46 protein-coding genes (1 of these 46 cut by a window edge) are annotated in these 44,988 nt (G+C 69.2%); 38 read left to right on the plus strand and 8 right to left on the minus strand.

Annotation, left to right across the window (positions count from 1 at the left end):
- Window positions 1-122, plus strand: partial view of a hypothetical protein gene (locus tag MELE44368_RS04745; RefSeq protein WP_128107435.1) — the 3' end only. Its footprint begins 418 nt before the window's first position; only the last 122 of its 540 coding nucleotides appear in the window; the start codon falls outside the window, past its left edge; it ends in the stop codon at window positions 120-122.
- A 7-nt stretch (window positions 123-129) separates the two neighbouring features.
- Here the strand turns inward: MELE44368_RS04745 and MELE44368_RS04750 are convergent, their stop codons facing one another.
- The gene (locus MELE44368_RS04750; protein WP_128107436.1) at window positions 130-393 is read right to left on the minus strand and encodes a DUF2631 domain-containing protein; all 264 of its coding nucleotides are present in this window, start codon (window positions 391-393) and stop codon (window positions 130-132) included.
- 82 nt (window positions 394-475) lie between these two features.
- Between MELE44368_RS04750 and MELE44368_RS04755 the strand changes: the two genes are divergently transcribed.
- From MELE44368_RS04755 to MELE44368_RS04800, 10 genes are all read left to right on the plus strand, one after another.
- On the plus strand, window positions 476-1,309 hold the full coding sequence (locus MELE44368_RS04755; protein WP_128107437.1) for a mycofactocin-coupled SDR family oxidoreductase: 834 nt from the start codon (window positions 476-478) through the stop codon (window positions 1,307-1,309).
- A 10-nt stretch (window positions 1,310-1,319) separates the two neighbouring features.
- Window positions 1,320-2,192, plus strand: a complete 873-nt coding sequence (locus tag MELE44368_RS04760; protein WP_128107438.1) for a TIGR03619 family F420-dependent LLM class oxidoreductase — start codon at window positions 1,320-1,322, stop codon at window positions 2,190-2,192.
- Window positions 2,189-2,599, plus strand: a complete 411-nt coding sequence (locus MELE44368_RS04765; RefSeq protein WP_128107439.1) for an ester cyclase — start codon at window positions 2,189-2,191, stop codon at window positions 2,597-2,599. Before MELE44368_RS04760 ends, MELE44368_RS04765 begins: the two co-directional genes overlap by 4 nt.
- A gap of 91 nt (window positions 2,600-2,690) precedes the next feature.
- Entirely contained in the window at window positions 2,691-3,851 is a 1,161-nt protein-coding gene (gene dxr, locus MELE44368_RS04770) for a 1-deoxy-D-xylulose-5-phosphate reductoisomerase (protein ID WP_128107440.1), read from the plus strand.
- Window positions 3,848-5,077 carry a M50 family metallopeptidase gene (locus tag MELE44368_RS04775; RefSeq protein ID WP_128107441.1) on the plus strand — a complete coding sequence of 410 codons (1,230 nt, stop codon included), beginning with the start codon at window positions 3,848-3,850 and terminating at the stop codon, window positions 5,075-5,077. The genes dxr and MELE44368_RS04775 overlap by 4 nt, the downstream gene beginning before the upstream one ends.
- 9 nt (window positions 5,078-5,086) lie before the next feature.
- The gene (ispG, locus tag MELE44368_RS04780) at window positions 5,087-6,250 is read left to right on the plus strand and encodes a flavodoxin-dependent (E)-4-hydroxy-3-methylbut-2-enyl-diphosphate synthase (protein ID WP_128107442.1); all 1,164 of its coding nucleotides are present in this window, start codon (window positions 5,087-5,089) and stop codon (window positions 6,248-6,250) included.
- Between the two features lie 56 nt (window positions 6,251-6,306).
- Entirely contained in the window at window positions 6,307-7,161 is an 855-nt protein-coding gene (locus MELE44368_RS04785) for a GNAT family N-acetyltransferase (protein WP_128107443.1), read from the plus strand.
- Window positions 7,162-7,190: 29 nt separating this feature from the next.
- Window positions 7,191-7,850 (plus strand): GNAT family N-acetyltransferase, encoded by a 660-nt coding sequence (locus tag MELE44368_RS04790; RefSeq protein WP_128107444.1) that lies wholly within the window; start codon window positions 7,191-7,193, stop codon window positions 7,848-7,850.
- Between the two features lie 283 nt (window positions 7,851-8,133).
- Window positions 8,134-9,939, plus strand: a complete 1,806-nt coding sequence (locus MELE44368_RS04795; RefSeq protein ID WP_128107445.1) for a penicillin-binding transpeptidase domain-containing protein — start codon at window positions 8,134-8,136, stop codon at window positions 9,937-9,939.
- A gap of 19 nt (window positions 9,940-9,958) precedes the next feature.
- Window positions 9,959-10,543 carry a DUF1707 SHOCT-like domain-containing protein gene (locus tag MELE44368_RS04800; RefSeq protein WP_083042525.1) on the plus strand — a complete coding sequence of 195 codons (585 nt, stop codon included), beginning with the start codon at window positions 9,959-9,961 and terminating at the stop codon, window positions 10,541-10,543.
- Here the strand turns inward: MELE44368_RS04800 and MELE44368_RS04805 are convergent.
- Window positions 10,540-10,986, minus strand: a complete 447-nt coding sequence (locus tag MELE44368_RS04805) for a nuclear transport factor 2 family protein (protein WP_128107446.1) — start codon at window positions 10,984-10,986, stop codon at window positions 10,540-10,542. The two genes, MELE44368_RS04800 and MELE44368_RS04805, sit on opposite strands and share 4 nt — an antisense overlap.
- Window positions 10,987-11,027: 41 nt before the next feature.
- Here MELE44368_RS04805 and map point away from each other — a divergent pair, with 41 nt between their 5' ends.
- From map to MELE44368_RS04825, 4 genes are all read left to right on the plus strand, one after another.
- Window positions 11,028-11,885: a type I methionyl aminopeptidase gene (map, locus tag MELE44368_RS04810; RefSeq protein WP_128107447.1), complete on the plus strand. Its 858-nt coding sequence runs from the start codon at window positions 11,028-11,030 to the stop codon at window positions 11,883-11,885.
- A 127-nt stretch (window positions 11,886-12,012) separates the two neighbouring features.
- Window positions 12,013-13,512 (plus strand): cobyric acid synthase, encoded by a 1,500-nt coding sequence (locus MELE44368_RS04815; protein WP_128107448.1) that lies wholly within the window; start codon window positions 12,013-12,015, stop codon window positions 13,510-13,512.
- Window positions 13,509-14,165: a hypothetical protein gene (locus MELE44368_RS04820; protein ID WP_164890027.1), complete on the plus strand. Its 657-nt coding sequence runs from the start codon at window positions 13,509-13,511 to the stop codon at window positions 14,163-14,165. The genes MELE44368_RS04815 and MELE44368_RS04820 overlap by 4 nt, the downstream gene beginning before the upstream one ends.
- Window positions 14,166-14,239: 74 nt before the next feature.
- Window positions 14,240-14,791, plus strand: a complete 552-nt coding sequence (locus MELE44368_RS04825; protein WP_276051015.1) for an alpha/beta fold hydrolase — start codon at window positions 14,240-14,242, stop codon at window positions 14,789-14,791.
- Between the two features lie 3 nt (window positions 14,792-14,794).
- On the opposite strand, the gene ngg is transcribed toward MELE44368_RS04825, so the two are convergent.
- Window positions 14,795-16,564, minus strand: a complete 1,770-nt coding sequence (gene ngg, locus MELE44368_RS04830) for an N-acetylglutaminylglutamine synthetase (RefSeq protein WP_128107450.1) — start codon at window positions 16,562-16,564, stop codon at window positions 14,795-14,797.
- Window positions 16,561-18,378 carry an N-acetylglutaminylglutamine amidotransferase gene (locus MELE44368_RS04835; RefSeq protein WP_128107451.1) on the minus strand — a complete coding sequence of 606 codons (1,818 nt, stop codon included), beginning with the start codon at window positions 18,376-18,378 and terminating at the stop codon, window positions 16,561-16,563. The genes ngg and MELE44368_RS04835 overlap by 4 nt, the downstream gene beginning before the upstream one ends.
- Before the next feature lie 203 nt (window positions 18,379-18,581).
- Between MELE44368_RS04835 and MELE44368_RS04840 the strand changes: the two genes are divergently transcribed.
- The 11 genes from MELE44368_RS04840 (at window position 18,582) to MELE44368_RS04890 (ending at window position 28,101) form a co-directional block, all read left to right on the plus strand.
- On the plus strand, window positions 18,582-19,961 hold the full coding sequence (locus MELE44368_RS04840) for a glutamine synthetase family protein (RefSeq protein WP_128107452.1): 1,380 nt from the start codon (window positions 18,582-18,584) through the stop codon (window positions 19,959-19,961).
- Window positions 19,962-20,025: 64 nt separating this feature from the next.
- The gene (locus tag MELE44368_RS04845) at window positions 20,026-20,829 is read left to right on the plus strand and encodes a gamma-glutamyl-gamma-aminobutyrate hydrolase family protein (protein ID WP_128107453.1); all 804 of its coding nucleotides are present in this window, start codon (window positions 20,026-20,028) and stop codon (window positions 20,827-20,829) included.
- Window positions 20,826-22,190 (plus strand): aldehyde dehydrogenase family protein, encoded by a 1,365-nt coding sequence (locus MELE44368_RS04850; protein WP_128107454.1) that lies wholly within the window; start codon window positions 20,826-20,828, stop codon window positions 22,188-22,190. The genes MELE44368_RS04845 and MELE44368_RS04850 overlap by 4 nt, the downstream gene beginning before the upstream one ends.
- Window positions 22,191-22,964, plus strand: coding sequence for a 3-oxoacyl-ACP reductase (locus MELE44368_RS04855; RefSeq protein ID WP_128107455.1), 774 nt, complete (start codon window positions 22,191-22,193; stop codon window positions 22,962-22,964).
- A 136-nt stretch (window positions 22,965-23,100) separates the two neighbouring features.
- Window positions 23,101-23,439 carry an ArsR/SmtB family transcription factor gene (locus MELE44368_RS04860; RefSeq protein WP_128107456.1) on the plus strand — a complete coding sequence of 113 codons (339 nt, stop codon included), beginning with the start codon at window positions 23,101-23,103 and terminating at the stop codon, window positions 23,437-23,439.
- 150 nt (window positions 23,440-23,589) lie between these two features.
- Complete coding sequence (locus MELE44368_RS27295; RefSeq protein ID WP_206613683.1) at window positions 23,590-24,369, plus strand: PGRS repeat-containing protein; 780 nt, start codon at window positions 23,590-23,592, stop codon at window positions 24,367-24,369.
- A gap of 82 nt (window positions 24,370-24,451) precedes the next feature.
- On the plus strand, window positions 24,452-25,174 hold the full coding sequence (locus MELE44368_RS04870) for an AfsR/SARP family transcriptional regulator (RefSeq protein WP_241566482.1): 723 nt from the start codon (window positions 24,452-24,454) through the stop codon (window positions 25,172-25,174).
- A 368-nt stretch (window positions 25,175-25,542) separates the two neighbouring features.
- Window positions 25,543-26,241 carry an energy-coupling factor ABC transporter permease gene (locus MELE44368_RS04875; protein WP_241566483.1) on the plus strand — a complete coding sequence of 233 codons (699 nt, stop codon included), beginning with the start codon at window positions 25,543-25,545 and terminating at the stop codon, window positions 26,239-26,241.
- Window positions 26,238-26,597, plus strand: coding sequence for a PDGLE domain-containing protein (locus tag MELE44368_RS04880; protein WP_128107457.1), 360 nt, complete (start codon window positions 26,238-26,240; stop codon window positions 26,595-26,597). Before MELE44368_RS04875 ends, MELE44368_RS04880 begins: the two co-directional genes overlap by 4 nt.
- Before the next feature lie 2 nt (window positions 26,598-26,599).
- Window positions 26,600-27,373 carry a cobalt ECF transporter T component CbiQ gene (cbiQ, locus tag MELE44368_RS04885; RefSeq protein ID WP_128107458.1) on the plus strand — a complete coding sequence of 258 codons (774 nt, stop codon included), beginning with the start codon at window positions 26,600-26,602 and terminating at the stop codon, window positions 27,371-27,373.
- Window positions 27,370-28,101, plus strand: coding sequence for an energy-coupling factor ABC transporter ATP-binding protein (locus MELE44368_RS04890; RefSeq protein ID WP_128107459.1), 732 nt, complete (start codon window positions 27,370-27,372; stop codon window positions 28,099-28,101). Before cbiQ ends, MELE44368_RS04890 begins: the two co-directional genes overlap by 4 nt.
- 82 nt (window positions 28,102-28,183) lie before the next feature.
- Here the strand turns inward: MELE44368_RS04890 and mtr are convergent, their stop codons facing one another.
- A complete protein-coding gene (gene mtr / locus MELE44368_RS04895) occupies window positions 28,184-29,599 on the minus strand; it encodes a mycothione reductase (protein ID WP_128107460.1) in 1,416 nt (471 codons plus the stop codon).
- A 5-nt stretch (window positions 29,600-29,604) separates the two neighbouring features.
- Window positions 29,605-30,621 carry an alpha/beta hydrolase gene (locus MELE44368_RS04900; RefSeq protein WP_241566484.1) on the minus strand — a complete coding sequence of 339 codons (1,017 nt, stop codon included), beginning with the start codon at window positions 30,619-30,621 and terminating at the stop codon, window positions 29,605-29,607.
- A gap of 133 nt (window positions 30,622-30,754) precedes the next feature.
- Here MELE44368_RS04900 and MELE44368_RS04905 point away from each other — a divergent pair, with 133 nt between their 5' ends.
- The 8 genes from MELE44368_RS04905 to MELE44368_RS04940 all read left to right on the plus strand — a co-directional run bounded on the left by MELE44368_RS04905 (window position 30,755) and on the right by MELE44368_RS04940 (window position 41,296).
- Complete coding sequence (locus MELE44368_RS04905; RefSeq protein ID WP_128107462.1) at window positions 30,755-31,201, plus strand: GNAT family N-acetyltransferase; 447 nt, start codon at window positions 30,755-30,757, stop codon at window positions 31,199-31,201.
- Window positions 31,198-33,015, plus strand: a complete 1,818-nt coding sequence (locus MELE44368_RS04910; RefSeq protein ID WP_128107463.1) for a magnesium chelatase subunit D family protein — start codon at window positions 31,198-31,200, stop codon at window positions 33,013-33,015. The genes MELE44368_RS04905 and MELE44368_RS04910 overlap by 4 nt, the downstream gene beginning before the upstream one ends.
- A gap of 22 nt (window positions 33,016-33,037) precedes the next feature.
- On the plus strand, window positions 33,038-33,652 hold the full coding sequence (cobO, locus tag MELE44368_RS04915) for a cob(I)yrinic acid a,c-diamide adenosyltransferase (protein WP_128107464.1): 615 nt from the start codon (window positions 33,038-33,040) through the stop codon (window positions 33,650-33,652).
- A gap of 118 nt (window positions 33,653-33,770) precedes the next feature.
- On the plus strand, window positions 33,771-35,150 hold the full coding sequence (locus MELE44368_RS04920; protein ID WP_128107465.1) for a cobyrinic acid a,c-diamide synthase CobB: 1,380 nt from the start codon (window positions 33,771-33,773) through the stop codon (window positions 35,148-35,150).
- The gene (cobA, locus tag MELE44368_RS04925) at window positions 35,147-36,358 is read left to right on the plus strand and encodes a uroporphyrinogen-III C-methyltransferase (RefSeq protein WP_128107466.1); all 1,212 of its coding nucleotides are present in this window, start codon (window positions 35,147-35,149) and stop codon (window positions 36,356-36,358) included. Before MELE44368_RS04920 ends, cobA begins: the two co-directional genes overlap by 4 nt.
- Before the next feature lie 66 nt (window positions 36,359-36,424).
- Entirely contained in the window at window positions 36,425-37,972 is a 1,548-nt protein-coding gene (locus MELE44368_RS04930; protein WP_409366099.1) for an MFS transporter, read from the plus strand.
- Between the two features lie 73 nt (window positions 37,973-38,045).
- Window positions 38,046-39,530 carry an MFS transporter gene (locus MELE44368_RS04935; protein ID WP_128107468.1) on the plus strand — a complete coding sequence of 495 codons (1,485 nt, stop codon included), beginning with the start codon at window positions 38,046-38,048 and terminating at the stop codon, window positions 39,528-39,530.
- 26 nt (window positions 39,531-39,556) lie between these two features.
- Window positions 39,557-41,296, plus strand: a complete 1,740-nt coding sequence (locus MELE44368_RS04940; RefSeq protein WP_128107469.1) for a proline--tRNA ligase — start codon at window positions 39,557-39,559, stop codon at window positions 41,294-41,296.
- A 119-nt stretch (window positions 41,297-41,415) separates the two neighbouring features.
- Here MELE44368_RS04940 and MELE44368_RS04945 read toward each other — a convergent pair whose 3' ends face one another.
- Both MELE44368_RS04945 and MELE44368_RS04950 read right to left on the minus strand, forming a co-directional pair.
- Complete coding sequence (locus MELE44368_RS04945; protein WP_128107470.1) at window positions 41,416-41,892, minus strand: ferritin-like domain-containing protein; 477 nt, start codon at window positions 41,890-41,892, stop codon at window positions 41,416-41,418.
- Window positions 41,889-42,395, minus strand: a complete 507-nt coding sequence (locus MELE44368_RS04950) for a hypothetical protein (protein WP_128107471.1) — start codon at window positions 42,393-42,395, stop codon at window positions 41,889-41,891. The genes MELE44368_RS04945 and MELE44368_RS04950 overlap by 4 nt, the downstream gene beginning before the upstream one ends.
- A gap of 142 nt (window positions 42,396-42,537) precedes the next feature.
- Between MELE44368_RS04950 and rimP the strand changes: the two genes are divergently transcribed.
- The 4 genes from rimP to MELE44368_RS04970 all read left to right on the plus strand — a co-directional run.
- Window positions 42,538-43,077, plus strand: coding sequence for a ribosome maturation factor RimP (rimP, locus tag MELE44368_RS04955; protein ID WP_128107472.1), 540 nt, complete (start codon window positions 42,538-42,540; stop codon window positions 43,075-43,077).
- The gene (nusA, locus tag MELE44368_RS04960; protein ID WP_128107473.1) at window positions 43,074-44,117 is read left to right on the plus strand and encodes a transcription termination factor NusA; all 1,044 of its coding nucleotides are present in this window, start codon (window positions 43,074-43,076) and stop codon (window positions 44,115-44,117) included. Before rimP ends, nusA begins: the two co-directional genes overlap by 4 nt.
- A gap of 72 nt (window positions 44,118-44,189) precedes the next feature.
- Window positions 44,190-44,594, plus strand: a complete 405-nt coding sequence (locus tag MELE44368_RS04965) for a YlxR family protein (RefSeq protein ID WP_128107474.1) — start codon at window positions 44,190-44,192, stop codon at window positions 44,592-44,594.
- Between the two features lie 67 nt (window positions 44,595-44,661).
- The coding region (locus tag MELE44368_RS04970) for a translation initiation factor IF-2 N-terminal domain-containing protein (RefSeq protein ID WP_206613684.1) at window positions 44,662-44,988 on the plus strand (327 nt) is incomplete at its 3' end.

The following is a 44,988-nucleotide window of genomic DNA, read 5'->3' on the forward strand; positions in this document are numbered from 1 at the left end:
CCGCGCGGGCGTTCAAGGCTCGTGCACTGGCCGCCGCGCGGGCGGCGCACCAAGAGGTCGCCGCCACCGAGACCCTGTTCGACCTCGGGTCGGAAGCGTTTCGGCCGCTGTACCCCGTCTAGCGGATGTCTAGCGGATCCAGCCGCGGCGGCGCAGCCACCAGTCACGCGCGACCGCGATGACGATGAGCGCCGCGAACCCGATGAGGAACATGTCCTCGACGCGACCGACGTGGTTGCCGCGCATCATGATCAGCAGAAACGCCGCCGCCAGCAGCCCGCCGATGTGGATGAACTTGGGGTTCTCCTTCGACCAGCCCCACTCGGCCGACGGCACGTCCTCGACGTCGACAGAGTTCGCGCCGGTTCGTCGCTCAAGCTCGGTGCTGGGCACGGCTGCTCCTTAGCGGTCGGTCTTCGGTGCTAGCCGACATTCTGACATAGGCCTACTACGCGCCGCCGTAGGGTGAGTCCTCATGACATCCCAGTTCGACGGCAAGGTCGTGTTCATCACCGGAGCGGCGCGGGGACAGGGTCGCGCGCACGCCGTGCGGTTCGCCGAGGAGGGGGCCGACATCATCGCGTTCGACCTATGCGAGCCCCTGGACAGCGTCGACTATCCGATGGCGACACCGGAGGACCTCGACGAGACCGTCAACCTCGTCGAGAAGACCGGCCGGCGCATCATCGCCGAGCACGGCGACGTGCGCGACTTCGACCGGCTGACCGAGGTCGTCGGCCGCGGTGTGGCCCAATTCGGGCGCGTCGACTTCGTTCTCGCCAACGCGGGCATTTTCCCGGCGATCGGGGACAAGCGCAACGAGATGACCTCGTTCGTCGACGCCGTCGACATCATGCTCAAGGGCGTGTATTACACGATCGAGGCGGCGCTGCCCGCCATGCTGGGCCACGGCGACGGCGGCGTCGTCGTGATCACCAGTTCGGCGGCCGGCTTCAAGTCGGTCAGCTCCGGATACGACACCATGAGCCATGGCGCCGCCGGTTACACCGCGGCCAAGCACGGCGTCGTCGGCCTGATGCGGCACTACGCGAACTCGCTGGCGGCCAAGAACATCCGGGTGAACTCCGTGCATCCCGGCGGGGTGGCGACGCCGATGATCATCAACGAGGCCGCCGGACGCTTCGTCGAGGAGCACGCCTCGTTCGGCGCCGCCCAACAGCCGCTGCTGCCCATTCCGCCGGTGGAGCCCGAGGCCATCAGCGATGCGATGGTCTATCTGTGTGGGGCATCGGGCCGGTATCTGACCGGGGTGGCGCTGCCCGTCGACGGCGGCCTGACGGCGAAGTAAGGAGAAGGGCGTGCAATTCTGGTCCGGCACCGCGTTCATGAAGACCGCCGAGGTTCTGCCGCTGGCCCGGATGTTCGACGAGGCCGGCTACGACGGCATTGTCTGTTCCGATCACCTCTTCTATCCGCGTGAGCTGGCGTCGCCGTACCCGGACTCGCCGACCGGCAAGCCGATGTGGGCCCCTGAGACGGCGTGGCCGGACTGCTGGGTGACGATCGGCGCGATGGCCGCGGTGACGCGCCGGATCCGGTTCTCCAACGCGGTCTACATCGCGCCGACACGGCCGCTGCTGGAGGTGGCCAAACAGGTCGCCACCGCGTCGGTCCTCTCGGACGGCCGGGTGTCGCTGGCGGTCGGGGTCGGGTGGATGCGCGAGGAGTACGACCTGATGGGTCAGGACTTCGGCACCCGCGGTGCCCGGCTCAACGAGATGATCCCCGCGCTGCGGGAACTGTGGCGTGGCGGCTGGGTGTCGTTTCACGGCAAGCACTATCAGGTACCCGAGATGATGCTCGAGCCGCACCCGCAGCACCCGGTGCCGATCCTGTGCGGCGGGGAGTCCGAGGCGGCGCTGCGCCGGGCCGCACGGTTGTGCGACGGCTGGGTCGGCTACGCCTACACGTTGGACGATGCGACCGCGTACGTCCGCAGGGTTTCGGAGCTGCGGCGCGAATACGGCCGGGAGAACGAGCCTTTCGAGATCATCCTCGCGCTGCTCGACCCGCCGTCGCCGGATCTGTACAAGCGCGCCGAAGATCTCGGCATCACCGCGGTGATGTGCAGTCCGTGGGCGGGCATGGACCTGCCGCCCGGAGACGTCGAGCGGTTCCGGGCGCCGATCGAACAATTCGCGGAGACCGTCATCGACAAGGTGCGCACATGAGTTTCGCGGCCGACGAGGTCCGTGAACTGGTCGAGTGCCTGTACGGCGCGATCGACCGGCGGGACTGGTCGACCCTCGAGGCGCTGGTGTCGCCGCGGGTGGTCGTCGAGCTCGGCAGCGCCGCGCCCATCGGATGGGACGCCTGGCGGGAGCATCTGCGGGAGTTCGCCGAGGCGTTTCCCGACGGCCGCCACGATATCGAGGAGGTGCTGGTCGACGGCTCACACGGGGTGTCGCGGTGCCGCTTCGTCGGAACCCACCTCGGCGGGTTCCGCGGGATCGCGGCGACGGGCAACGAGGTGTCGGTCGCGGGCATCTACATCGACCGTTTCCAGGGCGACATGCTGGTGGGGCACCGCGGACAGCTCGACATGCACGCGCTGCTGCAGCAGATCACACCGTCCTAGTTGCGCCACAGACGGTGACGAAACGGCGGCGGTAACCCCGTTCTCCGTCTGCTCGCGGGGCGCCGGTTCGCCGACGCGGCACAATGGATCGGTGAGCAACAGACAGCGGGTGCTGCTGCTTGGCAGTACCGGCTCGATCGGCACGCAGGCGCTAAAGGTCATCGCCGCCAACCCGGACCGCTTCGAGGTCGTCGGGCTGGCGGCCGGCGGCGGCAACCCCGACCTGCTGAGCCGGCAGCGCGCCGAGACCGGTGTGACCAACATCGCCGTCGCCGACGTCGACGCGGCACAGCGCATCGGCGACATTCCCTACGCCGGACCGGACGCGGCCACCCAGCTGGTGGAATCCACCCAAGCCGACGTCGTGCTCAACGCGCTCGTCGGCGCGCTCGGGCTCAAGCCCACGCTCGCCGCGCTGGCCACCGGCGCCCGGTTGGCCCTGGCCAACAAGGAGTCGCTGGTCGCCGGGGGTCCGCTTGTGCTCAAGGCCGCCCAGCCCGGCCAGATCGTGCCCGTCGACTCCGAACACTCCGCGATGGCGCAGTGCCTGCGCGGCGGCAGCCCCGACGAGGTCGCCAAGATCGTGCTCACCGCCTCGGGCGGCCCGTTCCGCGGCTGGACCGCCGAGCGGCTCGAGACCGCCACCCCCGAGCAGGCCGGCGCCCATCCCACCTGGTCGATGGGCCCGATGAACACGCTGAACTCGGCGTCGCTGGTGAACAAGGGCCTGGAACTGATCGAGACGCACCTGCTGTTCGGGGTGCCCTACGACCGCATCGAGGTGGTCGTGCACCCGCAGTCGATCGTGCACTCGATGGTGACGTTCACCGACGGCTCCACCCTGGCCCAGGCCAGCCCGCCCGATATGAAGCTGCCGATCGCGTTGGCGCTGGGCTGGCCGTCGCGGGTGCCCGGCGCGGCGCCGGCCTGCGACTTCACCACCGCGTCGACGTGGGACTTCGAGCCGTTGGACGACGAGGTGTTTCCGGCTGTGCGGCTGGCCCGCCAGGCCGGCACGAAGGGCGGCTGCCTGACCGCGGTCTACAACGCCGCCAACGAAGAAGCCGCCGCGGCGTTTCTGGCCGGCCGGATCCCGTTTCCCGGCATCGTGCGCACCATCGAGGAGGTGCTGCGCGGTGCCGACGAATGGGCGGCCGAACCCGCTACCGTGGACGAAGTACTTGACGCCCAACAGTGGGCGCGGGACCGGGCACGCAGTGCGGTCGAGCGGGAGGTTGTCGCCACCAGATGATGTTCGTGATCGGTGTCGTGCTGTTCGCGCTGGCCATCCTGGTTTCGGTGGCCCTGCACGAGTGCGGGCACATGTGGGTGGCGCGTGCGACCGGGATGAAGGTGCGCCGCTACTTCGTCGGCTTCGGTCCGACGGTGTGGTCGACGCGGCGGGCCAATCAGCTCGGCGAGACGGAGTACGGCGTCAAGGCGATCCCGCTCGGCGGGTTCTGCGACATCGCGGGCATGACCTCGGTGGAGGAACTGCAGCCCGACGAGCACGAACGCGCCATGTACAAGCAGAAGACGTGGAAACGCACCGCGGTGCTGGCCGCCGGGCCCGCGATGAACTTCCTCATCGGCCTGGTCCTCATCTACGGCATCGCCGTCGTCTGGGGACTGCCCAACCTGCACCCGCCCACCACCGCTGTCGTCGGTGAAACCGGTTGTGTGGCAGCGGAAGTGGCCAAGGGCGAGCTCGGTGAGTGCACCGGCCCCGGCCCGGCCGCGCTCGCGGGCATCAGGGGCGGCGACACGGTGGTCAAGGTCGGCGACACCCCGGTGGCCAACTTCGCGGAGATGGCCGCCGCCGTGCGGGAACGGAGCGGGCCGACCGAGCTGACCGTGCAGCGGGACGAGGACGGCCGCACCCGCGAGTTCACCACCGTCGTCGACGTCACCCCGACCCAGCGCTGGACCGCCGACAGCGACACCGGGCCCTCGACGGTGGGAGCGATCGGGGTCAGCGCCGCCCAGTTCGGGCCGACCCAGCACAACCCGCTGTCGGCGATACCGGCGACGTTTGCCTTCACCGGTGATCTGACCGTCGAACTCGGCAAGTCGCTGGCCAAGATTCCCACCAAGGTGGGTGCGCTGATGCACTCGATCGGCGGCGGGGAACGCGATCCGGAGACCCCGATCAGCGTCGTGGGCGCCAGCATCATCGGCGGCGACACGGTCGACGCCGGGCTGTGGGTGGCGTTCTGGTTCTTCCTGGCGCAGCTGAACTTCGTGCTCGGTGCGATCAACCTCGTTCCGCTGCTGCCATTTGACGGCGGTCACATCGCGATCGCCGTCTACGAGAAGATCCGCAACATGATCCGGTCGGCGCGCGGCATGGTGGCCGCTGCGCCGGTGAACTATCTCAAGCTCATGCCCGCGACTTACGTAGTCTTGTTGGTGGTGGTCGGCTACATGCTGCTGACCGTGACCGCTGACCTGGTCAACCCGATCAGGCTCTTCCAGTAGGAGTATTCGATGACTGTCGGGCTCGGCATGCCCGCACCCCCGGCGCCCACGTTGGCGCCGCGGCGCAAAACGCGTCAGCTGATGGTCGGCGACGTCGGGATCGGCAGCGATCACCCGATCGCCGTGCAGTCGATGACGACGACCAAGACCCACGACGTCAACGCGACCTTGCAGCAGATCGCCGAGTTGACCGCGACCGGTTGTGACATCGTCAGGGTGGCCTGCCCGCGGCAGGAAGACGCCGACGCGCTGTCCGAAATCGCCAAACACAGCCAGATCCCGGTGATCGCCGACATCCACTTCCAGCCCAAATACATCTTCGCCGCGATCGACGCCGGATGCGCTGCCGTGCGGGTGAACCCGGGCAACATCAAGGAGTTCGACGGCCGGGTCAAGGAGGTCGCCAAGGCCGCCGGGGACGCCGGCGTCCCGATCCGCATCGGCGTCAACGCCGGATCGCTGGACAAGAGGTTTCTGCAGAAGTACGGCAAGGCCACGCCGGAGGCGCTGGTCGACTCCGCGCTGTGGGAGGCCTCGCTGTTCGAGGAGCACGGCTTCGGCGACATCAAGATCAGCGTCAAGCACAACGACCCCGTCGTCATGGTCGAGGCCTACGAGCAGCTGGCCGCGAAGTGCGACTATCCGCTGCACCTCGGGGTGACCGAGGCGGGCCCGGCGTTCCAGGGCACGATCAAGTCCGCGGTGGCGTTCGGTGCGCTGCTCTCGCGGGGGATCGGTGACACGATCCGGGTTTCGCTTTCCGCGCCGCCCGCCGAAGAGGTCAAGGTCGGCAACCAGATCCTCGAATCGCTGAACCTGCGGCCACGCTCGCTGGAGATCGTGTCGTGCCCGTCGTGTGGGCGCGCGCAGGTCGACGTCTACACGCTGGCCAACGAGGTGACCGCGGGCCTTGACGGCCTTGACGTGCCGCTGCGCGTCGCGGTGATGGGCTGCGTCGTCAACGGGCCCGGCGAGGCCCGGGAGGCCGACCTCGGTGTGGCGTCCGGCAACGGCAAGGGCCAGATCTTCGTCAAGGGCGAGGTGATCAAGACGGTGCCCGAGGCGCAGATCGTCGAGACCCTGATCGAGGAGGCGATGCGGCTGGCCGCCGAGCGCGGCGAGGGCGACGGCGAAACATCTGCCAGCGGTTCGCCGATTGTCACCGTAAGCTGAGACGTGGCTTCGCCAGCGCAGCCACCCACCGCCGGGATTGGTTAGAAAGAGTCTCCATGTCGGCTCCGCCGCTTTTCCGTCTCGCCGATGAGCGACGGGTGTCGGTGGTGCGCGACGTCGGCACGGTGATGCGGGTGCTCGAGGAGGACCCGGTCGGCTCCTGCATGGTCACCTCCCGGGTCGCCGAACACGGCGTCGAACCGTCGGCGATCGGCGGGGAACTGTGGACCCGGCGCACGGTGAGCGAATCCCTGTGTTTCGCCGGGGCGAACCTCATCCCGCTGCGCGGTCAGGCCGCCGACCTGGAGGCGTTCGCCGACAAAGCGATGAGCACGGCGCGGCGGTGTTCGTCGCTGGTTGGTCGCGCCGAGCTGGTGCTGCCGATGTGGCAGCGACTGGAGGGTGCGTGGGGTGCCGCCCGCGACGTGCGTGAGAACCAGCCGCTGCTGGCATTGAGCTCGTCGCCGCGGTGCGCCACCGATCCGGCCGTGCGCCCGGTGCGTGCTGACGAACTCGACGCCTACCTGGTGGCCGCCATCGACATGTTCATCGGTGAGGTCGGCATCGACCCGCGGATCGGCGACGGCGGGCGCGGCTACCGGCGCCGGGTGGCCGGGTTGATCGCGGCGGGCCGGGCGTGGGCGCGATTCGAGCGGGGCCAGGTGGTGTTCAAGGCCGAAATCGGTTCGCAGTCACCGTCCGTCGGGCAGATCCAGGGCGTGTGGGTGCACCCCGACTACCGGGGCCGCGGGTTGGGCACGGCGGGCACCGCGACCCTGGCGTCGGCCATCGTGCGCAGCGGGCGCATCGCGAGCCTGTACGTCAACAGCTTCAACACCGTTGCCCGCGCGACGTATGCGCGCATCGGCTTCACCGAAGTCGGCACGTTCGCGACGGTTCTGCTCGACTGACGGCGCCGGCCGCTCGTTACGCTCAGCCCATGACCGACGATGACCCGAGGGTGGCGCGCAGGGAGATCGCCGACGCGCTGATGCGTGCGCTCGAACACCGTCATGAACTGCTCGATGTCGTCGTCGAGGCCGAGGACTACGACGCGGCCATCGAGGCGATCGCGGCGCACCTCGACACGTCGGCCATGGCCGCCGAGGCGGTGCTGAGGCTGTCGTTCGACCGGCTCACCAAGGTCGCGCGCCGCCGCATCGCCGCCGAACTCGAAGATCTCAACAATCAGCTCAGCTTCACCATGGGTGAGCCGGTCCGCCCGGTGGACACCCTGGTGCTGCGGCCGTTTCGGCCCGACGAGGACCGCGACGTCTTCGCGGCCCGCACCGCCGACGTGCAGGAGGCGGGGGACGGGTCGCGAGCACCCGCCGGGGACCTCGACGACGAGATCCGGTCCGGGCTGGGGCGCGTCGACGCCGAAGAGGCGGCCTGGCTGGTGGCCGTGCACGGCACGCAGAAGGTCGGCATGGTCTTCGGCGATCTGGTGGCCGGCGAGGTCAACGTGCGAATCTGGATTCACCCCGACTTTCGTAAACGGGGTTACGGCACCGCCGCGCTGCGCAAGTCGCGCTCGGAGATGGCCGCCTACTTCCCGGCTGTGCCGCTGGTGGTTCGCGCCCCGGCCGCGGGGTCATAGCGCGCGTCGTCCTGGATTGCCCCGAAGCGGGCGTCGGCTCCGGCGGCGCGGCTAGCCCCATCCGGCTGGGCGTCTCTGCGCTCGCGATTTCTACACCAAGGTCGTGCTCGCAGAAGAATCACGACCCTGGTGTAGATTTCGCGGACCTCTGCGCCGAGACCGACGCATTGGCGAATTCCACTCGCACTTTCCCGCCCGTTCGTCGCTTTCGGCGTAAAGCTCGGCGTAAAGCGCCGGTGCGCCTACCGGAGTTTTAGGTCTCAGCTTCGTAACATCTGCCCCAATGGCAACTTCAGCATCACGAGTCGCGGGTCTGCTGGCGGTTGCGGCGCTGGTCGTCGGCCTCAGCGCGTGCACCCCGAGACCGAGCGGGCCCGAACCGACCGCCGAGAAGTTCTTCGCCGCGCTCTCGACCGGCGACACCGAGGCCGCCGCGCAGTTCAGCGACCGCCCCGCCGACGCGCGCCAAGCGCTCAACCAAGCGTGGGCCGGGCTGCAGGCCACCCACCTGGACGCGCTGATCCTGGGCTCCAAGTACACCGAGGACACCGGCAGCGTCACCTACCGCTACACCTGGCACCTGCCAAAGGACCGGACCTGGACCTACGACGGCCGGCTCAACATGGTCCGCGACGAAGGCAGCTGGAAGGTGCGCTGGAGCGCGACCGGGCTGCACCCGTCGCTCGGCGAGAACCAGACCTTCACGCTGCGCGCCGACCAGCCGCCGCGCGCAAAGGTCATCGAGCGCGGCGGCAGCGAGGTGCTGGTGCCGGGCTATCGCTACAGCTACTCGTTGGACGCCAAGGCGGCTGGAGAGGCGTTGATGCCGACCGCACGCGCCGTCGCCGACGCGCTGCGGCCGTTCGACCACACCATGGACCCGCAGCGGCTCGCCGAACTGGCCAGCTCGGCGAAAAAGCCTCTGCACCTGATCATCTTGAGCCAGGCCGATCACGACCGGGTGTCGGGCGCCATCGGCAAACGCCCCGGCGTGGTGATCACCCCGCAGGCGGCGTTGTTGCCCACCGACGAGACCTTCGCGCCGGCCATCATCGACCAGGTCAAGAACGCGGTGGTCGACGACCTCGATGGGCAACCGGGCTGGCGCGTGGTGACGGTCAACCAGAACGGCGTCGACGTCGACGTGCTCCACGAGGTGCCCGGCGAACCCGCGCCGTCGATCAGGATCAGCATCGACCGGGCGGTGCAGAACGCCGCGCAGCAGTCCGTCAACACCACCGGCAAGCAGGCGATGATCGTGGCGATCAAGCCGTCGACCGGTGAAATCCTCGCGGTGGCGCAGAACGCGGCCGCCGACGCCGAGGGGCTGATCGCCACCACCGGCCTCTATCCACCGGGATCGACCTTCAAGATGGTCACCGCGGGCGCGGCCATCGAACGCGACATGGCCACGCCCAACACGCTGCTGCCGTGCCCGGGAACCATGGACATCGGGCATCGCACCGTCCCCAACTACGGCGGCTTCGACCTGGGCACCGTGCCGATGTCGCGGGCGTTCGCCAGTTCGTGCAACACGACGTTCGCCGAGCTGGCCAGCCGGATGCCGCCGCGCGGGTTGACGAAGGCGGCCGCCAAATACGGCATCGGCGCCGACTTCGAGGTCGCGGGGCTGACCACCGTTACGGGCTCGGTGCCGCCCACGGTGAACCTGGCCGAACGCACCGAGGACGGCTTCGGCCAGGGCAAGGTGCTGGCCAGCCCGTTCGGGATGGCGCTGGCCGCGGCCACCGTCGCAGCAGGCAAAACCCCTGTGCCGCAACTGATCCAGGGCCGCCAGACCGTCGTCCACGGCGAGCTGGAGCCGATCGGCGACAAAATCCTCGACGGCCTGCGGCCGATGATGCGCCTGGTCGTGACCAACGGCACCGCAGAAGACCTGCAGGGCGCCGGCGACGTCCGCGGCAAGACCGGGGAGGCCGAGTTCGCCGGCGGATCGCATTCCTGGTTCGCCGGTTACCGCGGCGACCTGGCGTTCGCGGCGCTGATCGTCGGCGGCGGGTCATCGGAGTACGCGGTGCGGATGCTCAAAGGGATGCTCGACGCGCTGCCGCCGCACTATCAAGCCTGAGTAGCCTGTCGACAGGGCTATGACAGGGATCGATGACCACGCCTACATGCGGGTGTCCGACGCCGACCGCAACGGCACGTTGCGGCGGCTGCACAACGCCGTCGCGCTGGGCCTGATCGACATCGACGAGTTCGAGGAGCGCTCGGCGGCGGTGTCGCGGGCGCGGCTGCACTCAGACCTCGACGCGCTGGTCGACGACCTGCCCGGCCCAGGGGCGATCGTCACCTCGGCCGCCGACCGGGTGGAGCTGCGCGGGGTGCTCGGCTCGCTCAAGCGCCAGGGTGAGTGGACCGTGCCGACCCGGCTGGCGCTGCACCGCCGGATGGGCTCCATCGATCTCGACCTGACCAGGGCCCGCTTCGCCGGCCCGATGATCGTCATCGAGCTCGACCTCAAGTTCGGCGGGCTGGACATGCGGCTGCCCCTCGGTGCCAGCGCGTCGATCGACGACGTCGAGGTGGTCGTCGGCAGCGCCCATGACCACCGTAAGGACGCACCCGCCGAGGGCAGGCCGCACGTCGTGCTCACCGGCAAGGTGGTGTGCGGTTCGGTGGACATCCGCGGGCCGCGCAAACCGTGGCGGTTCGGCCCGTTCGACCGCTAGCGCCGAAACAGCTGCGAACCGATGCGCACCAACCGGTCCCAGCCGGCCGGGCGCCCGACCAGCTTGCCGATCAACGGCGCCGAGTCGAAGTACGAAACCCGTTCGGCGATCAGGCCGCCGGTGAAGGTGAACCGGTCGACGGCATCCCAGGAGATCGGCTTGCCGCCGTAGGTTCCGCTCAACGTGAACTCGATGAACACCTCGTGGCTGCCGTGCCCGACCCGGTGCACGTCGGCGTGCAGATCGGGCACCAGCGCGAACAGCCGCTGAAACGACTCCAGGCAGGCCTGCTTGCCGTGCAGGGTGCCCATCATCGGCTGGCGCAACACGATGTCGTCGCTCCACAACGCCTCGTGTTTGGCCAGGTCGGGCTTGCGCCAGGCGTCGGCGAAGCGCTCGGCGAACCTGGCCGTGAACTCGTCGTCTACCTCGTCGATCGTCATCGCCACCGAATCTAGCCCGACGGGCCGACTATTCTGGCGTCATGCCTGTTCGCACCGCCCTTCGCCCCGGCGTGGTGTCACCGCCACGTCCGGTGCCCAAGCACATCGCCCGCCCGGAGTACGTGGGCAAACCGACGGTGCGGGAGGGCAGCGAACCGTGGGTGCAGACGCCCGAGGTGATCGAGAAGATGCGTATCGCCGGCCGGATCGCCGCCGGCGCGCTTGCCGAGGCGGGCAAGGCCGTCGAGCCGGGGGTCACCACCGACGAACTGGACCGCATCGCCCACGAGTACATGGTCGATCACGGCGCCTACCCGTCGACGCTCGGCTACAAGGGCTACCCGAAGTCGTGTTGCACGTCGCTCAACGAGATCATCTGCCACGGCATCCCGGACTCGACCGTCATCGAGGACGGTGACATCGTCAACATCGACGTCACCGCCTACATCCACGGGGTGCACGGTGACACCAACGCCACCTTCCTGGCCGGCAACGTCTCCGAGGAGCACCGGCTGCTGGTCGAACGCACCCGCGAGGCCACGATGCGCGCGATCAAGGCCGTCAAACCGGGACGGCAGCTGTCGATCGTCGGCCGGGTCATCGAGTCGTACGCAAACCGGTTCGGCTACAACGTGGTTCGCGACTTCACCGGGCACGGCATCGGCACCACCTTCCACAACGGGCTGGTGGTGCTGCACTACGATCAGCCGGCCGTGGAGACCGTGCTGGAGCCCGGGATGACGTTCACCATCGAACCGATGATCAACCTCGGCGGGCTGGACTATGAGATCTGGGACGACGACTGGACCGTGGCCAACAAGGACAAGAAGTGGACCGCGCAGTTCGAACACACCCTCGTGGTCACCGACGACGGCGCCGAAATCCTCACCGAGCTGTGACCGCCTTCCCGCGAACAGACGCGAAAACCCCCTCAAGCCCCCCAATTCGGGGGATTTCACGTCTGCTCGCGCGGGCCCGGCTCGCCCCGGGGACATGAGCCGCGCGGGCCCGGCTCGCCCCGGGGACATGAGCCGCGCGCTGCTCGTCGCCGGCACCACATCCGACGCCGGCAAGTCGATGGTGGTCGCGGGCCTGTGCCGGTTGCTGTCGCGCAAGGGGATCCGGGTGGCGCCGTTCAAGGCGCAGAACATGTCCAACAACTCGGCCGTCACCGTGGACGGCGGCGAGATCGGGCGGGCCCAGGCCGTGCAGGCGCGCGCCGCCGGTCTGGCCCCGCACACCCGGTTCAACCCGATCCTGCTCAAGCCCGGCAGCGACCGCACCTCGCAACTGGTGGTGCGGGGCCAGGTGACCGACACCGTGCGCGCCAAGGACTACTTCACCCACAGGGAACGCCTCGCGGCCGTCGTCACCGACGAATTGCACCGGCTGCAAAGCGAATTCGACGCCGTCATCTGTGAAGGCGCGGGCTCACCAGCCGAGATCAACTTGCGGGCAACCGATCTGGCCAATATGGGGCTGGCCCGAGCGGCGAACCTGCCGGTCATCGTGGTGGGGGACATCGACCGCGGCGGGCTGCTGGCCCACCTGTACGGCACGGTCGCGGTGCTCGACGCCGAGGACCAGCGGCTCATCGCCGGGTTCGTGGTCAACAAGTTCCGCGGTGACCCGTCGCTGCTGGCGCCGGGCCTGGATCAGTTGCAGCAGTTGACCGGTCGGCCGACCTACGGCGTCATACCCTATGCCGACGGGCTGTGGCTGGACACCGAGGACTCCGTCTCCGTGCTCGCGCAACAGGTGCTCGGAGATCCGCAGCCGCCGCACGGCTCCCAGTGGCTGCGGGTGGCCGCGATCCGGTTGCCGCGCATCTCCAACACCACCGACGTCGAGGCGCTGGCGTGCGAACCCGGCGTGCTGGTGCGCTGGGTCGCCGATCCCGCCGAGCTGGCCGACGCCGACGTCGTCGTGATCCCGGGCAGCAAGGCCACCGTCACCGACCTGGATTGGCTGCGCAGACGCGGGCTGGCCCAGCGCATCTGTGCGCACGTCGACGCCGGTAAACCCGTGCTCGGGGTGTGTGGCGGCTTTCAGATGCTGTGTCGGCGCATCGACGACGCAGTGGAGTCCTGGGCGGGTGCGACCAGCGGGCTGGGGTTGCTCGACGCCGACATCGAGTTCGCCGCCGACAAGACCCTGCGCCACCACGATTCGCCGCTGCACGGCTACGAGATCCACCACGGCCAACTCACGCGCTGCGCCGACGACGACTGGGTGGCCGGCGAAACCCGCGTCGGCGTGCGGCATGCGACGGTGTTCGGCACCCACTGGCACGGGCTGCTGGACAACAACGAGGTTCGGCGGCAATGGCTTTCGGAGGTGGCCGCGGCCGCGGGCCGGACCGGTTTCGTGGTCGCCGACGACGTCGACGTCCCCGCGCGTCGCGACGGCCAGCTCGACGTGATGGCCGACCTGCTGGCCGCCCATCTCGACGTCGACGCGGTGCTGAACCTGCTCGACAGCGGCCCGCCGCGGCGGCCGACGATCACGACGGGGCTGACACCGTGAGGCGGCGCTGTGCCGCGGCGGCGCTGCTCGTCGCGATGCTGGCCGGGTGCACGCACCAGATCGCGGGCACCGCGACCTGGCCCGGGGCTCGGCTGGACGAAGTCCTGCTCACCGCCGATGATCTGCCGGCCGGCGTGCAGTACGAGCGCACCAGCGACGGAGCCGGCGAGCCCGAGGGCGGCCTCACCGCGCCGGCCATGGTGTCCAAACCGCCCGGCTGCTCCGACGGTCTCACCCGCGTGATCGCCGACTCCGGTGAGCGCGGCCCGACCGCGGAGTACCTCGTCGGCTACGACGGCGCCCGGATGGTCATCACGGTGCTCACCTGGGCCCTGGACCTGGACCGGTTGGCCGCGACCGCCGATCGGTGCGCCCACTTCGAGACGTTCTTCGACCCATCGTCTCCCGGCATCCCGATCACCACCACCCGGCTGGCGACACCGCGTGAGCACGCCCTGGTGTATCAACAGACGATGCGGTTGGGCGACACCGACAACACCGCCTACTTCTCCTTCGAAAACGTCGGCTCGATGGCGGTTTTCGGCGTCGCCTTTCCCACCCCGAACCCCACCGTCGCGGTCAAAGGTTCGCTGCCGCAGACTTTTCTGGACCTCACGGCCCAACAGGCCGAGCGCATCGAGTCGGCATCATGAAGGCGGCCGTCGCTCGTGTCAAAACCCACCCGCCGCCGGGCGACCCGCGCTAGCGTGGCCCAGTGCCGTCCTCCATGGTCACCGTCGACGGGTTCAGCGTGCCCGTCGAGGTCGCCGGGCCCGACAAGGGCTCGGTCGTCCTGCTGTTGTGCGCCGCGCACCACGCGCCGGCGACATACGCGGCGGTGTGTCAGCGGTTGCACACCGCGTCGCTGCGGACGATCACCGTCGGCGCGGACCCGCGGCTGACGGCCAAGTCGGTGATCGGCATCCTCGACGCGCTCGAGGTGAAGTGGGCGCTGTTGGTGGGGGATCGCGTCGGCGCCGAGTTGGCGTGGGAGCTTGCCGCCACCCGACTGGACCGGTTCATCGGGTTGGTCGTGATCGACCGCGGCCACCCCCGCGTCGCGGACGTGTCCGGGGTGGTACGCGACGAGCACTGCCCGCCGGTGGAGCTCAACACCACCGCGCTGGTCAGCTCGTCACCCGCGCGGGCGGTCGCCAAAGCCAGCCAGCGCTACGTGTACGGCGACTACCGAATGGTCGACCTGCTGCGCCGGCGCAACGCGGAGGACTCGACCGCGCAGTTGGCCGCCGAGATCGTGATGCGCTCCAGCACCTGGTAGCCCTCAGTGCGTCGGGGACTCCTCGGGCGTCCACGCCGACGGTAGCGCCGGACTGCCCGGGAACAGGAAGTCGACGAAAGCCTTTGCGGTGGGCTGCGGCTCGTGGTTGGCCAGGCCGGGCCGTTCATTGGCCTCGATGAACACGTAATCCGGTTTGGTCACGTCGGGCACGATCAGATCGATACCGGTGACCGGGATGCCGATCGCGTCGGCGGCTTTGACCGCGACCTCGCACAGATGCGGGTGAACCTTGGCCGTCACGTCGTGGATGGTGCCGCCCTGGTGCAGGTTGGCGGTCCGGCGGACCCGCAGCCGGTAGCCCTCGGGCAGGACGTCGCCGAACGACCACCCGGCTTCGCGCACCGTCGCCTCGGTGACGTCGTCGATGGGGACGCGGGACTCACCGCCGGTCGCAGCGGCGCGGCGCCGGCTCTGCGCCTCGATCAGTTCGCGGATGGTGTGATGGCCGGTGCCGAGGATTTCGGCGGGCATGCGCAGCGCGGCGGCCACCACCTTGCCATCGATGACCACCAGCCGCAGATCGTCACCGGGCGCCCGCTGTTCGATGAGCACCTCGGGATGCTGTTCGCGGGCGCGCGCCAGCGCGGCTTCCAGCTCTTCGGGGGTGTCGATGCCGACCGTGATGCCCTTGCCCTGCTCACCGCGGGTGGGCTTGACCACGACGTCGCCGACCTCCTCGAGGAACGCGTGGTCGTGTTCGTCGAAGGTGGCCAGCCGTCCCCGCGCAACGGCGATCCCGGCGTCGGAGACGATGCGCCGGGTGAGCCGCTTGTCGTCACATCGCGCCATCGCTACCGCAGACGTGAACTCCGACAACGACTCTCGCGTGATAACCGTGCGTCCACCGTGTGACAGCCGCATCTCACCGGCCTCGGCGTCGAGCACCTCCACCCAGATCCCGCGCCGCATCGCCTCGTCGGCGATGATGCGCGCGTAGGGGTTTAGGTCGTCGACGGTCTCCGGCGGGTGGGTGAACAGCGGTTCGTTGATCGCGTTCTTGCGTTTCACCGCCATGACGGGCACCCGTTCGAAGCCCAGCTTCTCGTACAGCGAGATCGCGGCGAGGTTGTCGTGGGCCACCGACAGGTCCATGTAGGCGCGGCCGCGGTCGCGGTACAGCTTGGCCAGGGCGCCGGTCAGCGCGGCGCCGACGCCGGGAAGGCTGGAGGTCGGGTCGACCGCCAGCGTCCACAGGCTCGAGCCGTCCTCCGGGTCGGAGAACAACAGCTTGTGGTCGACGCCGGTGACCGTGCCGACCACCGACCCGTCGTCGTCCCGCACGGCGAGGAGATAGTCGACCGCGCGGTGCTGCAGGTGGTTGTTCCAGATGACGTCGACGCGCGCGGGCACCATGCCGCACTGCACGTAGACGCGGTTCATCTCGTCGGCGTCCGCGGGGCTCTCCAGCCCGCGCAGGCTGAACCCGTTGGTGACGGGTTCGGGCGGTTCGGCCTCGGTGAAGCGCAACCGGTACGTGTGGCTGGGGTCGATGAACAGCTCAGCGGGAGCCTTGGCGATGAGCACGTGCGGCTCGCGCGCGTAGATGCAGATGTCGCGCCTGCCGGGGCCTTCCTGACGCAGCACCTCCGCGAGCTTTTCGGGGTCGGCGAAGGTCTGCCCGAAAACCAATCGGCCCCAACCCATTTCGAGTACGACGTCGTCGGCCATCGCGTCGACCAGGTGTTGCGGCGAGGCATCGTGCAGGCCGAGCGTGATGGCTTCGGTGTGGTCCTCGGACGGATGCGCCGTCATGCCGCGGCCCCGTTGATGCCGTGTTTCTGCAGCCACAGTTCCAGCAGCGCGATCTGCCACAGTTCGTTGCCGCGCAGCGGGGTCAGCCGCCCGTTGGGGTCGGCGAGCAACCGGTCGACGGCTTCGGGCCGGAACAGGCCACGCTCCTTGGCGGCCGGTGCGTACAGGGCGTCGCGGATCAGATCCAGGTACGGCCCCTCGAGATGGGTCAGCGCGGGCACCGGGAAGTAACCCTTGGGACGGTCGATGACCTCGGCGGGAATCACCCGCCGGGCGGCCTGCTTGAGCACGCCCTTGCCGCCGTGCGCGACCTTGAGCTCGGGTGGGCAGCCGGCGGCGAGCTCGACGAGTTCGTGATCCAGGAACGGCACCCGGCCCTCCAGCCCCCACGCCATCGTCATGTTGTCGACGCGCTTGACCGGGTCGTCGACCAGCATCACCGTCGTGTCGAGCCGCAGCGCCCTGTCGATGCCGGTCTCGGCGCCCTCGCGGGCGAAGTGCTGGGTGACGAACTCCCCGCTGGGATCGCCCTCGGCGAGAAAGGCCGGCGTCACCAAGGCGGCCGCCCCGCTGGCGTCGCGGTCGAAGAACGCCTTGCGGTAGCTGTCCACCGAGCCCTGCAGCGGCGCGGCCTCGGGCTCGCCCATCGGCGGATACCAGTGGTACCCGGCGAACACCTCGTCGGCGCCCTGCCCGGACTGCACGACCTTCACATGCTTGGCGACCTCCTGGCTCAGCAGATAGAACGCCACGCAGTCGTGGCTGACCATCGGCTCGCTCATCGCGCCGATCGCGCCGTCGAGCGCGGGCAGCATCCGGGCGGTGTCGATGCGGATCTGGTGATGGTCGGTGTCGAAGCGTTTGGCGACGACGTCGGAGTAACGGAATTCGTCGCCCTTGACCCCGCCGACCGATTCGAACCCGATGGAGAACGTCTTGAGCCCGTGTTGGCCGGCCTCGGCCAGCAACCCGACGATGAGGCTGGAGTCCACGCCGCCCGACAACAGGCACCCGACCGGGACGTCGGCCACCAGACGCCGGTCCACCGCGATGCGCAGCGACTCCAAAACGGCGTCCTCCCAGTCACGTTCGGACAAGTCGGCCCTGTCGCTGCGACGGCTGAAATCGGGCGCCCAGTACGTCTTCGTGGTCTTCTTGGCGCCGCCGTTGCCGTCGGGTTCGATCGCGATCAGTGAGGCGGGCGGAACCTTGGTCACCCCGCGCAGGATCGTGCGCGGCGGCGGCACCACGGAGTGGAAGGACAGGTAGTGGTGCAGCGCGACGGGGTCGATCCGGGTGTCGACATCGCCACCGGCCAGCAGCGCGGGCAGCGACGACGCGAAGCGGATCCGTGTCGAGTTCTCGGTCAGGTACAGCGGTTTGATGCCCAGCCGGTCGCGGCCCAGCAGCACCCGGTCGCCGTCGCGTTCGACGATCGCGAACGCGAACATGCCGTGCAAGCGCTCGACGAACCGGTCACCCCAGTGGTGGTAGGCCTTGAGCAGCACCTCGGTGTCGCTGTGCGAGAAGAACCGGTAGCCGTGCTCGCTGAGCTCGCGGCGCAGCTGCTTGTAGTTGTAGATGCAGCCGTTCCAGGCGATCGCGAGGCCCAGCTCGGCGTCGACCATGGGCTGACCGCCGGCCGCCGACAGGTCGATGATCTTCAGGCGGCGATGGCCGAGCGCCACCCTTCCTTGGGACCACGCCCCCGCCGCGTCTGGACCCCGGGGCGCCATCGCCTGGGCCATGGCCGAGACGGCGGCGATGTCGGGTATCTGGCCGTCGAGACGTACCTCGCCGGTGGCTCCGCACACGTATTCGACCCTACCCGTTTGGACGCGGGTCTGAACCTCCCGGCGGTGCTCGAGTGTGGCGAAGGGCGCGTCCAGATCGACGTAATGGCGCAATTCACTCGCACTTTTCCGCCCGTTTGTCCCTTTGGGCAAGAAGCCAGGTTGTTGGCAGACTCAATGGTGACTGCCCGTCATCGCTCCAGTGGAGGGTCAGGAGGCCGCCGATGAGCACCACCACGGGGATCACCACGGGGATGTTGTCGCGGGCGGACCTCGAACAGCTGGTGGCCGCCGGCGACATCGACACGGTGATCGTCGGGTTCTGCGATATGCAGGGTCGGCTGACCGGGAAGCGGGTGTCGGGACGGCTGTTCGTCGAAGAGGTCGCCGAGCACGGCGCGGAATGCTGCAACTACCTGATGGCCGTCGACGTCGACATGAACACCGTGGACGGCTACAACATGTCGAGCTGGAACACCGGCTACGGCGACATGGTGATGAAACCGGACTTCTCGACGCTGCGGCGCATCCCGTGGCTGCCCGGCACCGCGTTGGTGATCGCCGATTTGTGCTGGCACGACGGCAGCCTGGTGGCGGCCGCACCGCGCAGCGTGCTCAACCGCCAGATCGACCGGCTGGCCGAGCAGGGCCTGGTGCCCTACGTCGGCACCGAGCTCGAGTTCATGGTGTTCGACGACGGGTTCCGCGAGGCGTGGGCCAAGGGGTACCGGGGGCTGACACCGGCCTCCGACTACAACGTCGACTACGCGATGCTGGCGTCGACGCGCATGGAGCCGCTGCTGCGCGACATCCGGCTCGGCATGACCGGCGCCGGCATGTACTGCGAGGGCGTCAAGGGCGAATGCAACCGCGGTCAGCAGGAGATCGCGTTCCGCTACGACCATGCGCGGGTGACCTGTGACAACCACACGATCTACCGCAACGGCGCCAAGGAGATCGCCGATCAGCACGGAAAGAGCCTGACGTTCATGGCGAAGTTCGACAGCCGCGAAGGCAACAGCTGCCACATCCACATCTCGCTGCGCGACACACAGGGGTCGCCGGTGTTCGCCGACCCCGACGACCGGCTCGGCATGTCACCGATGTTCCGCAGCTTCATCGCCGGCCAGCTGGCCACGATGCGCGAGCTGACGCTGATGTTCGCGCCGAACATCAACTCCTACAAACGGTTTGTCGACGGCAGCTTCGCGCCGACAGCGATCGCCTGGGGCATCGACAACCGCACGTGTGCGCTGCGCGTCGTCGGCCACGGACACGGCATGCGGATGGAGAACCGCACCCCCGGCGGCGACGTGAACCAGTACCTGGCGGTGGCCGCGCTGATCGCGGCCGGCCTGTACGGCATGGAACGCGAACTGGAACTCCCGGATCCGGTGCAGGGCAACGCCTATGCCGGCAGCGCCGAACGGCTGCCGACGACGCTGGCCGAGGCCGCCGAGCTGTTCGGCAAGTCCGAGCTGGCCCGCGCGGCGTTCGGCGACGACGTCGTCGAGCACTACGTCAACAACGCCCGGGTGGAACTGGAGGCGTTCAACGCCGCAGTCACCGACTGGGAGAGGATGCGCGGCTTTGAACGGCTTTAGTTATCCGGCGAGCTGGGCCCACGCGTCAGCTGGGGAACGCGAAACCCCCCAGAATCCGGCCGAAATGGGGGAGTTGACGTCTGCTCGCGGGGGCCCACGCGAAGCACGCAGGCAAAGGCTACGACCCGTCCTCGGGTTGACCACCTACCTTCAGCAGGCCCAGACCGGCGTCTGGGACGTGCGGGCCAGCTTCCTTCCGGCGATCTACCTCGAAGGCGTCACCCGGGCAGGCGGCATCGCGACGCTGCTGCCGCCCCAACCCGTCGACGACGACATCGCCGAGCGGCTGCTCGACGGGCTCGACGGGCTGATCATCACGGGCGGTCGAGACGTCATGCCCGAGAGCTACGGCCAGCCGCGCCATCCCGCCACCGACGAGGACGCCGCCGACAACCGGATGCGCGACGCCATGGAGTTCGCGCTGGTCCGCGGCGCCGTGCGGCGCGGTATGCCGCTGCTGGGCATCTGCCGCGGCGCGCAGGTGCTCAACGTCGCGCTGGGCGGCACCCTGCACCAGCATCTGCCCGACGTGGTCGGCCACACCCACCATCAGCAGGGCAATGCGGTGTTCTCCACGTCGACGGTGCGGACCGTGCCCGGCTCTCGGCTGGCCGCGCTGATCGGCGAGTCATCGGACGCCCAGTGCTATCACCACCAGGCCATCGACCGGCTCGGCGAGGGACTGGTCGTCAGCGCACAGGACGCCGACGGTGTCATCGAGGCCGTCGAGCTCGATCGGGCGACGCACCCGCAGGCGTGGGTGGTGGCGGTGCAGTGGCATCCCGAGGAGCGGCTCGACGACCTGCGGTTGTTCGCGGCCGTGGTGCAGGCGGCGGCCGGTTACGCGACCGAAAGGCTCAACGCATGACGGCGTCGAAGGTCATCAACCCTGCCACCGAAGAGGTGCTGGACACCGTCGAGCAGACCGACGAGGCAGGCGTCGACGACGCGGTCGGGCGCGCGAAGGCGGCGCAGCGCACGTGGGCGCGGCTGGCTCCCGCCGAACGGGCCGCCGCGCTGCGCGCGTTCGCCGAGGCGGTCGACGCGCATGCCGACGAGCTGGCCGCGCTGGAGGTGGCCAACTCCGGGCACCCGATCGGCAACGCCGAATGGGAGGCCGGTCACGTGCGCGACGTGCTGCACTACTACGCCGCCGGCCCGGAGCGCCTGTCGGGCAGGCAGATTCCGGTGGCCGGTGGCCTCGACGTCACGTTCCACGAGCCGCTGGGCGTCGTCGGCGTCATCACCCCGTGGAACTTCCCGATGCCGATCGCATCGTGGGCCTTGGCCCCCGCGCTGGCCGCGGGCAACGCCGTGCTCGTCAAGCCCGCCGAATGGACCCCGCTGACCACGATCCGGCTCGGCGAACTCGCGGTGGAGGCCGGGTTGCCCGCCGACCTGCTGTGTGTGCTGCCCGGCAAGGGTTCGGTGGTGGGCGAGCGCTTCGTCACCCACCCCGACGTGCGCAAGATCGTGTTCACCGGCTCGACCGAGGTCGGCACTCGCGTGATGGCCGGCGCCGCCGCGCAGGTCAAGCGCGTCACCCTGGAGCTGGGCGGAAAAAGCGCCAACATCGTGTTCGACGACTGCGATCTGGAGAAGGCGGCGGCCACCGCGCCCTACGGGGTGTTCGACAACGCCGGCCAGGACTGCTGTGCGCGTAGCCGAATCCTGGTGCAACGCACCGTTTATGACCGGTTCATGGAATTGCTGGAGCCCGCGGTCAAGGGCGTGGTGGTCGGTGACCCCCGCGCCGCGGACACCGAGATGGGGCCGCTGGTGTCCAAGGCGCACCTGCATTCCGTCGCGTCGTTCGTGCCCGACGACGCGCCCGTCGCGTTCCGCGGCCATGCCCCGTCGGGACCCGGCTTTTGGTTCCCGCCCACGGTGTTGACGCCGAAGCGCACCGACCGTACCGTCCGCGAGGAGATCTTCGGCCCGGTCGTCACGGTGCTGCCGTTCGACGATGAGGCCGACGCGATCGCGCTGGCCAACGACACCCCCTACGGGCTGTCCGGGTCGATCTGGACCGACAACCTCTCCCGTGCGGTGCGGATCTCCAGAGCCGTGGAATCCGGAAACCTGTCGGTGAATTCGCATTCGTCGGTGCGCCACAACACCCCGTTCGGTGGGTTCAAGCAGTCCGGGCTCGGGCGTGAGCTGGGCCCCGACGCCCCGCTGTCGTTCACCGAGACCAAGAACGTGTTCTTCGCGGTCGAGGAGGCGTAGATGGATCTCAGCCAGCGACTGGCCGGCCGGGTGGCGGTCATCACCGGCGGGGCCAGCGGTATCGGCCTGGCCGCCGCCAAGCGCATACGCGCCGAGGGCGCGACGATCGTCGTCGGCGACATCGACGCCACCACCGGTAAAAAGGCCGCCGACGAAGTGGGCGGAACGTTTGTGCCCGTCGACGTTTCCGACGAAGCCGCCGTCGATGCGCTGTTCGACACCGCGGCCGACAGCTTCGGCACGGTCGACATCGCGTTCAACAACGCCGGCATCAGCCCGCCCGAAGACGACCTCATCGAAGACACCGGACTGGACGCCTGGCAACGCGTGCAGGACGTCAACCTCAAATCGGTGTTCCTGTGCTGCAGGGCGGCTCTGCGCCATATGGTCCCGAACCGGCGCGGCTCGATCATCAACACCGCCTCGTTCGTCGCGGTGATGGGGTCGGCGACCTCGCAGATCTCCTACACCGCGTCCAAGGGCGGCGTACTGGCCCTGTCGCGCGAACTCGGTGTGCAGTATGCGCGCCAAGGCATTCGGGTCAACGCGCTGTGCCCCGGGCCGGTGAACACCCCGCTGCTGCGGGAGCTGTTCGCCAAGGACCCGGAGCGCGCGGCCCGACGCCTGGTGCACGTGCCGGTCGGCCGGTTCGCCGAACCCGACGAGATCGCCGCCGCGGTGGCGTTTTTGGCCAGTGACGACGCGTCGTTCATCACCGCCTCGACGTTCCTGGTCGACGGCGGCATCAGCGGCCACTACGTGACCCCGCTGTAAGCCCCTTTTCCCGCGAGCGTGCGTGTCTGCACCCCGACACGCCGGGATCTACCGGGAGTTCGCGCACGCTCGCGCCCTCGCGCGCCACCGCCGCGTTCTGCGTCGATGCAGCGCCCATCGCGCCTGCTGGATTAGATTGGTGGCAGTGGAAACGCAGAGTGACCAGTCACTGGTGGAACGCGCGGCGTCGGCACTGGCCGACGTCGACTCCGCCGTGTGGACTCAACGTTTCGACCTGCTGTCGGACCCCAACCGGTTGGAGATCCTGCTGACCCTGCATCGCGCGCCGGGGATCTGCGTGGGAGACCTCGCCGCCGCGCTCGGCAGGTCGGAGAACGCCGTGTCGCAGGCGCTGCGCGTGCTGCGCCAGCAGGGTTGGGTGGGCTCGACGCGGATCGGACGCTCGGTGAGCTACCGGCTCGAAGACGAGATCGTGCACGACCTGCTGCACTGGATCGGCGCCCGGCACGGCTGAGGGCCGTCCGCACGCATCCCCGACCTCGCGATTGTCTATCTGACCTGGGCATTTCATCGGCTCTTCAGCGGCGCTGAACGCCTGCCGATCACGGTTTGGCCATCAGTTGACAATGCCGGGCTGCGGCCGGCACGACGGTTGGAGATGGCGATGGCCAAACACATGGGACGGGTCGGGGTACTCGCGGTCGCACTGGGAGTGTCCGCGCTCGCGCCGACAGTCGAAGAGGCACCCGCACTGCGGGTGAAGACAACGGTCAACTCCGCCGCGGTGGTATCCACACCGCGGATGACACAGCGGCCCCTGCCGGCACCTGCTGCCGCGCGAATTCCGTTGCCGCCGGTCGTGTCTGTGCCGTCGGCGCCGGCATTCGGCGAGCCTGGCGGGGCCAAAACGTTCGCTTCTTTCCGCGCCGCCGGCGAGCCTTCGCGACGGGCCCGGGTTGCCGGCCATGTCTCGCTGGTGTTCGCCACCCCGGCGCACACTTCCGCGCAAACCGCCGCCGGTGCACGCGAAGCCGCGGCCGCCCCGGCCACCGTCACCGGCCTTGCGCCCGGCGGCGACCCGATCAGCGCGATGGTCGGTGTGCTCGTCGGCGATGGCGACGAACCCGGTGAGAACGCTGGTCTGCTGATCGGCAACGGCGCCGACGGCGGACCGGGACAGAACGGGGGCCGGGGCGGGTTGCTGTTCGGCAACGGAGGCAACGGCGGCAACGGTGAGTACGGCCAGCGCGGCGGGGACGGCGGACTTGGCGGGTTGTTCGGCAACGGCGGGCTCGGCGGAGCGGGCGCGCGCGGCGGCACCGGAGGCACCGGCGGCGACGGCGGCGCAGGCGCTCCCGGCGGAACGGGCGGCACCGGAGGCACCGGAAACGGAAACCCGACGAGCAAGAACGGCACCAACGGCGGAAACGGTGCGGACGGCTAGAAAGTGAGCGGTTGCGCGCCCGGCGGTCGTCTCTGGTGATTTGCCGGGCGCGCAACGGCTTTGTGTTGGACGCTGTACTGCGATGACGACGGAGTTTCGGATCCTCGGCGAGGTCGGGGCGTTCGTGGACGGGCGGCCCGTCGAGGTCGGTCACGCCCGCCAGCGCTGCGTGCTCGTCTGCCTGCTCGTCGACGTCAACCGGCCCGTCTCACCGGAACAGCTCATCGACCGCATATGGGCCGAGGAGCGCCCGTACAAGGCGCGTAACGCATTGGCGGCCTACATATCCCGATTGCGGCGGTTGTTCGTCAGCGACGACGTCGAGATCGTCCGTGGGCCCGCCGGATACCTGCTGAGGACCGATCCGCTGTCGATCGACCTGCATCGGTTCCACCACCTCGTTTCGGCCGCAAGGACATGCGCGAATCCCGTTGAAGCGACCGCACTTTTCGATCAGGCCCTGGACCTGTGGCGGGGCACACCGTTCGAGCTCATCGACGCGCCGTGGGCCAACGGCGTGCGGGAAGCCCTCGAAATGGATCGTCTTTCGGTGATGCTGGACCGCAACGATGCCGCTTTGAACGCCGGCAGGCACGCTGAAGCGCTTGCGGAGCTGACCACCGCGTTGGAGGAGCATCCGCTCGACGAACGGATGGCCGGGCAGTTGATGCTGGCCCAGTACCGCAGCGGGCGACAGGCCGATGCGTTGGACACCTACCGCGTCATGCGTGAACGGCTCGTCGAGCAGCTGGGTGGTGCCGAGCCCGTCGCTTCGCGCCGTACACCAACGGATCCTCGACGGTGATCCGGGCGAACCCGTCCTCCCGGAAAGACGGTCACCGCCCGCGGTGGCACCCGCCCCCGAAGTTCCTCGTCGCGCAAGCAGTTTCGTCGGTCGGCAGGCGGAGGTGGCGCGTGTCTGCGCGGCGATCCACGACGGCGCCATGGTGACGCTGACCGGTGTCGGGGGAGTGGGCAAGACACGGCTTGCCCCTGGAGGCGGCCGACCGAGAGCGGGAGCACTTCCACGACGGGGTGCGGATCTGCGAGCTGGCCCCCTCGACGACGGTAGGGCGGTGAGCCAGGCCGTCGCGGTGGCGCTGCCCCGGCGCACGTTCAGATGAACATCTGTTCAGCTAGACATATATAGGCGGCGGTTCTAGGCTCAGACGGGTGACTGTCCACAACGTCGCCATGCACATGAGCGACGGCATCGTCGACGCCCCGACCTCGCTGATCTTCGGCGTCATCGCGGTGGCCGCCGTCGGGCTCAGCGCCGTGAAGGCACGCAACGAACTCGACGAGCGCACGGTCCCGCTGGCCGGCCTCGTCGCCGCGTTCATCTTCGCGGTGCAGATGATCAACTTCCCGATCCTGCCCGGGGTCAGCGGCCACCTGCTGGGCGGTGCGCTGGCCGCCATCCTGGTCGGCCCGTACACCGGGGCGCTGTGCATCGCGATCGTGTTGGTGGTGCAGTCCCTGTTGTTCGCCGACGGCGGGGTGACCGCGCTGGGCATGAACATCGCCAACATGGCGGTCATCGGCGTCGCGGCGGGGTATGCGACGGCGGTGGCCCTGTACACGCTTGCCCGCAGGCGCGCGGAGGTGCCAACGGCCGGCCTCGGCGTCGTCGCGTTCATCGCCGCGCTGGTCGGCACCGTCTGTGCGGCAATGGGTTTCATCGTCGAATACGCGATCGGCGGTACGACGTCGACGTCGCTGGGCGCGGTGAGCGCCTACATGCTGGGCACCCACACCCTGATCGGGGTCGGTGAGGGCCTGATCACCGCGGTGACCGTGATGGCCGTCGCGCGTGCGCGTCCCGACCTGGTCTATCTGCTTCGCCGGACGCGCGCGGAGGTGCCGGCATGAGCTCGCGATGGCGGTTCTGGGTCGGGTTCGCGGTCGTCACGCTGCTGATCGCCGGCGTGGTGTCGTACTTCGCCAGCTCCAGCCCGGACGGCCTGGACTCGGCGACGTTGCGCGGGTGTGAGGTCATCGAGACCGCGGACGGCGAGGAGCTGCGCGGCGAGTGCATCGCCCAGCACGCCGACGAACACACCCTGGCCGCATCACCGCTGGCCGACTACGCGATCGGTGGTCGCGACGGCACCGGGGGACTGGCAGGTGTCCTCGGCGTGCTGGCAACGGTTGTCGTCGCGGGCTCGGCGTTCTGGATGATCAGCCGCAGCCGGCGAACCGGCGACCGCCCCGAAAGCCGACGGTAGCCGTGGGCGCCGGGGCGCATCCGCTCTACCGCCACGGCGACTCGGCGGTGCACCGGGCACCGGCCGAGGTGAAGATCGTCTGCCTGCTGGTGTTCGTGCTGGCCGTCGTCGCCACCCCGCGAGAGATGTTCTGGCCGTTCGCCATCTACGCGGCGATCATCGTGGCGGTCTGGCGGCTCGCGCGGATACCGCTGCGGTGGGTGCTGCCGCGCATGCTGATCGAGGCGCCGTTTCTGGTGCTGGCGGTGCTGCTGCCCTTCGCCGAGGGCGGCGCCCGCGTCGAGGTTGCCGGCCTGCAGCTTTCGGTGAGCGGGCTGTGGGCCGCGTGGGGCATCGTCATCAAGGGCACGCTCGGTGTGGCGGCCGCGCTGACCGTCGCCGCCACCACGTCGACGACCGAGTTGCCCGCCGCCTTGAGCCGACTGGGTGTCCCGGCCGTGGCGACCTCGGTGCTGGTGTTGATGCTGCGCTACGTCGACCTGCTGGCCGCGGAGGCCGGCCGGATGCGGATGGCCAGGATCTCACGCGGCGATTCGCCGCGGGCGCTACATCAGGCGGGGGCCATCGCGAGGGGCATCGGCGCGCTGTTCCTGCGCTCCTACGAGCGCGGCGAGCGAGTGTACGTCGCGATGCTGTCACGGGGATTCGACGGCAACGCACCGGATCTGGCGGTCATCGGGGCGCCGCCGCGGGCCGCCGGCGCGCAGTGGGCCGTCGCGCTGATCCCGGCGTACGCCGCCGTCACGGTGGCGGTGCTGGCGTGGGTGATGCGATGACCGCGATCCGCGTCGAGGCGCTGCGCTACGTCTATCCGGACGGGCAGGTGGCGCTCGACGGCGTCGACCTGACCGTCGCACCCGGCGAGCGGATCGCGGTGCTCGGGCCCAACGGCGCAGGCAAGACCACGTTGATGCTGCACCTCAACGGAGTGCTCACCGCCACCGCAGGCACGGTCGAGATCTGCGGTATTCCGTTGAACCGCAAGACTGTCCAAGAACTGCGCCGTCGGGTCGGGCTGGTGTTCCAAGACCCGGACGATCAGTTGTTCATGCCGACCGTCGCTCAGGACGTCGCGTTCGGCCCGGCCAACTTCGGTGTGCGCGGCGAGGCGCTGGCCGCCCGGGTGAGCCGGGCGCTGCAGGACGTGTCGCTGACCGAGCAGGCCGAACGCAGCCCGACGCATCTGTCCGCCGGGCAGCGCCGGCGCGCCGCGCTCGCGACCGTGCTGGCCTGCGAGCCCGACATCCTGGTCCTCGACGAGCCGTCGGCCAACCTCGATCCCGTCGGGCGCCGAGAGCTGGCCGAGACGCTGGCCGGGCTCGACGCCACCATGCTGATCGTCACCCACGACCTGCCCTACGCCGCGCAACTGTGTCAGCGCGCGGTCGTGATGGACAACGGTGTCGTCGTCGCCGACGGCCCCATCACCGAGATCCTGTCCGACGCAGAGTTGCTCGCCGCGCACCGCCTCGAGCTGCCGTGGGGCTTCTCGGTCACGACCTAGCCGCCTTACCCGCGAGCAGACGCGTACACCCCCAAAAGTGCCGCGATTTGGGGGTGTATGCGTCTGCTCGCGAGAGATGACGCTAGTGCCGCTTCGACGGCGGCCACGACGGCTCACCGCACAACGCCAGCAACGCGTTCTCGACGACCTCGGGCAGCGCGGGATGAATCCAGTACTGCCCGCGCGCCATGTCCTGGGCGGGCAGGCCGAAACTCATCGCCCCAATCAAGGGCTGGATCAGCGACGACGCCTGATGGCCCATGATGTGCGCGCCCAGGATGAGGCCGGTGTCGCCGTCGACGATCACCTTGGCGATCCCGGTGGTGTCTTCCATCGCCCAGCCGTAGGCGACGTCGCCGTAGTCCTGCACCTTGACCCGGACGTCGAAACCCTGTGCCCGCGCCTGATTTTCGGTCAATCCGACGCTGGCGATCTGCGGTTCGGTGAACACCGCCCACGGCACGTAACGGTGATCGGAAGGCATCAGCGCGTCGGTGTCATCCCAGTCCTGCAGCAGGTTGTGCCGCACCACCCGGGCTTCGTGGTTGGCGACGTGCTTGAGCTGATACTCAGAGGACACATCGCCGAGCGCGAAAACACCTCGCGCGGTCGTTCTCTGGTACTGGTCGACGACGACTCGGCCATCCCCGGTTACCTTGACTCCCGCCTGTTCGGCGTCGAGCAGGTCGCCGTTGGGCACGCGCCCCGTCGCCACCAGCAGCGCGTCGCCGCGCACCTTGGTGCCGTCCTGGCAGGTGATCTCGACACCGTCTTCGAGCTGACGCGCGTCGACGACTTCGTGATGGTCGCGGATCGCCCACTTCTTGGCGGCCAGATCGGTGAAGCGCATGGTGATGTCGTCGTCGTGGCCGCTGAGCAGCGTGCTGCCGCGCAGCATCAGGGTGACCGAACTACCCAGCACGGAGAAGATGTGCGCGAACTCGCAGGCGACGAAGCCGCCGCCGACGATGATCAGATGCTCTGGCACGTCGGCGATTCGCATGATGGTGTCGCTGGTGTGGTAGGGCACACCGCATTCGGCGATGGCTTCGGGCACCACCGCCCGGGACCCCGCCGCGATGACGACCTGATCGGCGGTGAACTCGTCGCCGTCATCGGTGCGCAACGTGTAGCGACCGTCGGGCCGGGAAGGCCCGAACCGGGTGTGGCTGGCGAACACCTCGACATTGGGTGACGCACGGCGGTAGTTCTCGCCGCTGACGGCGATCGGGTCGATGCGCCCGAAGACGCGCGAGACGATATCGGGCCACCGCACCCGCTCGACGCGGGCGTCGACTCCGTAACGCGATGACTCCCTGGCAATTTGGGCTACGTCAGCGGTATACACGAACATCTTCGTCGGAATGCAGCCGACGTTGAGGCAGGTCCCGCCGAAGACCGCCTTCTCACCGATCGCCACCCTCTTGTCGGTATAGCGTTCGTCGAGAATCGAGTTGCCCGAACCGGTGCCGATGATCGCGATGTCGAAGTGGGCCATGGTGTTCATCCTCGTTCGGATTGACTGGCGGGGCCGGCGGTTTGGCTGATGTACCAGTCGAGCCAGCGGTCGAGCACGCGGTAGGCCTGCCGGCGCGCCTCGGGCACCGACAGGAACACGTCATGCTTGGCGTCGGTGATCGGCACGATCGTGCTGCGGTTGCCGATACAGCCCGCCCACCTGGCGATCTGGCCGACATCGAGCACGGCGTCGCCGCGTTGAATGTTCTCGATCTCGCCGGTGGCCTCGCGCACGCTGCGGTCCGAACGCAGGATGAGGTTCGGCACCCCGACGTCGAGGCCGCGCTGCAGTCGAGCCTGTCCACGCCGGATGGCGTGGATCCAGCCGAGCGTCACCGGAAATCCGCCGACCGGCTTCCATTTCAGGTCGTACTCGAACTCGCCGTGGAAGTCGCGATGCAGGGTGGTCCCGTACCCGCCCTCGGTGGGACGGCGCACGACCATGCGCTTGCGCCACCGCGACGCCACCCTGATGGCCGCGGTCGTCGGCGCCGCCCGCAGAATCGCCGGGCCGTGCAGATCCAGCCACGGGCTGTTGAGTATCAGCCCGGCCACCCGGTGCTGTTCGGTCGGGCCGCGTCGGCGCAACCGGTCCAGCCACAGCGACACGATCAACCCACCCGCAGAATGCCCGTAGACGAGCACGCGGCACCGGGTCAGCTCGGTGGTGACGACGTCGAGGGCACGTTCGAGTTCGGTGTCGTAGCGGGTCAGGTCGGTGGTGAAGTGCGGGGTCTGCCCCTCACGCCAGGACCGGCCGCATTTGTGCAGATCCAGCGCGTAGAACGCGAAGCCGCGCGCGGCGAAGTGCTCGGCGAGCTCGGTGTTGAAGAAGTAGTCGGTGTAACCGTGCACCACCAGCACGGCGCGGGTCGCCGAAGGGGCGGCGGCACCACGACGCACCAGGGTGGCGACAAGCTCGCCCTCCCCGTCGGGATCGGTCCCGAGCCCCATCGAATACTGCTGGTAACCAGGCAGCACGTCGGCCTGCCATTCGGGCACGGTTGCAACCTTAGTCGGCGACATACGGTGCGCGGTTTCCCGCAAACGGGGCGGGCTAACCTGAGATGACTGTGCCGACCACGGAGGACCGACAACCAGTGCCTGACCACGTACCGACAGCGGTGGCCGCGCAATGACCGTCGCGCTGCGTCGCAGTTGGGCCAAGGACCTTGACGCCGCGACGCTCTACGAGCTGCTCAAGCTGCGGGTCGAGGTGTTCGTCGTCGAGCAGGCCATCCCCTATCCCGAGCTGGACGGGCGTGATCTGCTCGCCGAGACCCGGCACTTCTGGTTGGAAGGCGCCGACAACGAGGTCATCTGCACCCTGCGGTTGATGGAGGAACATCCGGGCGGGCAGAAAGCATTTCGGGTCGGCCGGGTGTGTACGAAACGCGAAGCGCGCGGCCAGGGGCATGCCACCCGGCTGCTGCGGGCCGCGCTGGCCGAAGTCGGCGATTACCCGTGCCGGATCGACGCCCAGACCTACCTCGAGGAGATGTATGCCCGGCACGGGTTCGTCCGTGACGGCGACGAGTTTCTCGAAGACGGCATTCCACACGTCCCGATGGTGAAGTCATGACCTATCCGTTCAGTGCGATCGTCGGCCATGACCAGTTGCGGCTGGCCTTGGTGTTGTGCGCGATTCGGCCGGACATCGGCGGGGGGCTGATCCGTGGCGAGAAGGGCACCGCGAAGTCGACCGCCGTGCGCGGACTGGCCGCGGTGCTCGCCGCCGTCGACGACGGGGCGGCGCTGGTCGAGTTGCCGATCGGCGCAACCGAAGACCGCGTCGTGGGTTCCCTCGATCTGCAGAAGGTGCTGCGCGACGGGGAGCACGCGTTCTCGCCGGGGCTGCTGGCGCGCGCCCACGGCGGTGTGCTTTACGTCGACGAGGTGAACCTGCTGCACGATCACCTGGTCGACGTGCTGCTCGACGCGGCCGCGATGGGGCGGGTGCACATCGAACGCGACGGCGTCTCGCACAGCCACGACGCCCGCTTCGTGCTCATCGGCACCATGAATCCCGAAGAGGGCGAACTGCGTCCGCAACTGCTGGACAGGTTCGGCCTGACCGTCGACGTGCGCGCCTCCCGCGATGTCGACGTCCGTGTCGACGTCATCCGCCAGCGGATGGCCTACGAGGCCGACCCGGAGGCCTTCGCCGAGGCCTATGCCGCCCAGGACGCCGAGCTGGCGCGGCGTATCGCGGCGGCCCGCGCCTCCGTGGGCTCGGTGACGTTGCCGGACACCGAGTTGCGCCGCATCGCGGCGCTGTGCGCGGCATTCGACGTCGACGGGATGCGGGCCGACCTCGTCGTCGCGCGCACGGCGGTGGCCCATGCCGCGTGGCGGGGCGCGGATACCGTTGCCGAAGAAGACATCCGGGTGGCGGCCGAACTGGCGCTGCCACACCGTCGGCGTCGCGATCCGTTCGACGATCCCGGGCTGGATCCCGAACAGCTCGACCAGGCGATGGAGGACGCAGGCCAATCCGCCGAGCCGGAACCCGACCCGGACCCCGATCCGTCTGGCGGCGGTCAGGCGGGCTCGGAAGACACTGGGCCGCAAGGTAACACGGGCAGTGCAAGCCGGCCGAGCGCATCACCGTCGGCGGTGTACCGAACCCGCTCGCTGGTGGTCCCCGGGGTGGGGGAGGGCGCACCCGGGCGGCGATCGCGGGCACGCAACCGCACCGGCAGGACGATCGCCCCGACCGCCGACAAGGAGGCCGGCCACGGCGTGCACGTGTTCGGCACGCTGCTGGCCGCCGCCGAACGGCAACGGGGCCCGGGACGGCCGCAGCCACAGCCCGAGGACGTGCGTCGCGCCATCCGGGAAGGCCGGGAGGGTAACCTGGTGATCTTCGTGGTCGACGCCTCGGGGTCGATGGCGGCGCGCGACCGGATGGCGGCGGTCGGCGGGGCCGCGATGTCGCTGCTGCGCGATGCATACCAGCGCCGCGACAAGGTCGCGGTGATCACGTTCCGCAGGCAGGACGCCCAGCTGCTGCTGCCGCCGACGTCGTCGGTGCACATCGCCAGCCGTCGGCTCGCCCGTTTCGACACCGGCGGGAAAACGCCGCTGGCCCAAGGTCTGTTGGCCGCCCGCGACGTGGTGGTCCGGGAGAAGGCGCGTGACCGCGCGCGACGCAGCCTGGTGGTGGTGCTGACCGACGGACGCGCCACCGGAGGCCCGGACCCGCTCGGACGGGCGCGCGAGGCGGCCGCCCGGCTGGTGGCCGAGGGTGCCGCCGCCGTCGTCATCGACTGCGAAACCTCTTATGTACGACTGGGTTTGGCCGAACAGCTGGCCGATCACCTGGGTGCGCCGACGGTGCGGCTGGCACAGCTTCGCGCCGACAACCTCGCCGACGTGATCCGCGACGCCGCATGATGCCGATAGGGGAGAGTCCGATATGCCTCAGGGTCAACCGCTCACCGTCCCCGACGACGGGCTGACGACCCGAGCCCGACGCAACGCCCCGCTGCTCGCGGTGCACACCGGCGCGGGTAAGGGAAAGTCCACCGCCGCATTCGGTATGGCGTTGCGGGCCTGGAACCAGGGTTTCGACATCGCGGTGTTTCAGTTCGTCAAGAGCGCCAAGTGGAAAGTGGGCGAGGAGGCGGTGTTTCGTCAGCTGGGCCGGCTACACGACGAGCAGGGCGTCGGCGGTCCCGTCGAGTGGCACAAGATGGGCTCGGGCTGGTCGTGGACACGCAAACAGGGCAGCGACGACGACCACGCCGCGGCGGCCGCCGACGGCTGGGCCGAGATCGCGCGCCGTCTCGCCGAAGAGCGCCACGACTTCTATGTGCTCGACGAGTTCACCTATCCGCTGAAGTGGGGCTGGGTCGACGTCGAGGAGGTCGTCGCCACGTTGACGGCCCGGCCCGGCAGGCAACACGTCGTCATCACCGGCAGGGACGCTCCCGCGCCACTGCTGGACGCCGCCGACCTGGTCACCGAGATGACGAAGGTCAAGCACCCGATGGACGTCGGCCGCAAGGGTCAGAAGGGCATCGAGTGGTGACCCACACCCGGCCCGCTTCCCCGCGAGCGTGCGTGAACTCCCGCATCTTCTCGGCGTGTCGCCCGCAGACACGCACGTCCCCTACTGACGTATGGGCCCACGCGGAAAAAGAGGTCAAATGAGCGCGCCGGCGGTTGTCATCGCCGCGCCGGCGTCGGGCAACGGAAAGACCACTGTGGCAACGGGTTTGATGGGGGCGCTGCGGCGGGCCGGACGCGCGGTCGCGCCGTTCAAGGTCGGCCCCGACTACATCGACCCCGGCTACCACACGCTGGCCACGCGCCGACCAGGGCGCAACCTCGACCCGGTGCTGGTCGGCGAGCACCTGATCGGCCCGCTGTACCGACACGGCAGCGCCGGTGCCGACATCGCGGTCATCGAAGGGGTCATGGGCCTGTTCGACGGCCGGATCGATCACGACAACCCGTCGGCCACCGCGGCCGGTTCCACCGCACAGGTCGCGGGCATGCTGGGCGCGCCGGTCATCCTGGTCGTCGACGCCCGCGGCCAGAGCCACAGCATCGCGGCGCTGCTGCACGGCTTTTCGACGTTCGACCGGTCGGTGCGCATTGCCGGGGTGATCCTCAACCGCGTCGGATCGGCGCGCCACGAAGAAGTGCTGCGCCAGGCCTGTGAGCACGCCGGCGTGCCGGTGTTCGGCGCCATTCCGCGTACCGACGAACTATCGGTCCCCTCAAGGCATCTCGGGCTCGTCACGGCCGTCGAGTACGGCGAGCGGGCACGGGCCGCGGTCGAGGCGATGATCGCGCTCGTGGGCCGCCACGTCGACCTCGTCGGTCTGATGGCGGTGGCAGCCAGTCGCGTCGCCGACCCGCCGTGGGACCCCGCGGTGGCCGCTCCTGGCGAAGCGGACGGCGCCGACGTCACCGTCGCGTTCGCCTCGGGCAAGGCATTCAGCTTCGGCTACGCCGAACACCGGGAGTTGTTGGCGGCCGCGGGCGCACAAGTGGTCGAGTTCGACCCGCTGACCGATCCACTACCGCCGGACACCGCGGCGGCGGTGATCCCCGGCGGCTTCCCCGAGCAGTTCAGCACCGACCTGTCGGCCAACGACCTTGTGCGCCAGCAGATCAACGCGCTCGCCGCATCCGGCGCCCCGGTGCACGCCGAATGCGCGGGCCTGACCTACCTGGTCGACGAACTCGACGGCTACCCGATGTGCGGGGTGTTGTCGGGTTCGGCGCGCTTCACCGATCGGCTCACCCTGGGCTACCGGCAGGGCGTCGTGGTGGCCGACTCGCCGCTGCACCGCAACGGCGAACGCATCATGGGCCACGAATTCCACCGCACCACAGTGCGGTTCACCGACAGCTACCCGCCCGCATGGATATTCACGGGCAACACCCTGCCCGCCGTGCGGGACGGCGCCGTCGACGCCGGCGTGCACGCCGGTTTCCTGCACACCCACCCGGCCGCGCACCCGCGGGCGATCACCCGTTTCGTCGCCTCGGCCGCAACCTCTAGGCTCGCACGGTGAGCGAGATCGCCTACCTCGTCGGCCTGCGCCTGACCGGGAAGAAAGTCGTCGTCGTCGGGGGCGGCACCGTGGCACAGCGCAGGCTGCCGCTGCTGGTGGCCAACGGCGCCGACGTGCACGTCATCACCCCCGCCGCCACCCCCGCGGTCGAGGCCATGAGCAAACAGCAGCCCGGAATCACGCTGGAGCTCAGGGAATTCCGGGAAGGCGATCTCGACGGGGCCTGGTACGTCATCGCGGCCACCGACGACGCCGCCGTCAACGCCGCCGTCGTCGCCGAGGCCGAACGTCACCGCATCTTCTGCGTCCGCGCCGACGTCGCACGCGAGGGCACGGCGGTGACCCCGGCGTCGTTCGAGTACGAGGGCCTTTCGGTCGGCGTGCTGGCCGGCGGTGACCATCGGCGCTCCGCGGCCATCCGGTCGGCCATCCACGAGGCGATGCAGAGTGGGCTGATCGCCCCCGGCGACACGCCCGGCGTCGTGCAGGGCGGCATCGCGCTGGTCGGTGGCGGGCCCGGCGACCCCGAACTGGTCACCGTCCGCGGGCGGCGGTTGCTGTCGCACGCCGACGTCGTCGTCGCCGACCGCCTGGCCCCCCAGGAACTGCTGGCCGAGCTGCCGCCGCACGTGGAGGTGATCGACGCCGCCAAGATCCCCTACGGGCGGGCGATGGCGCAGGACGCGATCAACGATGTGCTCATCGAGCGGGCCAAGGCCGGCAAGTTCGTCGTGCGGCTCAAAGGCGGCGATCCGTTCGTGTTCGCGCGCGGCTACGAGGAACTGCTGGCCTGTGTCGACGCCGGAATTCCGGTCACGGTCGTGCCCGGTGTGACCAGCGCCATAGCCGTACCCGCGCTGGCCGGCGTTCCCGTCACGCACCGCGGGGTCACGCACGAGTTCGTGGTGGTCAGCGGCCACGTTGCGCCGGGGCATCCCGAATCGTTAGTGAATTGGGATGCGCTGGCCGCGATGTCCGGCACGATCGTTTTGCTGATGGCGGTGGAGCGCATCGAGTTGTTCAGCAATGCGTTGCTGGCAGGCGGTCGACCTGCGGATACGCCGGTGTTGGTGGTGCAGCACGGCACCACCGCGTCCCAGCGAACGTTGCGGGCCACCCTGGCCGACGCGCCGGCACGGATCCGGGAGGAAGGGATTCGGCCGCCGGCGATCATCGTGATCGGCTCGGTGGCGGCGTTCGGCGGTTAAAGGATTCCTAAGATTACTGTAAGGTAACCCGTTATGACGGCTCTCAATGACGCAGCGCGCGCAGCCATGCGCCGTGACGCCGAGGGCGGGGCAAATCGGTCGCAACCCGTACGCGGGCGCCGGGCCGCTGCCGAGCGAAATCGTACAGCCCCGGTATGGCAACCGTCGCGGCGGTTCTTCGCCGCGGTCATCGCCATCGGCGGGATGCAGTTGCTGGCCACCATGGACAGCACCATCGCGATCGTCGCGCTACCCAAGATCCAAGACGAGCTGAGCCTGACGGACGCCGGCCGCAGCTGGGTCATCACCGCCTATGTGCTGGCGTTCGGCGGCCTGATGCTGCTGGGCGGCCGGCTCGGCGACACCATCGGCCGCAAGCGGACCTTCATCGTCGGCGTCACGCTGTTCTCGATCGCCTCGATCCTGTGCGGCATCGCCTGGGACGAGAGCACCCTGGTGATCGCCAGGTTGCTGCAGGGCGTGGGCGCCGCGATCGCCTCGCCGACCGGACTGGCGCTGATCGCCACGACGTTCCCCAAGGGACCGGCCCGCAACGCGGCCACCGCGGTGTTCGCCGCGATGACGGGCGTCGGTTCGGTCATGGGCCTGGTGGTCGGCGGCGCGCTGACCGAAGTCTCGTGGCGCTGGGCGTTTTTGGTGAACGTTCCGATCGGGATGCTGGTGGTCTACCTGGCCCGCAGGACCCTGCGTGAGACGCAGCGCGAGCGGTTGAAGCTCGACGCCGCCGGCGCGATCCTGGCCACGCTGGGCTGTACGGCCGCGGTGTTCGGCTTCTCGATGGGCCCCGAGCAGGGCTGGCTGTCCCCGGCGACCGTGGGCTCGGGCATCGCCGCGCTGACCTTCCTGATCGCGTTCCTCTATGTCGAACGCACCGCGGAAAACCCCGTCGTGCCGTTCGAGCTGTTCAAGGACCGCAACCGGGTCGCCACCTTCGCGGCGATCTTCCTGGCCGGCGGCGTGATGTTCACGCTGACCGTGCTGATCGGGCTGTACGTGCAGGACATCATGGGCTACACGCCGCTGCGCGCCGGTATCGGCTTCATCCCGTTCGTCATCGCGCTCGGCATCGGGCTGGGCGCGTCGTCGCACCTGGTGTCGCTGTTCCCGCCGCGTGTGCTGGTGATCGCCGGCGGCGTGCTGGTGCTCGGCGCGATGATCTACGGCTCCACGCTGCACGGCGACATCCCATACTTCCCGAACCTGGTGATCCCGATCACCGTCGGCGGCTTCGGCATCGGCATGATCGTCGTCCCGTTGACCGTGTCGGCCATCGCCGGTGTCGGGTTCGACCAGATCGGGCCGGTGTCGGCGATCGCGCTGATGCTGCAGAACCTCGGCGGCCCACTGGTGTTGGCGGTGGTCCAGGCCGTGATCACCTCGCGCACGCTGTATCTGGGCGGCACCACCGGACCGGTGCACGACATGGACGCCGCGCAATTGCATGCGCTAGACCAGGGCTACACCTACGGTCTGCTGTGGGTGGCCGCGGTCGCGGTGATCGTCGGCTGTGCGGCGCTGTTCATCCGCTACACCGCCGCGGAGGTCGCCCACGCCCAAGAGGTCAAGGACGCGCTCGACCAGGGCGAGCTGTAGCGATTCGGGCGTAGTTCGTCACGCCTAGCGTGACCAAGTACGCCGAAATCGCCCATGGGTAGGCTGGCTATCCATGTCTGCCGGGTCGACGGACCACACGCCGCTGGCGTCGAAGGTGTTGGGCCCGGCGATCTTCGCGATCACCGGCATGCAGCTCATGTCGACGCTCGACGGCACGATCGTGATCGTCGCGCTACCGCGGATGCAGGCCGATCTCGGCCTCACCGACGTGAGCAAGAGCTGGGTGATCACCGCATACGTGCTGGCGTTCGGCGGGCTGTTGCTGCTCGGCGGGCGCGTCGGCGACGCGATCGGGCACAAGCGGGCGTTTCTGTCGGGCGTTGGGGTGTTCACGATCGCCTCGCTGGTGTGCGGCCTGGCCACCGACCCGACCACGCTGATCGTGGCGCGGGCGGTGCAGGGCACCGGGGCGGCGGTCGCCGCGCCCACCGGGCTCGCGTTGATCGCGACGACGTACGCGGTCGGGCAGGCCCGCAACCGGGCGTTGGCGATCTCGGCGGCGATGCAGGGCATCGGCTCGGTGACCGGCCTGGTCCTCGGCGGTGCGCTGACCGTGATCTCGTGGCGGCTGGCGTTTCTCATCAACGTGCCGATCGGCGTGGTCATCATCGCCGTCGCGGTCACCCAGCTCGCCGAGACCCATCATGAGCGCCTCAAACTCGACGTCGCCGGCGCGCTGCTGGCCACGCTGGGTTGCACGTCGGCGGTGCTGGTCTTCACCCAGGGACCCCCGCGCGGGTGGATCGATCCGCTGGTGATCGGCGCCGCGGTGGCCGCGGCGGTGTTCTTCCTCGGGTTTCTGCTCGTCGAGCGCACCGCGCAGCACCCCATCGTTCCGTTCTCGGTGTTCGACAACCGCAACCGGGTGATGACGTTCGTCGCGCTGTTCCTGGCCGGCGGCGTGATGCTGACCCTGACGGTGATGATCGGGTTGCTGGTGCAGGACGTGCTCGGCTACTCGGCGCTGAGGGCCGGCATCTGCTTCATCCCGTTCGCGCTGGCGTTCGGGGTGGGCAGCGCGACCGCGGCCAAGCTGGCACCCCGCATCGCGCCGCGCTGGCTGATCATCGGCGGCGGCGTGTTCGTGCTCGGCGCGATGCTGTACGGCTCGCTGCTGGACCGCAGCATCCCGTATTTCCCGGACCTGTTCGCGCCCATCGTCGTCGGCGGTTTCGGGATCGGGATGATCGCGGTGATCCTGCCGCTGTGCGCGATCGCGGGGGTGGGCCCCGGCGAGATCGGCCCGGTGTCCTCGATCACGCTCATGGTGCAGAACCTGGGCGGCCCGCTGGTGCTGGTCGTCATCCAGGCCGTGCAGACCTCTCGCACGCTGTACCTGGGCGGCACCACCGGCCCGGTCAAGGACATGACACCCGCCCAGCTCGACGCGCTGGGGCAGGGGTACACGTACTCGCTGCTGTGGGTGGCCGGCATCGCGGTGATCGTCGGCATCGCCGCGTTCTGGATCGGGTTCACCGCCCGCCAGATCGCCACCGCCCAGCACACCCGCGAAGCGGTGGAGGCCGGCGAGCTCTAGCCGCGCCACCAGTAAGGTTGTCGGCTGTGATCACCCGCATGTCAGAGCTGTTTCTGCGTACGCTGCGCGACGACCCGGCCGACGCCGAGGTTCCCAGCCACAAGCTGCTGATCCGGGCGGGTTACATCCGCCCGGTCGGGCCGGGGCTGTACAGCTGGCTTCCGCTGGGGCTCAGGGTGCTGCGCAAGGTCGAGAACATCGTGCGCGAGGAGATGACCGCGATCGGCGGCCAGGAGATCCTGTTTCCCGCGTTGCTTCCCAAGGCGCCCTACGAGGCGACGAACCGATGGACCGAGTACGGCGACAGCGTCTTCCGCCTGCAGGACCGCCGCGGCAACGACTACATGCTCGGGCCGACCCACGAAGAGTTCTTCACCTTGACGGTCAAGGGCGAGTACAGCAGCTACAAGGACTTTCCGCTGCTGCTGTTCCAGATCCAGACCAAGTACCGCGACGAGGCCAGGCCCCGCGCCGGGATTCTGCGGGGCCGCGAGTTCGTGATGAAGGACTCGTATTCCTTCGACGTCTCCGATGACGGGCTTGCGGCCCAGTACCAAGCCCACCGCGACGCCTACCAACGGATCTTCGACCGCCTCGGCGTGCGCTACGTGATCGTCTCGGCGGTGTCAGGTGCCATGGGCGGCAGCGCATCCGAGGAGTTTCTCGCCGAAAGCGATGTCGGTGAGGACACGTTCGTGCGCTGCGTGGAATCCGGATACGCCGCCAACGTCGAGGCGGTCACCACCGCGGTGCCGGCCGCGCTGCCCATCGAGGGCCAACCCGAAGCCAAGGTGTACGACACCCCCGGCACCCCGACCATCGCCACGCTGGTCGAGTGGGCCAACACCGCGCTGGACCGCACGGTCACCGCGGCGGACACGCTCAAGAACGTCGTGCTGAAGGTGCGCCAGCCAGGCGGGGAGTGGGAACTGCTGGCGGTGGGGGTGCCCGGCGACCGCGAGGTCGACGAGAAGCGCCTCGGCGCCGCGCTCGAACCCGCGGAGTACGCGATGCTCGAGGACGCCGACTTCGCCAGGTATCCGTTCCTGGCGAAGGGTTACATCGGTCCGAAAGCATTGCTGGCCAACGGTGTTCGCTACCTCGTCGACCCGCGGGTGGTGGACGGCACGTCGTGGATCACCGGGGCCGACGAGCCGGGCAAGCACGTGGTCGGGCTGGTCGCCGGCCGTGACTTCGTCCCCGACGGCACCATCGAGGCCGCCGAGGTGCGCGACGGCGACCCGTCTCCGGACGGGGCAGGGCCGCTGGTCTCGGCACGCGGCATCGAGATCGGCCACATCTTCCAGCTCGGCCGCAAATACACCGACGCGTTCGAGGTGGACGTGCTCGGCGAGGACGGCAAGCCGGTGCGACTCACGATGGGCTCCTACGGAATCGGGGTGTCGCGGCTGGTCGCGGTGATCGCCGAACAGCATCACGACGAGCTTGGTCTGGTGTGGCCGTCCTCGGTCTCGCCGTACGACGCGCACGTGGTGATCGCCAACAAGGACGCCGCCGCCCGTGCCGGTGCCGAAGAGCTGGCCGCGGAACTGGACCGGCTCGGCGTCGAGGTCCTGCTCGACGACCGCACCGCCTCGCCCGGAGTGAAGTTCAAGGACGCCGAATTACTCGGTGTGCCATGGATTGTCGTCGTCGGGCGCGGCTGGGCCGACGGTGTCGTCGAGTTGCGCAACCGGGCCGCCGGCGAGACGCGTGAGATCGCCGTCGCGAACGCGGCCGCAGACATCGCCGCGGCGCTGCGATAGCGGACCGGGCCCGTGCCGCCGGATGCTCGAGGTGTCAATCGAGCGCATCGAGGCGTTTCGCCGCCCCCGCGAGCCGGGCATCGACGTGCCGTTCGAGACGGGCCGCAGCTGAGGGCGACTCAGGACTCTTCGTTACCGCCGGGGAACGCGACGGTGACGGGATCGGCGCCCAGCACCCGGCGCCACCGGGCCGCCATCACCGCGCACTGCGTCAGCGCGGTCACCGCGAACGCCCGGTCCTGCTGGTGGGTGGCCTGTTCGATGACCGCCCGCCAGGCCGCCGCGGCGTCGTCCTCCATCCGCACCGCGAGCTTCGCCGCGTCGACGGGGGTGTCGACGTCGATCGGCAGCTGATATCCGGCGGCGGGCAGGGGAGCCTCGACCGAACGCTCGGCGAGCATGACCAGCGCCTCCTCGCGGCGTTCGCGATGCTCGCCCATCGCCTCGGACACCAGGTAGTTGCGTTCGGGCAGCGAATGTGCGGACACCACCCCGTAGCCGTAGATCGTCGCGTGTTCGGTGGCCACGGCGTCGAACAACGCGCCGTCGGCCGGATCCTGCGGACGCGACGGGGTGCTCGGCGCCGGCGTGGTCACGGCGTTGCCTCGGGGAAGACAAGGGCGACGGTGTAGGCCGCGGTGCAGGCGGCCGCAATCGACGCCACCAGCCCGGCGCGGTAACCCGACAACGTCGCGGCCAGTTCGGCGGCGCTCTGCGCCGACACCCGCAGCGCGCCGACGACGTCCTTGGCGGTCGGCGTCCTGACCGGCTCGGCCGTGGTGCTGGTCGGCGCCTCGGTCGGGGCGTCGTCGCCGCGCAGCCGGACCAGCTCGTCGGTCAGCGCCTGGGCGTGTGCCGACCGTTCGGCCGCGATGGCGTCGAGGGCCTGCGCGACGGCCCCGCCGGCGTCGGCCGCGGCGTCGCTGGCCAGCTGGCTGTCGGCACGGGCGCGGTTGAGCTGCGCGAGCAGTTCGTCGACTTCAGGGGGCGGGGGCGACCCGCATCCGCCTGCGGTCACACCGAGCAGCGTCAGCGCCGCCGCTCCGAACAACACACGTCGCCTGCTGAGGGTCGGCGGTGGGCTCGGCACGAGCAACATCTTGCCATCGCCGTCCCCCGCGGGTGGGCGCGCGTTTGGCGCTTACCCCGGCGAGCCTGGCGTATCGTGGGTAGTCGGTTTCAGTGTTCTCTGATGCGTGCGCGGAGCCTATGTCCGAACAACTCAAGATGAGGAGCTCGCCGTGACGGAGCGGTCTGCGGAATTGCCGTCGCAGAAACAGGTGATCGAGCTGCTCGACGGCGAGTTCGCGCGTGCAGGCTATGAAATCGAAGACGTGGTGATCAACGCGAGTGCGCGTCCGCCGCGCATCACGGTGGTGGTCGACGCTGACCAGGGTCTCGATCTGGAATCCCTGGCCGAGCTGTCCCGTTCGGCGTCCGAGCTGCTCGACCGCGTCGACGCCAAGGCGGCGCCCTACGTCCTCGAGGTCACCTCGCCGGGTGTGGACCGGCCGCTGACCGCCGAGAAGCACTTTCGGCGCGCCCTCGGTCGCAAGGTGGAGCTGACGTTGTCCGACGGCTCCCAGCTCACCGGCCGGCTGGGCGAAACGGAAGGCGGCGCGGTGCGATTGGTGGTTCGCGAGGGCCGCGCAGCCCATTTCACGGTGCGTGAACTCCCGCTGGCGTCTATCGCGAAAGCCGTTGTCCAGGTGGAGTTTTCACCTCCGAATCCGCGAGAGCTGGAGCTGGTCGGCCGAGCTGGGAAGGAGGCCGGGGCGTGAACATCGACATGGCGGCACTGCATGCGATCGAGGTGGACCGGGGCATCCCGGTGGGTGAACTCGTCGAGACGATCAAATCGGCGCTGTTGACCGCCTATCGGCACACCGAGGGGCACGCCGACGAGGCACGTATCGAGATCGACCGTAAGACCGGTGAGGTCAAGGTGATCGCCACCGAACGTGACGCCGACGGCAACATCGTCACCGAGTGGGACGACACCCCGGAGGGGTTCGGCCGCGTGGCCGCCACGACCGCGCGGCAGGTGATGCTGCAACGGTTCCGTGACGCCGAGAACGAGAAGACCTTCGGCGAGTTCTCCGCGCGGGAAGGCGACATCGTCGCCGGCGTCATCCAGCGCGACGCCAGGGCCAACGCCCGCGGGCTCGTGGTCGTGCGGATGGGCAGCGAAACCAAGGGCTCCGAGGGCGTCATCCCCGTCGCCGAGCAGGTGCCCGGCGAGCGCTATGAGCACGGCGACCGGCTGCGCTGCTACGTCGTCGGCGTCACCCGGGGAACCCGCGAACCGCTGATCACGCTGTCGCGCACCCACCCCAACCTGGTGCGTAAGCTGTTCGCGCTGGAGGTGCCCGAGATCGCCGACGGCTCGGTGGAGATCGTGGCGGTCGCGCGGGAGGCCGGCCACCGCTCGAAGATCGCGGTGACCTCGCGGGTGCCCGGCCTCAACGCCAAGGGCGCCTGCATCGGCCCGATGGGCCAGCGGGTGCGCAACGTGATGAGCGAACTGTCCGGCGAGAAGATCGACATTATCGACTACGACCCCGACCCGGCGAAGTTCGTGGCCAACGCGCTTTCCCCGGCCAAGGTGGTGTCGGTCAGCATCATCGACGAGGCGGCCCGCGCGGCGCGCGTCGTCGTACCCGACTTCCAGCTGTCGCTGGCCATCGGCAAGGAGGGCCAGAATGCCCGGCTGGCGGCACGGCTGACCGGCTGGCGGATCGACATCCGCAGCGATGCCGCCGTCGCCGACAAGCCCGAACCCGACGCCGACCCGGCGCGCGGCGCCGTCCACGACCGATAGGGTCGGCGGCGGTCCACACGCCGACCAGCACAGCCGTTGCGAATCGCACCAGACGGGACGGTAGACTCACCCTTGATCCAGCGCGAGACTTCGGCTTCGACGCATCGACGCAGCTCCGACGCCATTGTCGGCCCGGTGCGGACATGCGTGGGCTGCCGAAAGCGAGAGCTGGCCGTCGAACTGCTTCGAGTGGTCGCTGTCGACGACGGAAACGAGCCTGGGAATGATGCCAGCGCTGTGACCGTTGACTCAGCGAGAAGGCTGCCGGGGCGGGGTGCGTGGTTGCACCCCGATCCCCAGTGTCTTGAGGTGGCGATTCGGCGGCGGGCTTTCGGTCGAGCGTTGCGCATCACCGGTTCACCGGACCTAACTGCGGTGATCGAGTACGTCAGCGCTGCCAGCAGCGCCGAACCGGCCGATCCACCCGGAAACAGAACAGGTAGCGAAGAACATGAGCACACCGTGAAGCCCCGATGACCATGTGTCATAGCTAAACCGAGGCGCGGCGCCTACCACCGCTGACGCCTCTAGAGATGGAGATGTAGTGGCAAAGGCCCGTGTACACGAGTTGGCTAAGGAACTCGGTGTCACCAGCAAGGAAGTACTCGCCCGCCTGAGTGAGCAGGGCGAATTCGTCAAATCAGCGTCCTCCACCGTGGAGGCACCCGTAGCGCGCCGGCTGCGCGAATCGTTCGGCGGCGGCAAGGCCGCCGAAGAGAAGAAGGTCAAGGCCGACGGCAACGGCGCTCCCGCCAAGGCTGCCAAGGCTGCCAAGGCCCCGGCCAAGTCGGCGGCACCCAAGCCGGCCGCGCCGGCAGAGCCCGCCGTCGCACCACCTCCGGCGGCCGCCGCGCCGCCTGCTGCCGCGGCC

This window comes from Mycolicibacterium elephantis DSM 44368, from assembly GCF_004014805.1.
GTDB classification, from domain to species: domain Bacteria; phylum Actinomycetota; class Actinomycetes; order Mycobacteriales; family Mycobacteriaceae; genus Mycobacterium; species Mycobacterium elephantis.

Coding starts and splice junctions, on each gene's coding strand:
- MELE44368_RS04800 (WP_083042525.1), top strand. CDS start 9,959: ATGACAGGGATCGATGACCACGCCTACATGCGGGTGTCCGACGCCGAC.
- MELE44368_RS04850 (WP_128107454.1), top strand. CDS start 20,826: ATGACGGCGTCGAAGGTCATCAACCCTGCCACCGAAGAGGTGCTGGAC.
- ispG (WP_128107442.1), top strand. CDS start 5,087: ATGACTGTCGGGCTCGGCATGCCCGCACCCCCGGCGCCCACGTTGGCG.
- MELE44368_RS04935 (WP_128107468.1), top strand. CDS start 38,046: ATGTCTGCCGGGTCGACGGACCACACGCCGCTGGCGTCGAAGGTGTTG.
- MELE44368_RS04950 (WP_128107471.1), bottom strand. CDS start 42,395: ATGTTGCTCGTGCCGAGCCCACCGCCGACCCTCAGCAGGCGACGTGTG.
- MELE44368_RS04880 (WP_128107457.1), top strand. CDS start 26,238: ATGAGCTCGCGATGGCGGTTCTGGGTCGGGTTCGCGGTCGTCACGCTG.
- MELE44368_RS04855 (WP_128107455.1), top strand. CDS start 22,191: ATGGATCTCAGCCAGCGACTGGCCGGCCGGGTGGCGGTCATCACCGGC.
- MELE44368_RS04870 (WP_241566482.1), top strand. CDS start 24,452: ATGACGACGGAGTTTCGGATCCTCGGCGAGGTCGGGGCGTTCGTGGAC.
- MELE44368_RS04815 (WP_128107448.1), top strand. CDS start 12,013: ATGAGCCGCGCGCTGCTCGTCGCCGGCACCACATCCGACGCCGGCAAG.
- MELE44368_RS04755 (WP_128107437.1), top strand. CDS start 476: ATGACATCCCAGTTCGACGGCAAGGTCGTGTTCATCACCGGAGCGGCG.
- MELE44368_RS04785 (WP_128107443.1), top strand. CDS start 6,307: ATGTCGGCTCCGCCGCTTTTCCGTCTCGCCGATGAGCGACGGGTGTCG.
- MELE44368_RS04910 (WP_128107463.1), top strand. CDS start 31,198: ATGACCTATCCGTTCAGTGCGATCGTCGGCCATGACCAGTTGCGGCTG.
- cobO (WP_128107464.1), top strand. CDS start 33,038: ATGCCTCAGGGTCAACCGCTCACCGTCCCCGACGACGGGCTGACGACC.
- MELE44368_RS04775 (WP_128107441.1), top strand. CDS start 3,848: ATGATGTTCGTGATCGGTGTCGTGCTGTTCGCGCTGGCCATCCTGGTT.
- MELE44368_RS27295 (WP_206613683.1), top strand. CDS start 23,590: ATGGCCAAACACATGGGACGGGTCGGGGTACTCGCGGTCGCACTGGGA.
- ngg (WP_128107450.1), bottom strand. CDS start 16,564: ATGACGGCGCATCCGTCCGAGGACCACACCGAAGCCATCACGCTCGGC.
- MELE44368_RS04845 (WP_128107453.1), top strand. CDS start 20,026: ATGGGGGAGTTGACGTCTGCTCGCGGGGGCCCACGCGAAGCACGCAGG.
- MELE44368_RS04795 (WP_128107445.1), top strand. CDS start 8,134: ATGGCAACTTCAGCATCACGAGTCGCGGGTCTGCTGGCGGTTGCGGCG.
- MELE44368_RS04890 (WP_128107459.1), top strand. CDS start 27,370: ATGACCGCGATCCGCGTCGAGGCGCTGCGCTACGTCTATCCGGACGGG.
- MELE44368_RS04825 (WP_276051015.1), top strand. CDS start 14,240: ATGGTCACCGTCGACGGGTTCAGCGTGCCCGTCGAGGTCGCCGGGCCC.
- MELE44368_RS04920 (WP_128107465.1), top strand. CDS start 33,771: ATGAGCGCGCCGGCGGTTGTCATCGCCGCGCCGGCGTCGGGCAACGGA.
- mtr (WP_128107460.1), bottom strand. CDS start 29,599: ATGGCCCACTTCGACATCGCGATCATCGGCACCGGTTCGGGCAACTCG.
- MELE44368_RS04790 (WP_128107444.1), top strand. CDS start 7,191: ATGACCGACGATGACCCGAGGGTGGCGCGCAGGGAGATCGCCGACGCG.
- MELE44368_RS04905 (WP_128107462.1), top strand. CDS start 30,755: ATGACCGTCGCGCTGCGTCGCAGTTGGGCCAAGGACCTTGACGCCGCG.
- MELE44368_RS04805 (WP_128107446.1), bottom strand. CDS start 10,986: ATGACGATCGACGAGGTAGACGACGAGTTCACGGCCAGGTTCGCCGAG.
- MELE44368_RS04930 (WP_409366099.1), top strand. CDS start 36,425: ATGCGCCGTGACGCCGAGGGCGGGGCAAATCGGTCGCAACCCGTACGC.
- MELE44368_RS04840 (WP_128107452.1), top strand. CDS start 18,582: ATGAGCACCACCACGGGGATCACCACGGGGATGTTGTCGCGGGCGGAC.
- MELE44368_RS04765 (WP_128107439.1), top strand. CDS start 2,189: ATGAGTTTCGCGGCCGACGAGGTCCGTGAACTGGTCGAGTGCCTGTAC.
- map (WP_128107447.1), top strand. CDS start 11,028: ATGCCTGTTCGCACCGCCCTTCGCCCCGGCGTGGTGTCACCGCCACGT.